The sequence below is a fragment of the Bacillus sp. CFBP9009 genome (assembly GCF_036541465.1).
Classification (GTDB): Bacteria; Bacillota; Bacilli; order Bacillales; family DSM-1321; genus Peribacillus.
In genome coordinates, this window is record NZ_JAZHFU010000007.1 from 115,344 (window position 1) to 173,014 (window position 57,671).

A 57,671-nucleotide genomic window follows, 5' to 3' on the forward strand; every position below is an offset into this window, starting at 1 on the left:
TGAACTCGACGGTGATCATGATCCACTGCATAAAATACCCCGGATTAACTTCACTTTCATTTATGATTTGGTGAAAGATATGTTTTCAGAGTAGGACGCCCAAGTATTTATCCAGTAGAATGCATCATCATCACCTCAAGTTTTAATCATTCTATTTAAAACAATGAAGTCTTTTGGCAAAAGGGAGTTCTATCTAAAAGTTAAACAAAGTTGATTGGAGCGGGTGTGCGAGACTCCTGCGGGTAAAGCGAGTGCCTGGAGAGGAAATTAACGTTCAAATTGCACAATCCCCTAAAAAAAACTGTAGACAAACTCGATTTTCAAAGAGTTTGTCTACAGTCTGAAACCATCATGAGCTGTAAAGGAATGATGGTTTTTTGTTTCGCTTAAAATTTCCATTTAATTATTTTTTAATTTTGGGGAAAGGATATTGCGTTCTTTATAACGAATATGTATAGTATAGGTAACGTAGGTAAAAAGTATCAATAGTTATATTTTTTGGAGGTGTATGTGTGAAATATTATATAGCATCAGACGAAAAAAATTTAAAGCAAGTCAAATCATTGATCAAGAAATTGACTTCAAAAGGGTTTACATGTGTGAATGACTTGAATTTAATTACGAATGATGAGAAAAACCAAATAACGGACGGGATTGGAGAATATGAAAAAAAGGGGATTGAGGAAGCCGATTTCATGCTGATCTTCCTAACAGCAGGAAAAGGTAATCTATATGAGCTTGGATATGCTTTATCTTTAAATAAGAAAATTATTGTGTATTCACCTGAGAAAGACAATTATCATATTAATAAAAAATCAATATTTCATAATCTGCCCGAGGTAACAATCTGCAGCGGGACCTTTTATAAGCTGGTTAAATTGATACATACGCTTTCTCCGGAAGGATCTGAAAATGATTCTCTGCATCTTAAATAATTGTCAAATGTAAAAATTTTAAGGATACCCTCTAATAATATATCTTTTGAACGAATTGTTTAGTGTATTAAAAATGAGGGTAAAAACCATTAAAAAAGGGAGAGCACTGTTTTGGCCATTATCGATATCGACCAATTATTGTTAGCCACTGAAGCGATTGCAGAAGAGTCAGTTCCATTCCATCTTGATACATTTGACATCGATCAACTTTTAGAAAAAACGGATAATTGGTAAGGAAAAGCATGCCCAGAGAGGATATGCTTTTTTTCTGACTGAAAATAACCTGATTACCGGTATGAAAAAAATACAAGTAATCAGGCAAGTGAGGATATTTTAAAGCATTGGATAAAGTTAAAACCGGCGTCCTTTTACGAATCCTAATATCACAAACATCGAGATTGTGCCAATAACAAAAATTGCTTTAATGGAATTTACGAGAATTTCATCGTACATTTGTATTACCTCCTTGTATGTAATGACAGTGCGATTATGATTAGCTGTTCATGTATAAATTATAACATAAAGTCAATAACTGATGGTGGAAAATTAAAGACGATATGGGTAATAATGTATAGGTCGGACAGTTAAAACACAAAAAAAGATATCCTCTAAAAGTGGATATCGGCAATGAAAATTATTTAAGTCCAAGCGCTTTTTTTGTTTTTGGTCCGACGATCCCATCAGAAGTAAGTTTTTTGGAACTTTGGAATTTTTTTACAGCTTTTTCTGTGTTTTTTCCAAATGACCCATCTACTCCTTTAGTGCTGAATCCAAGTTTAGTTAATCTTTTTTGCAATTCAATTACTTGGGGGCCACTGCTTCCTTTTTTTAGGGTAGAGTTGGTATTTACAGGTAGGCTCACAGATCCGCTCACTTTATATCCATTCGTGGCAGCTATGGTGGCAAATGATTTATTCGAACTGGCAATCAAGACTACAGTGTTCATTCTCACCCTATCGTACAGCCATTGAACTTCATTGTTATACATACGAATACAACCGGCACTTATATATTTCCCAATGGTTGTAGAATCATTATTGCCATGTATTGCGTACGTATTTCCGGGTGTATTCCTTGCATTGATCCCCAGCCATCTTTTACCTAGAGGGTTTTTTGGGTCTCCGCCTCTAATGTTGCCTTTATAATAGGGACGATTCACAATCTTAGTCACTACCTTGAACTTTCCTTCAGGAGTGTAGGAGGCTTTCTTTCCTGTCGCCACAATGAATACCCTCACCAATTTATCATTTTCGTAATAGGCAAGCTGATTATTGGCTTTATTGATGATAATCAGTTGTCTTGCTGCCGCACCTGAAGTATTACTGAACCCAACAAAAGTAAAGGCGAATATCAATATAAATACAATTAATTTCCTCATGTTTTTCCCCGTCCCTCATTTAAGCAACCTACATTTACACATATACTATCCTATGCATGAAGTGGGGCTAAAGTGACAATTTTTTAAAGTGGGGGTAAACTAACAATGGGTATTTTAAACCCAGAGTACTTTCTGCTTTTTTGCATACCTAAAGAATGATGGGCACTATTTTTGGCCATATTACATACATTATTGAAGTGAAAGCGGAGGTGGAAAAGAATTGTCACGCCTAAATGTGGAGGACTATCTAGAACAAGGAATCCATGGTCCAAAAGAAATAAAGCCTGGTGAACGAAGGGAATTTCTGGGCACATTACGGGAGCGCGTCGTCATCGTACTAAAAAAAAGCCAAGTCTTTGAAACGAATGTATATCCGGAGATAGAGCAAATGATGAAGCAGTATCCCCGTTCAAATTTGTTTTTAAATGGTCAGATGGACTATCAATATTTAGGGAAATATATAAAATTGGCAATGAGTCATAATATTCCTTATAAAATTGTCCTAAACAAAGATCACAATTCCGATTTGGGTCTGGTATTAGCAGAAAATAATGCCATAAACAAAGAGGAAATTCATATCGAGAAGAAATTTCATGCCCAGCAAGTTATCAAAAAGAAAAGCTTCAAAGCGTTTTTCAAACGCTTTGTTAAAAAATTATTAAACAAACGTTGATAGAATTATCAACGTTTTTAGTTTGTCTACAAAAGGAGGCACGTAAGAGACTCACCAAGAACCATGATTTAAAAACAAGAATAGGTTATCCTTCTTGTTTTTTACTGTTTTATTTGGATGAACCAACTGGAACGTTTTTAAAATCAAAAAACTGCAGGCAAACTCGCTTGTCCTAAAGTTTGTCTACAGTCTGAAAAGTTGATGAATGATTTTTGTTTTTATTTTTAAAGCGTCTTTAATTAATTGTGTAGACAACCATTCCTGATTATGCAACCCTTTTCCGTAAGCTATAAAACTTCCTGAAATTCCCTATGATTGTTTTTACTACGGAATAAGTGGGGATTGCGATTAAAATGCCAATGAAACCGTATATTGATCCTGCAGCAAGCAGCAATAAGATAATGGTAAGTGGGTGAATGTTAAGACGTTTTCCCATAATATTCGGTGTAACCAAGTGCCCTTCGACCTGTTGAACAACGGTAAGGACAATGAGTACTTTCACTGCCAACCCAATGTCTTGCTGTAAGGCAATGAAGAGGGCAGGGATGATGCTTATTAATGGACCAAGGAATGGTACAACGGTAAAAATCATGGCGAATAGGGCTAATACAAGTGCATAATCGAGACCGATAATAAGGTAGCCAATATACATCAAAGTCCCAATGACGATTGATATGATGAATTGACCGATAATATAAGTTGAAAGGGTTTTATCGACGTCTTTTAAAATCGTGTTTCCCTCTGATTCTACATCGGTCGGAATATATTTTAATAGAAATGGTCTTAATTTATCTCCATCCTTCAAGAAATAGAATAAAATGAATGGTGTAATGACCAATACTGTTAATACACTAGTGATCGTGGAAAAAATGGTATTGACATTCACTATGAGTTTTTCAGAGTAATCTTTCAAATGTGTGACCGCTTTTTCTTTCAATTCTTCCATATTAACCATGCCAAAATCATTTTTTTCAATCATGACTTCAGATTCTTTAGAGAATTCCTTGACTTTGCTGGGTAGGTTTTCAGATAATTTTTGAAATTGGTCCACGATTACAGGACTTCCAAAGTAACCTACCATCCCAATCATACTAAATATAATTAAAAAAACGGTGAAGATGCTAGCTGACCTCGGGATAAATTCAGTTAAAAAGTTAACGACCGGCCGTAATATATAGTATAAAAGCCCAGCCACAATAATAGGGAAAAACATGGCAGCGATGATTTTTTGTAGCGGCTGCAGAACATAATCAATCTTACCTAGTAAAAAAATAATTAAAATGATCAAAATGATCGCGCATGCATATTTGAAAAACGGTTTATTGATCCACAAGACAATCCCCCCTAATTCCATCTCTTACTTGATTCCCTGATTTAGCTTAATGTTAAACTAAATAACTTGTTCCAATTGTTTGGTGTAAAATGATCATTCAACTTTTTTCGATAGTGCTGTTTCATTTTTGAACATTAATGGATTACTAGCTGACCAGAAGGAAATGGGAATACAGCCTTGTTAATATAGCAGCAAGCAAACGAAAACAAGACTTTCACTGCAATATGAAGGTCAACTTTAAAAAAAATTTTGGTCACTTTGACCTTTACCTGTTCTCACGTTCATAAGTCGATAATCCCAATAAATGCATATCCCTAGACTACTGCGGTTAAGTTTAAGCAATGCTCAAAACTGCACCAGCAAGAAATCCTGCTGGGATGATAAATCGTAAAAAGTTCCAAAAAGATATCGAATTATCTCCATCCCAGAAGATATCCGAAAGTTTATTAAGAGCAGCCGCCGTTAAGGTCATAAACAAACAAAAAAGGCATCATCAAAGGTAAATTCCGGTTATGGAAGTTTACTTGATAATGCCTTTTACAAGGTTTTAAATTAGGATATTTTACTGAATGTGTTCGTTACTCCTTGTTTCTGTTCTCTTTGCATTTTTTTAATGTCCAGACGCAACCAGATGGAGATGGCAAATGCTATCGCAATTAATGCTGCGAAAACATAGAATACCGGGATGTAACTGTTCGTACTTTCTCTGATTGCAGTAACCAACATTGGTCCGCAAACCCCGCCTAGTGACCATGTAGTTAAAAGGTAACCGTGGATGGCCCCAATTTCCTTAGTTCCAAATAAATCCCCCGCAAAAGCAGGGAGATTTGAAAATCCTCCCCCATAACAACTCACTACCAGCAAGATGAGTCCTTGGAACAATAGTGTATTTGTAGTGGTAGGAAGTAAAAGGAACGCTCCGATTTGAATGATGAAGAAAATGACGAATACATTTGGACGTCCAATATAATCTGATGCTGCTGCCCAGCCAAGTCTTCCTCCGCCATTAAAGATTCCCATAATACCGACTAATGTTGCTGCACCTGCTACAGACAGACCAACAACGTCTTGAGCCATAGGTGAAGCTACCGAAATCATCATGATCCCTGCACTTGTATTTATCAATTTCATGGACCATAACATCCAGAAGTGTTTAGTTTTAACCGCTTCTTTTGCAGTTAATTGCCGTAAGTCTTTCTTAAGTTCTTTCTTACCGGACTCAATATCTTTCTTCATTCCTTCAGGTAGCCAGTTGGCCTTTGGAGGTGCAATATAGGATGCCCCTAAGAACATCAATATGAAATAGCCTGCACCTAAAATATAATATGTAGTATAAATGCCAACGGATTCCATAAGGCTTGCAGCTACTGGGGCTGTAATGAGTGCTCCGGCACCGAAACCTAATACTGCCATTCCTGTTGCCAATCCCCTGCGATCTGGGAACCATTTGACTAAAGTGGATACTGGTGAAATGTACCCAATCCCCATACCAAGTCCACTTAAAACCCCATATGTCAATAGGTAAAGCGGAAGTGAATCGACCATTACTGCTAAACCGGAACCAGCTTGTCCTAATCCGAATAATACAGCAGCGACCATAGCTGACTTCCTTGGGCCATTTTTTTCTACAAATTTACCAAAGAAGGCAGCAGAAGTTCCTGCAAGCGCCATCATTATTGTGAATGCTAACGTTACTTCTGTTTCTGACCACCCCATAGTCTCAACTAATGGTTTTTTGTAAACGCTATATGCATATGCACCACCAATGGAAAGGTGAATGGCGATAGCGGATAAAGCGATTAACCATCTGTTTTTTGTCATGTTGTTACCCCTTTTCGTCAAAAAATAAGAAAGTTGCATGCGTTTCATCTATAATACATCGTGTTGCATGCGTTTTATCTATCTTGTGGGATAAGTATATAAGAATATTATTTAGTAGTAAACTACTAAATACAAATTCATGAAAAATTTTCCTCTAGGATTGGAATTGGGAATGGTACGAAAAAACCACTTTATGGATTCGGATTAAAAATGTTATATATTCTTAGGTTTTTAATATACATATAAGGTTTGCAGGTATTAGCTTTAGTGTTTTATTCACGAATCTGCTAAAAGTCTTTTCATTTATCGATTTTCCTGGTTACAAAAAGGGAAACGATTGAATTTACTCTTAAGGTGCCATGAACCAGAATTAATCTCATTGGCTTTATTGTGATTATTTTGATAAAATTAATCTAATATTCAAGACATCTTAGCGTACAATCGGAACTGATATTTTTAGAGGTTTCAGGAATAATTGGTTCTTTTTTCAGGAATCATAGTCTGGAAATCAAAGAAAAACCCATTTATTTTAAAAAATTCCGAAAATTTCGTCTTAAAGGCTTGAACTATGATTCCTTATAGGAGTAAACTAATTAAAGATAGATTTTATGGAAGTGAAATCTTGTAAATTTAATCAACAAGGGGTTTTGGTAATGAAGGAACATGACATGCAAATCACGCTTAGTACAACAAAGAAAGAAAAACCACAAGCGGACCAGCTTGAGTTCGGTAAGCAGTTTACCGATCATATGTTTATTATGGATTACACACAAGGGCAAGGGTGGCATGATCCAAGAATTGTTCCTTATCAACCGCTCTCATTAGAGCCGTCAGCTATGATTTTTCACTATGGTCAATCCGTTTTTGAAGGATTGAAGGCATATGCAACACCAGAGGATGAAATTATCTTATTCCGTCCAGAAAAGAATTTCCAACGCTTAAATAGTTCAAATAGCCGATTATGCATACCGGATATCGACGTTGATTTTGCGTTGAAGGCCTTAAAGACTTTAATTAGCGTTGATAAGGATTGGGTTCCCCAGGCAGAAGGGACATCTTTATATATCAGGCCATTCATTATAGCTACTGAGCCTTATCTTGGAGTATCTCCATCGAATAAGTATCAGTTCATCATCATCATGTCACCAGTAGGTTCGTATTATAAAGAAGGCATTCATCCAGTTAAAATTGCAGTGGAGTCAGCTTTTACACGTGCAGTTAATGGAGGTACAGGTGAAGCCAAAACGGGCGGTAATTATGCATCGAGCCTAAAAGCCCAGGAAGTATCCGAAAAGATGGGTTATGCCCAAGTTCTTTGGTTAGACGGAGTGGAGAAAAAGTATATCGAAGAAGTTGGAAGCATGAATGTTTTCTTCAAAATTAATGGTGAAATCATCACCCCTGCTTTAAATGGAAGTATCCTTCCGGGTATTACTCGTGATTCCATTATAGAATTGCTGAAACATTGGGGTCTTCCCGTGTCGGAAAGACGCATTTCGATGGAGGAAGTCCATGAAGCCCATAAATTAGGTCACTTGGAAGAGGCCTTTGGAACGGGAACAGCCGCGGTCATATCACCAATTGGTGAATTTTTGTGGAATGGTGAAGAAATGATTGTTCAAAGCGGGGAAACTGGCGAACTTTCCAGAAAGCTTTATGATACACTGACAGGTGTCCAAACATGTAAAGTCGCAGACGAGTTGAAATGGACTACGAAAGTTGAAGAAAAAGTGACTCAATGAGACTTAAACAAAAGGGGTTCGGAATTAAAAAATTCCGAACCCCTTTTGAAATTCCCATTGAATTTTGGCCTGAAATTAAGTATTGGGGCTCAACGAGACCTCCGTGTTTTCGCTGAATAGAATCATGTTTTAGAGCATCCTCATCCCCTCAAATGAAGACTTTAGGCAAAAGGGTTCTATCTAAAAGTTAAAACAAGTTGATTGGAACGAAGGGTACGAGACTCCTTCGGGAAAAGCGAGTGCCTGGAGAGGAAATCAACGTTCAAATTGAACAAACCGTAAAAAACTCGATTTTCATAGAGTTTGTTTATAGTCTGAAACCTTCTTTGAAGGTTTTTTTGTTTCACATAATCATTTTGTGTCTTAAGGCAACAGCGACGGCCTCGGTCCGGTGATTCACTCCCAATTTCCTGATAGCAGAAGAAATATGATCTCTGACTGTAAATTCACTAACGCTCATCTTTGGTGCCATTTGCTTTAATCCCAATCCATTGGCTAAATATTGAAGGACCTCCACTTCACGTTTGCTTAGAAGGTAAGTGGGAGGGGCGGAATCCAATGTCGAACCGACAGCCAATTTTAAATAATGGGAAAGCTTCATTAAATCATTCTTGGTAACAGGCTCGTTGGCGTGAATGGGATCAACCAACACTAAACCGATGGCCAAGTCATTTACAATTATCGGAATGATAGCCAATGAAGAGATGGAAAATCTTTTAACGTATTTTGCAGGGATGGAGGATTTCGCATGTTGGATGGTTAAATATATGGGTTTGTTATGGATGACTGCTTGGTGAATGGGGTATATATCATGAATATTTTCTTTAACATTATGTAATGAAAAGGTATCTTCACTTGTACATGCACATATTCCTTCACCCATTCCTGTTAAACATGAGTAACTGAATAAAGAAGCGCGTTGAAATGAAAAAAAATCCACACAGCCCTTTACGATCATTTGTGATTTATTTGCCATATCTTTTTGATGGGAAATCTTTTTTACATGATTCATCAGAGTTTCCTCAAGCATTCGACTTTATTCCTCCCTACATTTTCAGTGATAGGATAAATGCTACTAATATCTTACAATATAATGAAAACTCTTACAAATTTAAGAAATCCTTAGATACAAAAGTTTAAAGTTCTTAATTTTAAGGAGGCATTACCATGAAAAGAAAGAATTTAACGACCACCAGCCGGAGTTTTAGAGAAGATACCCTGCCATTTAAACTTTATCAAAAGGCAAAGAAATTCGGTATATGGAATCCTCGTGACATTGATTTCAGCCAGGATAAAGAAGATTGGGAGTCATTTACTGATATTGAAAGGCAAGTGTTATTACGGATCATTTCCCTTTTTCAGGGCGGGGAAGAAGCGGTGACTTTGGATTTGCTGCCCCTCATTATGACGATAGCCAAAGAAGGCAGGATCGAAGAAGAAATGTACTTAACGACATTTCTGTTCGAGGAAGCGAAGCATATGGAGTTCTTTCGTTATACATTAGATCAGATTGGTGAAACGGGTGATTTGACAGTTTATCACTCAGACACTTATAAATCGATTTTTTATGAAATATTGCCTGAAGCGATGGAGAAACTTTTATCCGACCAATCCCCTGAAGCATTGGCAGAAGCAGCCACTGTTTATAATATGTTTACCGAGGGTGTGCTTGCAGAAACTGGATATTTCGGGTTTTATCAGACGTTAGAAGCTAATAAAATGATGCCTGGTTTATTAAAAGGCGTGGGTCTTTTGAAGAAGGATGAATCACGTCATATTGCTTATGGGACCTTCCTGCTGCAGCGAATCATCAGTGAACATCCACATATCTTTAAACAGGTTGAAAAGAGAATGGAGGAACTTTCACCTCTGGCCATCGCGTTAAATACGGAGGGATATGATCGGTTAGGAAATCCATTTGGCAATGACCAACAAGCTATATTGAATTTTACCATGAAACAATTATCAGTGCGGATGGAGATTTTAGCCAGGGCAAAAGGCAAGGGGATTGAAGAAATCTATCAAAGTAACGAAAAGGAATATGGGGTTTTGTAAAGCAGATACAAGAGACAAGCTTACTATTTAGTACATTTGTTAATGAATGGCCATCAGGAATTTGGTAGCAGGGTATGAACAATCCTTAATAGAGAATTTAGACTAATATATCTGAGGTGGAATTTTATGAAGGCAAGCGCTCATTCGAATTTTTGGCTAAGGACTTCGGTTTACAGTGGCACTAACACTCGTTCACTCATTCCAAACCTTTTCAATGGTCTCGGGGCCAAAAGGATTCTACTCGTAAGTGATTGTGGCTTGGAAAATGCAGGTGTCGTTAAAAAAGTTGCCGAAACTTTTGATCAGCAGAAATTAGGTGCCAGAGCTGAAATAGTTGGACAGTTTCTGGGTGTTACACAAGACGCAGCGAGTGAATGTGTAAATGAAGCATTGAAATATGCACGCGAAGTGAATGCCGATGCCATACTTGCCATTGGTGGAGGGAGTGTCATTGATACCGCAAAGGCATTGAAATTCGGATTATTCAAAGGAATTACGGATATTAAAGATGCGATTCCAAGCGGTTATCTGTATGAGGGTTTTCCAAAAGCCCAATCCATGAATATCCCGCATATTTCCGTAGCCACAACAGCAGGAACCGGTTCTGAAGTATCCCCGATCGCAGTCATATATAATGAACATAAAAAAGTAAAAATGAATATATACAATGTTTTTTTAAGTTCGGATGTTGCCATTCTAGATCCCGAGTTAACAGTAGGACTGCCGTCTGACATTACGGCGTTTACTGGTGCAGATGCATTGACACATGCAATGGAAGCCATCGTTTCACCTGCGGCGACATCAATAACCGATGCTTATGCATTTCAGGCCATTCGAGTTATTGAAAGAAATTTACCGATGGCCGTAAAGGACGGAACGAATATTGAGGCCAGAATGGAAATGCTTCATGGAAGCATGATGGGAATCACTGCATTTTGTAGTGCATTAAATGCGATCCCGGTTCATAACTTTGCCCACGCATATGGGGCGTTATTCCGTATTCCTCATGGATTGGCCAATGCTGTGTTATTACCGATCGTCATGGAATCAACCCCGGATTTATATCTTCCAAAGGCCCATTTGATAGCCGAAGCCTTTAGTGTGAAAATCCATGATGAAGATTCAAAAGGGACCTTAGCGAAAGTGGTGGAAAAGCTCCGTGTTTTCCTATCCGATCTTGGGCTGCCCTCCGACTTCAGCGCCTATGGAATTAACCAATCCGATATGGAAAGAATTCTTAAAGCAGTAAGGACGGATCCAGCTGCCACTAATTACCCGATGTCGGAGGAATTAATAATGTCAGTAGTTTCAAGAGTTTCACCCGTGAGAATTAGTTAATATTAAAAAAAGCCAGCCCGTAAAGGTTGGCTTTTTTACGGTTTAATGCCATCCAACGTTATGCCCCAAAATTTTTTCCGTTTATTTAGTTCGTTTTTATATATGAGCTTTTGAAGGAGCACTACCAACCGGGATCGACTCCTTGTTAATGTTTTTTTCCTAAGTTTTCCTGTGCCATCTTTATAAGTTCCTTGACCATGCCTCCGCCTAACTTTCCGCCTATTCTTCCATTCTGCTTTGATGTCAGCTCACCGTTATAGTCTTTTTGCAGCGGTACGCCAATTTCCTTTGCTGCTTCAAACTTTGCTTCTTCGGGATTCTTTGTACCGGCAACTTTGGCTTTTAACTCATCGAGTCCTTTTCGCGCTTCAGATACTAGAATTTTCCTTCTTCTTGCCATTAAGGCATCACTCCTATTTTTTTCTTAGTTTATCCTAATGTAAAGAAAATGATTAACATGCAGATCGAATGTTTTTTATTTGAATACCGATGAACCTGGAGGAAGTCATAAACTCTTAAATAAAGAAGTAATTATATAGGGTGCACCTTATTGGGCTGCTTTGCGCTCCGAAGAAGTTTTAGTTTATTTAAAGCGGGTAACATATAATAAAACGATTTAAGGAGAAAAATGATGCTGACTGCTAATTCAAGTTTGTTAACAAAAGAAGACATGACAAATCCCGATCGAGTGCCGCAATGGCTAATCAAGGAATATCAAACATTTCATAATACAGTGACCGATAAAACCTTTCCTTGTTATTTTGGTATGAAAGCTGAAAATAAAGGGGAACTTCGTTATGCTTATATCACACAGAAAGATTGGTCCAATCTCCCAAAAGCAGTGGAAAGCTTTCTTGATTTATTTCAGGAACCACCATATATCAGGCACGGCCTTTTCGTTTTTATGGAGCCTGAATCGATAGAGGGTGATATAGAATTTTACCGTAAAAGGTTTTGGGATATCCTGCAATACCTTCATAAAGCGGATGAAAAACCTTGGCCAATTGAAAAGCCGAAAGATCCCGAGCATTATTTATGGGACTATCATTTTGCAGGGGAACCAATCTTTGTCTTTGGTAATGCACCTGCTTATAAACAGCGTAAAACCCGCGATTTAGGAAATAGCCTTGTACTTGGATTCCAGCCCCGGATGATCTTTGAAGGCTTGGAAGGAACGGAAAAAGGCGGAATCATGTCGCGTGAAAAGGTTCGGGAACGAGTGGAGAAATGGGATAATCTCCCTAAACATCCTGATATCAGTCACTTTGGAGATGTAAATCATAATGAATGGAAACAATTTTTCATTGGGGATGATATAGAACCGATTAAAGGTAAGTGTCCATTCCATCATAAAGAGTTAACTTAACCGAGGGCAAATTGTTCTCGGTTTTTTTCGCGTCTACATAGAAGGCGTGGGGATAAAAAATCCATTCGTGCAAATTCCTGAAATGGACATTTGAAAATAAAAAACATATTTCTTGCCTTATTGGATTTTCAGTTTTATAATGTGAAAGTAGCAATTGCAGTTAATTCGAGATATATGGATTAAATGCTATTTTTATAAAAACATACAAAATTAACAATTGGGGGAATAACAATGTCTAAAGTATTATTTGTTAAATCAAATGACCGCCCAGCGGATCAAGCTATTAGTGTCAAAATGTATGAAACGTTTCTGAACACATATAAAGAAGCAAATAGTAACGATGAAATAACTGAATTGGATTTATTTAAACTGAACTTACCTTACTACGGAAATACTGCAATTACTGCCCTATATAAACGCAACCAAGGCATTGAATTGACTGAAGAAGAAGTGGAGATTGCCGATATCGTGCAACAATACTTGAATCAATTCCTTGCTGCCGATAAAGTGGTATTTGCCTTCCCGCTATGGAACGCAACGGTTCCGGCACCATTGGTAACTTATATTTCTTATCTTGCTCAAGCGGGAACAACATTCAAATATACAGCTGAAGGCCCTGTCGGCTTAGCTGGAGGTAAAAAAGTGGCTTTACTTAATGCGCGCGGATCCGATTATGCATTGCCTGGGATGGATGCTGGCGAAATGGCAGAGAAATACGTAACGATGAATTTAAACTTATGGGGCATAACAAACCCAGAAACAGTCGTAATCGAGGGACATAATCAATACCCAGATCGCTCACAGGATATCGTTGCAGAAGGATTAGCGAAAGTTGCTGAAACTGCAGCAAAATTCTAATTATTAAAAGGGGAAACCAGTATGTATTTTTAGCATACTGGTTTTTCTATGCAGATTTTTCTGAAAGTCGATTATAATAAAGGGTAAGACTATAAGCATGAAAGGAAGTGCAGACAATTTGCAAACGTTTAAATCACGTGACGAAATAAAAATAGAAGAAACATGGAACTTAAAGGATATTTACGATGATCAGTCTAATTGGGAAAAAGATTATCAAGAAGTCCTGAAGATGACAGAAAAATTAAAAACTTATGATGGGCATATTCAGTCAGCTCAAGATTTGTTCGAGTATTTACGATTAAGTGAGGAACTTGGGTACATTTATAACAAGCTATATGTATTTGCCATGCTGCAAGCGGATTTGGATACTCGGGTAACCTCATCACAAGCATTACTGGATCGAGCTGGTAAGTTAGGGCAGAAAGTCAGTAATGCTTCTGCATTTTTCATGCCGTTTCTATTGAGCCTGGAAGAACACACATTAAAAGGGTACATAAAAGAAATCGAGGGTTTGAAATATTTTGAAGAGGATCTACTGGATTCCTTCCGTTATAAAGCCCATGTGCTAACGAAAGAACAAGAAGAGGTGCTTTCCCAAATAGGCGAAGCCTTTTCAGCTCCACAAAAAACGTTCGGGATGATCAACAATACTGATATAAAATTTGGGGAGGTTACGAATGAAGACGGCGAGAGGGTAGAGCTGACAAGGGGAATGTATTCCAAATTGATTGAAGACGATGATCGCGATAAAAGAAAAGAGGCTTATTTCGCCTATTATCAGCCATATGTACAATTGAAGAATACAATTGCTTCCACACTTTCCACAGCAATCAGGAATAATGTGAACCTTTCAAAACTAAGAAATTATCCATCTGCCTTGGAAAAATCCTTATTTGGAGATCAAGTTCCAAAAGAGGTATATGATAATTTGATTATGTCTACTAAGCAAAATATCGGACCCATGCATAAATACATTCATTTAAGAAAAAAATTGCTGGGTGTAGAAGAATTGCGTGCCTATGATTTGAGCATCCCATTAGTCGAAGGCGCTAAAGGGGAGATTTCTTACGATGATGGTTTTTCTTTGATGGTGGAGGCACTGAAACCTCTTGGCGAAGAGTATATCACAATCCTGAAAACCTTTAAGGAAAAAAGATATATCGACGTTAGGGAAACACCTGGAAAACGTTCAGGTGCTTACAATTTAGGACTTTATGGTGTTCACCCTTTCATCTTATTAAATCACCGTGATGATTTAGACAGTGTATTTACACTTGCACATGAATCTGGACATGGCATGCATTCATACTATAGCTCAAAATACCAACCGCAAATAAGTGCTGGGTATTCAATTTTTGTCGCTGAAGTTGCTTCCACAGTGAATGAAATCCTTTTAATTCGCTATTTAATTAAGACAACAAAAGACGTACAGAAGAAAAAACACTTACTTAACCATTTCATAGATAGTTTTAAAGGAACATTCTTCACACAAGTGATGTTTGCGGAGTTCGAAAAGATCGTACATGAAAAAGCTGAAAATGATGAACCTCTAAATGCCGAGGTTTTTAATACCGCCTATGAATCGATATTTCGTGCTTATAATGGAGATGAAATAATTTTCGATGAAGAAGTGAAGTACGGCTGGTCACGCATCCCACACTTTTATCGTCCGTTTTATGTCTACAAATATGCTACTGGTTACGTTTCAGCCATCACTATCGCTGATAAGATCCTCTCTGGGGACCAAAAAACACTTGAAAGTTATTTGACCTTCTTGAAAAGCGGGAGTTCCGATTTCCCATTGGAGCTGCTTAAGAAAACAGGCGTAGATTTAACTAAACCTGATCCAATCGAAAACGCAATGAAGATTTTCAGCGATCTTGTCGACCAATTCACTGAGTTGACAGAAGGCTAATCTAAACCATTTCTTCCAAAAGAGCCCATGGTATGATGTTATAAAAAATGCTATAGTTAAAACATTGGCGTAGGAGAGGCCCAATCTATTGATTGGGCCTTATTTTATATGCTTAAGAAACAGGTAATGCGCGAAAAAGTCTTGGTAATAGCGTTATTTTCTACTTCGGAGCCTAGCCAATGGGCCAGTTTCTTTGTACTTCAATGGCATATTTTGTGAGGAAAGTGAAAAATGAATTCGACAGTTAATTATATAAAAGAATGGCAGCAGGCGCTTCAACTTGAAATCCTGCATTTAAAAAAATATGGCAGCACAAAATACCTGGTTTCGAACGGCCATCTGCTTACAGGTGACGATTCTTTCAACTATTATTTCGAAACAGGTTCATCGATAAAAATCCCTGTCGGTTCCCTCGTTCGACTGGAATGGGGAGGGATTAAGCAGGAGGGAAGAATCCTCTCATCGGAAGGGAAAAGTATAATCATTGTTTTTGATCGCTCGCTAGGCGATATGATTGATGAAGCCTTTTTATACCACGACCCCTGGGAATTGCTGGAGCAATTGATCATCCGCTTGGATGAAATCAAGAGAAGCAAAAGGAAAAGGCTTCGGATCAAGCGCTTGATGGATCCGTCCATGCCGCAAAAACATCCTTTAATTGAAAAACAAAGCAGCGTGAAAGAATTATATGCCCGCTCGAAATTCAACCCTGTCACTTTTGTTTGGGGACCCCCTGGAACAGGAAAAACCTATACATTGGCTCGTACAGTAGCCAATCATTATTTACAGGGTAAAAAAGTTCTGGTTTTGTCCCATAGCAACCAGGCTGTCGATGTTTTGATGGCTGAAATTTCGTCATTCATTAAAAAGAAAGATCGTTTCAAAGAAGGCGATGTGCTACGCTATGGATCTCAAATCGGTGAATCACTAGCCATCCATGATGATATTGTTACAGGGCAATTATTAGGTAAACATGAACCGACATTAATTAAAGAAAAAGAAGAGCTTGGCGAAGAGAAACGTCTGTTAAAGCATGACTTGGCAGGGTCCTTCAGTAAAAGGGATACAGATCAATTAATTGAGATAGAGAAAAAGCTGGCGAAAGTCTTGGAGAAAATCCGCCAAAAAGAGATTCAATTCGTAAAAGAAGCCAAAGTCATCGGGACGACTTTGGCTAAAGCCGCAAATGATGAAACGGTTTATCAAAAGGAGTATGATCTGGTCATTTTGGACGAAGCGAGTATGGCATACGTACCTCAGGTGGCTTTTGCGGCAGCGTTAGCCAAGCATATTATCGTTTGTGGTGATTTCAAACAATTGCCACCTATTGCTTCGGCTCGTGATTCCCTAGTGAAACTTTGGCTGAAGGAAGACATTTTTCATCGGGCTGGTGTCGCCCATTCTGTTGAAGAAGGAGAACTTCATCGTCATTTATTCCTATTAAAGGAACAGCGCCGCATGCATCCGGATATTTCAGCATTCACTAATCGTGTCGTCTATAACAATTTTGTTGGCGATCACAAAAGTGTTGCGACCAGCAGGGAGGGAATAATGCTGGCGGAACCATTTGCCAATAAGGCAGCGGCACTGCTCGATACTAGCTTAGCAGGGGAATATTGCATCACTGAACGGACATCCCACTCGAGAATGAATATATGGCAATTGCTTTTATCTTTTCAACTGATTCATGAAGCTTATGTGGGCGGGGCAAGGTCAATTGGTTATGTCGCCCCATATCGTGCCCAGGCAGATTTGATGGAAAAACTATTGGATGACTTATATGACAAAGAACGGCAAACGGCGGATATCATCGCTGCAACTGTACATCGTTTCCAGGGAAGTGAACGAGAGATGATGATTTTTGACACAGTTGATAGTTATCCGCAAAACAGGGCTGGAATGTTATTGACAGGGAGAGAAAGTGAAAGGCTCATTAACGTGGCCATAACAAGGACTAAGGGTAAGTTCGTACATGTATGTGACACTTCATTTGTTAACAAACACGTTTATCGCAGCAAAACACTTCGTCAGCTTGTCGATCATCAAATTCAAAATGATCAGATTGTATCAAAGAAAGACATTGGAAAATGGGTTAAACATCAGCATCCGAGATTACAATGGATGCATGCCCGTAAATTGGGGGACTTTCAGGAAGATATTGAATCAACAAAACAAGAGATGATTTTTGCTGTTCCGGATTTGAACAGTTTGTCAGAAGAATGGCAGCAATATTTAATGAAACGAAACCCTGCAGTGAAATTGACGATCATTTCAGCAAAAAGAAACCCTGATATCCACTCTGATCAATTTATTTGTTCACCTGTTTCCTTTTCGTTTATCATCTTGGATAAACGAGTTGTCTGGCTAGGTTTGCCCGTAGAGTCCAATAATCGGGTCCAGCCTCCATATATATCGGCTCGTTTGGATTCTAAAATCATGGCAGATGAATTACTATCTCAATTCAAAAAAAGTGAATAGCTCGGGAAAGGCCCTTAATAAGGGCTTTTCTTCATTTACATATATATACTTAAAAAGACCTCGATAGAATAAAGTGATAACTCCTTGATCTACCTGCCGTCATTAATATATTAAAACAAACACCTCGCTAGAATATATAATGGCTCCATACTCCCCAATTTGAATTCAACTCCTTATATTTTTTGCTAAAGGCTGCAAACTAAAATAACAAAGCAAGCGTTTCAGGCGACTTTCGACTAGTTATGATTTACCATTAAGTTACGAAAGACTAGAAAGGAGGTAACAAAATGAAACTTGGCATTTTGGATCAATCCCCAATTGCATCAGGACAATCAGCACAAGAAGCCTTGCAGGCTTCACTGCAACTCGCACAAGAAGGAGATAGACTTGGTTATAGTAGAATCTGGTTAACTGAACATCATGATCTCCCGGGATTGGCCTGTTCCGTTCCAGAGGTTTTGATAAGCTATATTGGTGCACAAACAAAAAATATCCGGATTGGTGCAGGGGCAGTGCTGCTTCCACATTATAAGCCATACCGGATAGCAGAGACTTATAATATGCTAGCTACACTTTTTCCTGGCCGGATTGATATGGGAATCGGGCGGGCTCCTGGTGGATCTGCCGAAGCAACGATGGCATTATCCGATAATTTTCTTCAGAATGTTTACAAAATGCCTGACCTAGTTCAAGAACTGTTGAATTTTCTAAGAGATGAATTTCCGAAAGAACATCCCTTTTCAAATGTCTCTGCTGCTCCTATCCCAAAGGTGCCGCCTGAACCATGGATACTGGGAACAAGCGGGAAAAGCGCAAAACTTGCCGCTGAGAATGGTACTGCATACGCATTTGGTGAATTCATGAGTGAAAATGATGGAGTGCAGAGCTTTCATCAGTACCGTGAACACTTTCAAACAAAAGGGTTGGTTAAAGAACCTAAAACAATCGTTACGGTTTCGGCCATTTGCGCAGAAACGGAGGAACATGCGAAAGAAATCGCCCTTAGCAACATCCTATGGAAAATTCAAAGTGGACAAGGTGAAAGAAAGCAGGTTCCAAGCATAGAAGAGGTAAGGAACCATGATTGGACTGAAAAAGAAAAAGCACTGATGGAAACCATGCATGAAAAACTGATTTTTGGTACCCCTTCACAAGTGAAGTATCGGCTATACGAGATTCAGGAGAAATATCAAGCAGATGAAATCATGCTGATAACCATCACTCATAAGGTGGAGGATAGGCTTAATTCGTTTCGTTTGATTGCACGGGAAGTTCTTAACGGTTAATCCGTTCGAGCATTTTGTGTGCATTTTGTGTGCATTTTCTATATGATGGCTTTGCGTCCAATTTATCATAATTGAAAGAAAGAAGATGAAGATATGAATGCTGATCAACATGAAAAAAAACTTAGCGACATTTCTTTTTCCGTTCTGGACCTAGCTTCTATTGTTGAGGGTGGTACAGTTTCGGGAGCTTTTAAAAATACAGTAGATTTAGCCAAGCATGTGGAGCAATGGAATTATAACCGTTTCTGGGTTGCAGAACATCATAGCATGCCTGGGATTGCAAGCTCTGCAACGTCAGTGCTTATAGGCTATGTGGCAGGAAAGACGGAAAGAATTCGCGTCGGTTCTGGTGGCATAATGCTGCCGAATCATGCACCGCTCGTTATCGCAGAACAATTTGGTACATTGGAAGCAATGTATCCTGGTAGAATAGATTTAGGGCTGGGGCGTGCTCCGGGAAGCGACCAATATACAGCCATGGCTCTCCGGGGTGATGTACGTAATAACGGTCAGGATTTTCCTGAACAATTGGCGCAGCTCCGCAGTTATTTAGATGCGGATTCTAAACATAATCGTGTTCGCGCCATCCCTGGAGAAGGACAGGACATTCCGATTTGGCTGCTTGGTTCAAGCGGCTTCAGTGCAGCATTATCAGCTCAGCTGGGATTGCCATTTTCATTTGCAAGCCATTTTTCCCCTGAAAATACTCAACCAGCTTTAGCCCGTTATCGCAATAATTTCCAACCATCCGACGTTCTCGATAAACCTTATGTCATGGTTGGTATCAATGTATTTGCAGCTGATACTACAGAAGAAGCGCAAAGGATTGCTACATCTTATCAACAGCAGTTCTTGAATTTGATACGGAACACGCCCGGTCAACTTGCTCCTCCAGTTGATACAATGGAAGGCCTTTGGACAGAATATGAAAAGGCCATTGTCATGAAGCAGCTGAACGCTTCCATCATAGGAAATCCAAAAGAGGTAAAAGAGCAGTTGCAGGCATTTTTAAATGAAACACAGGCGGACGAAATGATTATAAACTCTGCCATTTATGATCAGGTTGCACGCCTTCGTTCTTATGAAATCATTGCAGAGGTTACTGGAATGAAATAAGTGTCAAAGAATGAGCTTGCAGATTCCGTGTCTGCAAGCTTTTTTATAAAATACATACCGATTTACTTCATAAACAAAGTTAGGAGAGAAGAATGAAACGAGAAGATCCTTTATCCCTAATATTTCACTTCACAGATAAACAAGGTGACAGCAGGCCTCTATATTTTACGAACCCGAAAAAAGTGTTCACCGCCCATTCAATTGAGGATGTCATTCCCCAATTCCAAAAAGTCCAGGAAGCGATAGAACAGGGGCATTATGCAGCGGGATACGTTTCCTATGAAGCGGCACCTGCTTTTGAAAAATCTTTCAAAGTAAAAGATGGAGCCAAAATGCCATTATTATGGTTCGGGATTTTCGATAAACCGGAAGAAGAATTACCTGAAAAAATGACAGGGGCTTTTAATTTAGCTGAATGGCAATCAGAAACGGATTCACATAACTATCATTCCGGGTTTCAAAGGATAAAATCGGAAATCGAGAAAGGCAATACGTATCAAGTCAATTACACGATGCGTTTGCAATCCAAGTTCGAAGGAGATGACTTAGCTTTCTTTGATCGCTTGAAGAGAGCTCAACGCTCGAACTATAGTGCATATTTGAATGTGGGGACACATAGAATCCTATCGGCTTCACCCGAGTTGTTTTTCCGTTGGGAAGATGGTCAGCTGATTACTCGGCCAATGAAGGGAACGGTAAAGCGGGGAACGACACTGAAAATGGATCAGCTTAATGCAGACTGGTTAGCAGCCTCGGAAAAGAATCAAGCTGAAAACTACATGATTGTAGACCTGCTCAGAAATGATTTGGGAATGATTGCAGAACCAGGAAGCGTCAAGGTTCCACAGCTTAAGGCAATTGAAAAATATCCGACCGTTTGGCAAATGACATCCACGATTACGGCCGATACGAATCCAGGAACAACAATCATTGATATATTCAAGGCTCTTTTTCCTTGTGGATCGATAACAGGGGCACCTAAAATTAAAACGATGGGTATCATCGCTGATATCGAGAATTCACCACGTGAAGTTTATTGCGGTGCAATCGGGTTCATCACACCTGAATCCGAAGCAGTCTTTAATGTGCCGATTCGTACGGTCGTGATCGATAACGAAACTGGGAAAGCCGAGTATGGGGTAGGCGGGGGAATCACTTGGGATTCCGAGCTATCGGAAGAATATGACGAAGCGTTTTTAAAAGCCAAATTATTGACGGTGGAAAGGCCTGCTTACAAACTATTGGAATCGATGAAGCTCAGCGATGGCGAATATTATTTGTTGACTGATCATATTGATCGGATGAAACAATCCGCTGATTACTTCGATTACCGGTTCCCTGAAATGAATCTTAGAGATCAACTCCAAAAGTATGCGGATATGAATCAAGGGACGTTACAAAAGGTAAGGGTATTACTACATGAAAATGGTGAAATTGAAGTCTCTGGACAAGCAATCAAGCCCCTTGATTCAGAATTTACGGCTATCTTGGCTGAAACTCCAATATCAAGTGCAAATCCATTTCTATTTCATAAGACCACCAATCGTGATGTATATGAAGGCTTTCAAATGAATAATCCTGACTTCCATGATGTTTTGCTTTGGAATGAAGAAGGATTCATCACTGAATTCACGAACGGAAATGTAGTGGTGAAGATAAATGGTGACCTCTATACCCCTCCGGTGGGAGCAGGTCTGCTTGCTGGAACATTTCGTCAAGACTTGATCAGGAAGAAGGAAATCAAGGAAAAACCCATTTCAAAGGCTGACCTTAATAACGCTGAGGAAATTTGGTTTATTAATAGTGTGCGAGGGAAATTAAAAGTGAATTTGACTTTCTAAGCTGATTATTCGTAAAAAAGTGAAAATTGTAATCTTTATTGCAGTTTGTTGAGTTATAGTAGATGATGAAAACTACATTTCCGGGAGGGACTGCTGTGGAGATGCATAAAATCGCAGGCTTATCGATCATGGATTGGAAAGCGAAAGATCCTATACTTAATAATGTGATAAAGATGAACGAAGTCTTCTGGACGAATCCAGATTACGGTAACAAGCAAGAAAACCCAATCGTCCAAGCTGAACAAGTTAAATCTGCTGAAGCAAGATTAAATAGATTTGCCAATTATATAATTAAAGCCTTTCCAGAAACCGAACCACTGAAGGGGATCATTGAATCACCACTAGTCGAGATTCCTTCCATGCAAAAAAACTTGGAAAAATCCTATGGAACTAAAATGGCTGGGAAACTTTTGCTGAAATGTGACAGTCATTTACCAATATCAGGTTCCATCAAGGCTCGCGGAGGTATTTATGAGGTCTTAAAACGTGCTGAGGAAATAGCAATGAAGCATGGTGGTTTAAAACGGACTGATAATTATGGAATACTTGCGAGTGATGAATACAAAGAGCTTTTTTCAAAATATTCGATTGCAGTCGGTTCAACCGGCAATTTAGGAATGAGTATTGGAATAATAAGCGCTAAGCTTGGATTCAAAGTAACGGTCCATATGTCGGCAGATGCCAAACAGTGGAAAAAGGATAAATTAACAAGTCTTGGAGTCATTGTAAAGGAATATGATGATGATTATAGTAAAGCTGTAGAAGAAGGCCGTAATGAAGCATCACTTGATCCCGATTGCCATTTTATTGATGATGAAAATTCAATGGATCTACTGCTAGGTTATGCGACAGCTGCAACGCGCCTGAAGGAACAACTGAAAGATATGTCCATACCAGTAGACGAAGATCACCCTTTGTTTGTGTACTTGCCATGCGGAGTCGGCGGCGGGCCCGGTGGTATTACATATGGGCTCAAGTTAGCCTTTGAAGATGATGTACATTGTTTTTTTGCAGAGCCGACACATTCACCATGCATGACGCTCGGATTGATGACAGGCCTTCATGACAAAATCATGGTGCAGGACTTTGGCATCGATAATAAGACGGAAGCGGATGGTCTTGCTGTCGGAAGGCCTTCAGCATTGGTTTCCCGTATGATGACGACCATGTTAAGCGGCAGCTTTACCATAGAGGATAAAATGTTATTCGATCTGCTCAGGGGAATGGCAGAGACGGAAGGTTATTATTTAGAGCCATCTGCCCTTGCAGGAGCATTCGGTCCGATACAACTTTTTAAAGCTGCAGAAGGAAAGAAATATCTCGTGGACCAAAAACTGGTGGATAAAATGAACCAGTCCACACATATCATCTGGGCGACCGGCGGGAGCATGGTACCAAAGGATATGATGGACCAGTATTTATCTAAAAGTTAAAAAATGTTCACTAGAGTTAATTTATCAGACTGTAGACAAACTCGAAGAAAAGCGAGTTTGCCTGCAGTTTTTTATTGAAAAAACGTCTCAGTGGTTTCAGCCGAAGCAGTTTTTGGTCCTACACTATACTTTATTCGACCGTTTATTCGACCTACACCGCACATTATTCGACCGTCACCGCATTATTCGGACCCCGAGCATTCATTTTGCGGTCCATATATTGAAACCGCGTTCCCTTCCGCCAACTTCCTGCCCAGCCTCATCAAAGCAAGCATTTAGCCGGGTCTCGGCTAGCCAGTCATTCGGCAAGAGTGTGTTCAATCCATTATGGTTTCATTCCAAATAAAAGTCTTTTTTAAAATCATGAAAGGGAACCAGGATGAGACCATTCCGAACCCCATTTTGTCGACAAGCTTAAAGAAGTTCACGGAAGTGAACTTCTTTTTTCTTTATAAACCCCATGAGTTCAATAAAAGGTGAATGGCTTTTTCCAATTCGGATTCAGGGATCCCTGCAAAGCCCAATATAATTTTTGGAGGATGTTCGTCCATTTTTTCGATCGAATATGTCGATAAGCCATAAATTTTAATATGGTCTTCGTTTGCCTTTTGAATAAGTGTCTGTTCATCCATGCCGTTCTTAACGATGAGGACGATATGCAATCCTGACCGCTCTCCAATGATTTTTATTTGTTGATGGGGTTTAAACAGCTCGATCACTTTATCCAACTTGCGACGGTACACTTTCCTCATCCGATTCAAATGCTTTTCAAAATCCCCTTCCTTCATGAACTGTGTCAACACATGCTGATCAATCCGAGAAACGGTTGAATGGTAAAAAGATAATTCCTGTTGATGCATTTGTAACAATGGAGCGGGAAGAACCATATAACTGATCCGAATTGATGGCATCAATGATTTTGAAAATGACCCTAAATAAATCACCTTATCACCAGCATCCATACTTTGTAAGGAAGGAATTGTTTTTCCACTATAACGAAATTCACTATCATAATCGTCTTCGATAATATAGCGGTTTGCTGCCCCTTGAGCCCAGTTCAACAATCGCGTCCGTCTGTTAACGGATAGGATTGTCCCATTGGGGAAGTGATGTGAGGGAGTGACATACACCACGTCGATGTTTGAATCTTCAATTTGGTTCACCTTTACGCCTTCTTCATCAATTTGCAGTGGATGGACTTCATTTGGGTAGCTGCGTAAAATCCGGTGAATCAAGTGATACCCAGGATCTTCAACACCATAGATGGCATTTTTATCGAATAGAAGGACAAGCTGCTGCAATAAAATTTCCATTCCTGCACCAATGATGATCTGTTCGGGAACACATTGTACACCACGTGCATGATACAAATAATGGGCAATTTCACATCGTAATTCATATTCCCCTTGAGAATCCCCAAGTAAAAGAAGATCTTGATGTGATTCATCGATTTTGCTTTTCATGTATTTTCTCCATTTTTCAAATGGGAAGTGTTCTGTGTCAATTTGGCTGGGATGAAAATGATATAGCAATTCCCCTTCTTTATGATTGATTTGTTCCACTGATACTTGGTTAGTTTGTGTATACTCTAAATCCTCGAATGTTTGAATATAGTACCCTTTTCTTGGTATGACTTCAACGTATCCTTCAGCAGTCAATTGTTCATATGCAGTCTCGACAGTATTTTGACTTATTTGAAGGAACTCTGCCAATTTCCGTTTGGAAGGCAGTTTTGTGCCGTAAAGAAGACGGCCATCAATGATTTCTTTTTTAATATATGAATATAATTGTTCGTACAAAGGTACTTCACTTAACCGATTTAAATCGCAAGAAAGCATATTCATTTTGTTTCCACCTTTTCGAAAAAAATTTACTGACCCCATTAAATTTATTAAAACTGACACTTTCAATGCGGTCAACTATTTTTTATACTAAATCTAACAAATCTAAAAAATGCAAATATTAGGGGGAAGAGAAAAATGGAAAAATTATTAGGAACTGACACAGTAAAAAGAGGAATGGCACAAATGCAAAAGGGTGGCGTAATCATGGACGTCATTAACGCAGAACAAGCAAAAATCGCAGAAGCATCAGGTGCTGTCGCTGTCATGGCATTGGAAAGGGTTCCTTCCGACATCCGTGCGGCTGGCGGCGTAGCAAGAATGGCAGATCCGCGAATTGTAGAGGAAGTAATGAATGCAGTGTCCATCCCGGTCATGGCTAAAGCAAGGATTGGTCATATCGTTGAATCAAGGGTCCTGGAATCCATGGGAGTGGATTATATCGATGAAAGTGAAGTGCTGACTCCTGCTGATGAAGAATACCATATTCTAAAAAGTGATTTCACTGTACCTTTCGTTTGTGGCTGCCGTGATTTAGGCGAAGCTGCGCGCCGTATTGGTGAAGGAGCATCAATGCTTCGTACAAAAGGAGAACCAGGAACAGGTAATATTGTGGAAGCTGTGCGTCATATGAGAAAGGTACAGTCACAAATTCGCAAAGTGAGCATCATGAGTGATGATGAATTAATGACAGAGGCAAAAAATCTTGGAGCCCCTTATGAAATTTTAAGAGAAATCAAACGCACAGGTAAATTGCCTGTAGTTAACTTTGCAGCCGGCGGAATTGCCACTCCAGCAGATGCTGCATTGATGATGGAATTGGGAGCAGATGGCGTTTTCGTTGGGTCTGGTATTTTTAAATCTGAAACGCCAGAAAAATTCGCCTCCGCAATCGTTCAAGCGACTACATATTTCACGGATTATGAATTGATTGGCCGGTTGTCCAAAGAGTTAGGCAGTGCAATGAAAGGAATTGATATTTCTAAACTAGCTCCGGCAGAACGGATGCAGGAACGTGGATGGTAATATGATAACTATCGGTGTTTTGGGATTACAGGGAGCAGTTGAAGAACACTTGAATCAAATCAAAGCTGCCGGCGAACAAGCAATTATAGTAAAAAAACCGGAGCAGTTGCTGGAAATCGATGGCTTGATCATTCCAGGCGGAGAAAGCACGACGATGAGGAAGCTAATGGATCGTTATGGATTTATGGAACCGGTCAAAACTTTCTTCGAAGATAAAAAACCAATTTTCGGTACATGTGCAGGGATGGTATTGGCGGCCAATGAATTGACTGGCGATGAGAAGGCCTATCTTGGACTAATGGACATTTCCGTGAAAAGGAACGGATTTGGACGTCAAAAGGATAGTTTCGAGGCTGAACTATCAATCAAAGGAATGGAAACCCCTTATAAGGCAGTTTTCATCCGGGCGCCATTTGCTGATGGAATTGGAGAAGGTGTAGAAATATTGGCTGTTTATGAAGAGAATGTAGTGGCTGCGAGACAAGACCATGTCCTCGTTAGTGCGTTTCATCCAGAATTAACAGGCGATGATCGTTTTATGCAGCTTTTCATTGAAATGGTGAAGACATCCATAAGTAAGGCCGAATTGAAAACCTGTTAAAAAAATGAAGCTGTCCTATTAATAGGACAGCTTTACTTTTGAAAGCTCAAAACCCTATAAAAATACATATTGCTTGAATTAAGCATTCCTTACTTTTATAATAAAAAAAGTGAGTAAACACTTACTATATTTTTAGTGTTGAAAGGGAATATATATGACAGCAAGAGTTGCAGTTATTACAGGAGGAGCAAGCGGTATTGGCCGAGCCACATGCTTGAAATTCGCAGCAAAAGGGGACAAGGTCATTGTTGCGGATTTTAATGAAGAAATGGGACAGGAAACCGTTGAACAGATAACAGCGGATGGTGGAGAGGCCATTTTTGTAAAAACGGATGTTTCTAAGCAGGAAGATGTTGAATCCTTAATCAATAAAGCAGTGGAAACATTCGGAAGGATCGATATCATGTTTAATAATGCCGGCATCGGTGCAGGCGGTATGATCCTAGATCAAGATATGGAGGGTTACTTTAAAACGATTGGAGTGAACCAGCACGGAGTTGCCTTTGGAATCATGGCAGCAGGACGGAAAATGAAGGAGCTAGGTAACAAGGGTGTCATTATTAATACCGCTTCTGTGTTTGGTTACTTAGCTTCCCACGGAACCTTTGCCTATCAGGCGACTAAAGGAGCTGTAAGAATGATGACACAGACAGCTGCTTTGGAATTGGGTGCTTATGGCATACGGGTAGTGGGCATTGCGCCAGGCGGGGTTGACACTCCTATCATTCAAGGCTATAAAGATATGGGAATCATCGATAAATTGAATGCAAGTCAAATGCGCGGTAAATTAATTAAACCAGAAGCCGTTGCAAATGCCGTCTATCTATTATCGTTAGAGGAAGCGGATGCGATCAATGGAGTGTAGTCATGGTCGATGATGGCTATGCATCCTTTAAGTGATTTTCTCTAAAAGAAAACATCGTCCCAGTCAGACAATGTTTTCTATTTATGATATATGGGAATATTGAATTCTAATGAATCAAAGGTAATATTGACCGATTGATACCATCGGGATATCATGGAAAATAGATTGGTGAAACCGGTCTTATCATCATAAAAGAAGGTTGATATTTTTGAAAAAAGGGCAGCAAACGAAAGTACGAATCATAAATGTAGCCCGGACTCTTTTTGCCACTAAAGGTTTTGACATGACAAGAACGAATGAAATTGCTTCTGCATGCAATGTTTCCGAAGCTACTATTTACAAATACTTTGACAGCAAAAAAGATTTGCTATTGGCTACAATTACCCCTGATGAGAAAGAGGAATCTGAAGATGGGACTAGCCATCTATCTACGGATGATCTAGTGGAGAATCATGTTTGCACCATGATAAATAAAATTCTTGATAATAAAGAACAGTTTTCGATACTATTCAGGGAAACACAATTCGATCAAGATATTTCGAAGCAATATGTAGATCAGATTTTCAAGCCGAATGCCAGGCATATTGAAATACAGAAGAGAATAGATAGTGGTGAGATACAGTATATCTCTGATATTATCCTATTTAATGTAGGGATCATTTCTTTCACATTGGCATTATCTACACATTATGAGATCCATCAGCAGAAAAAGGAGCCATATTTTACTTCTGAACGAATTAAGAGCATTGCTCATCTTTTGGTATATGGTATTCATGGCAAACAAAACCATACATAATGAAACGGTCATATTGAAGGGCTTGAGCATCAAGCCGCAAATATGACCGTTTTATTTTCCTTCAGATCCGATGGAGTAAACTTGTAAATTTTTTAAACCAGAGTGTAAGATTTGACTTATATTTTTCAGACTATTACGATAAATGCATACTGTACGAAATGATTTACGAAGATTTTATCTGGAAATCATGTAATATTGGAGGGGTATATTAAATGAGCGATATCGTAATTTTATCAGGAAGTCCGGCTATTCCGTCCAGAACGGACATTTCACTAAAACATATTCAATCATTAGTCGAAAACGAAGGATTTACCACAGCTTATTTCTCAATTACGGATTTTTCAGCAGATGATTTATTCCAAGGCAAATATAATAGCGAAGATATCTTAAAGCTTTCAGAGAAAATTCAAGCAGCTAGAGGGGTCATTATTGGTTCACCGGTTTATAAGGCTTCTTATACAGGTGTATTGAAGGCCTTGATTGATTTGCTGCCAGAAGGTGCTTTTAAGGGTAAGCCAGTGCTGCCAATCATGATTGGCGGAAGTAACAGGCATCTATTGGCGATTGACTATGCACTTAAACCATTAATTTCAATATTAAAAGGCGAGCCGCTGCAGGGCATTTATTTTGTTGATAAGGAAATAGATAAACAGAATTCAGAAACCCCGATTAATGATTTGCATTTAATTGATCGGGTCCAGAGTCAAGTTCAAGAATTTGTAGAAGCGATACAGTTAAGAAATTAATGAATTCGAGTAATCCCTTCTATAAAAAGTACTGGAATTCGAGAAATTATTTTTTTAAAGAATGACAGGCGCCAATAATAGGCTTGTTAATGAAAATAGACTCATTTTTTTGGAGGCTTTATCTAAAAAGACGAGTCTATTTTCGTATTTACATGAACAAAAAATCATAATTGGAATAGTGTGTATAAAAATAACAGTTCATCCATAATATTAAACCAAGTTATTTTATAAGAAAACTCCATTGACAAGGATTAAATATATGTTAATATTTAAAATAATAAAACTTATCCAGAGCGACGGAGGGAATTGGCCCTTTGAAGTCCAGCAACCTGCATGATCGATGCAAGGTGCTACCTCCAACAAAATGTTGATCATTTTGGAAGATAAGGTAAAGATATTTACCTTGGGATCTTTCCATCATGGAAAGATTTTTGTTTTTTGGGAAAGTTGTAGGCAAACCATAACAATGTAAGGTTGTTTGGAATTATATAAATCTAAGAAATTCATTGAATCAGCGGTGAAAATAAGAAATTCGCGGATTTTCTTAAAGGAGGAACAGGCTTGGATAAAGAGAATCAGCTTGAAGAAATATTTGAACGACTTCAAGAAATGCTTAATTCTATGAAATATGGATCCATTACACTTATTGTCCAGGATGGTAAAATCATTCAAATGGAAAGAAATGAAAAATTAAGAATTAAATAAGATATCTGCTGACTAGAAAAACTAGAGGCGGGTTTAACTGATATAAAGAGAGTATTGGTTAGATTCGTCTCTTTTTTCCTAGAGTCAAACAAACTGGAGAAGATTACAACGGGTATTGATCAACAGTTACTCTAACCTGATACAGCAAGTTTTTAGAGGGGGCTACAAAGTTGGCTGCATTAATAAACTATGAAAATTTCAACACTGGGGATTTCCCTGTATTTCCTGAAGACAGTGAGACAAAAGGTGCTTTGGAAGTTCTGCGATGGGCGAATGACCATTATGGAAACGAACTGATTTATGCTTGCAGTTTTGGCATTGAAGGCATCGTGCTTACGGATTTATTGGCGAAGGTCAATCCTTCTGCCAAAATAGTTTTCCTTGATACAGATGTTCATTTTGAGGAAACTTATCAATTGATAGAGCAAGTGAAAAAGCGATATCCAAAGCTTTCGATCGAAATGAAGAAACCTTCTTTGACGCTTGAGGAACAAGCAGCGGAATATGGGGATGAATTATGGGTTAGAGATTCCAATAAGTGCTGTAACATCCGTAAAATCATTCCGCTTACCGATGTTCTTTCAACGGCAACAGCATGGCTTTCGGGACTGCGAAGGGAGCAATCCGAAACAAGGGCTTTGACCGAGTATATCAATAAGGATAATAAGTTCAAGTCAGTTAAAATATGTCCACTCATACATTGGACATGGAAAGATGTTTGGCGCTACGCCCACAAAAACGGACTTCCATATAATATCCTGCATGATAATGGATATCCGAGCATTGGATGTAAAACATGTACAGCACCAGCCTTCAATGCAGATGATTTACGCTCTGGCCGTTGGCAAGGAGCTCAAAAAACGGAATGCGGATTGCATTTATCTTAAATAAATAGAAACCATAGGGGGAAATTAGCATGACAATCAGTTTACCGCACGGAGGAACATTAATCGATCTTTGGGAACCAAATTATGATATTAGTAAAATAACAAAGTCAATCGAAATCGATGAAATTGCTTTAAGTGATCTTGAATTGATAGGCACTGGTGCATACAGTCCAATTAAAGGATTCTTTACAAAAAGTGACTATGAGGCAGTGGTCAAGGATATGAGGCTTAGCAGCGGTCATGTATGGAGCATCCCGATTACGCTGCCTTTGACGGAAGAAACTGCAGGAACGCTTACTATAGGTGAAGAAGTAACGTTGACTCATGAAGGTGAAACATACGGGGTTCTCTCCGTTTCCGATATTTACACACCAGATAAGCAATTGGAAGCGACATTAGTATATCAGACGGATGATGAGAAGCATCCTGGAGTGAAAAATTTATATAACCGCGGTGATGTATATGCCGGCGGGGAAATAAAGTTGATCAAGAGAATAGAACGTCCGCAGTTTCAAGCTCATTATTTGGACCCAGTCGAGACAAGGAAAGCTTTTGCTGAAAAAGGCTGGGAAACGGTTGTCGGCTTCCAAACGAGGAACCCTGTTCACCGTGCACATGAATACATTCAAAAGACAGCATTGGAGATTGTCGACGGCTTATTCTTAAATCCTCTCGTAGGTGCCACTAAATCCGATGACATTCCGGCAGATGTAAGAATGGAAAGCTATAAAGTGCTGCTTGAAAAATATTATCCTAAGGATCGCGTCTCCCTTGCAGTTTTCCCTGCTGCCATGCGTTATGCAGGACCTAGAGAAGCCATTTTCCATGCGATGGTCCGTAAAAATTATGGTTGCACCCATTTTATCGTCGGACGTGATCATGCGGGTGTGGGCGATTATTATGGCACATATGATGCTCAAAAAATCTTTGGGAATTTCAACGCAGATGAGTTAGGGATCACGTTATTATTCTTTGAACATAGTTTTTACTGTAAAGCCTGTGGCAATATGGCTTCCGCTAAAACTTGTCCGCATGGCAAGGAAGACCATGTCATCCTGTCTGGAACGAAGGTAAGGGAAATGCTGCGTAATGGAGAAATTCCTCCAGCTACCTTTAGCCGTAAAGAAGTCATCGAGGTGTTGATCGAAGGTCTAAAAAAGAATGAAGTTTATAACTGATCGGACATAAATTGAAGGACCACATGAAGAGGGGGATTATTAATGAGTAAAAGTACGAATGTCACTTGGCATGAAACGTCATTGACCAAGGAGCTCCGCCGGAAGCAGAACGGCCATGAAAGCACAGTTCTATGGTTCACTGGTCTCTCGGGCTCCGGAAAATCAACAATTGCGAACGCAGTCGCTAAAGAGTTATATAATCGGAATATTCGAAGTTATGTTTTGGATGGTGATAATATCCGTCATGGTTTGAATAAAGATTTAGGTTTTTCTGAAGAGGACCGAACCGAGAATATTAGGCGAATCGGTGAGGTTTCCAAGTTATTCGTGGATAGTGGACAGTTCGTATTGACCGCCTTCATATCACCTTTCAGGGCAGATCGGCAGATTGTACGTGATTTACTCGAAGAAGGGGAGTTTATTGAAGTATACATAAAGTGTCCGATCGAAGAGTGCGAAGTGCGTGATCCAAAAGGTCTTTATGACAAGGCGCGTAAGGGAATCATTAAAGATTTTACCGGAATCGACTCTCCTTACGAAGAACCTGAACAACCGGAAATCATTTTAGAATCCGACCAATACAGCATTGAAGAGTGCGTTGAACAGGTAATCAGTTATTTGACAGCAAAGAAAGCGATTTAATCAAGGAGGAAATATAATGGTTTACGAGAAATTTTGGTCGGAAAATCCACTAATCGCTAAAAATAAAACGGAAGTCTGGAAATTGGAAAAAGACGGCTTGAAGATATTTGATGATATTCCACATTACGCAGCAAATGGTTTTGATTCCATCCCTAAGGAAAATTGGGATATGTTCAAGTGGGCAGGTCTCTACCTGCAACGGCCAAAAGAAGCTGGTTATTGGATGATGCGTGTTGTTATTCCCGGCGGTATCCTGACTTATGATCAACAAATTACGCTAGCAAACATCGCTAAAGATTACGGGAGGGGTGTATATGACATTACAACCCGTCAAGCCATTCAATTCCATTGGCTGACCATTGAACAAGTCCCGGATATCTTAAATCGTTTGGAAAAGGTTGGATTGACTACGGCTGGTGCTTGTGGTGATATCACACGTAATATCATCGGGAATGCTTTGGCAGGCATCGATCCTGACGAACTTTTCGATACACGCGAGGTCCTATATGATGTATTTGAGTATTTCCGCCTTAACGAAGACTATTCGAACCTTCCGAGGAAATATAAAATGTCCATAAGTGCTAATATCCATAATGCTTCAAATGCTGAAATCAACTGTGTTTCATTCAATCCGGCTACTAAAGTAATTGATGGAGTAACGGAAGTTGGTTTTCACGTAAAAGTAGGCGGTGGGCTATCCTCCGTTCCGATGCTGGCAGAAGAACTTGACTTATTCATTTTACCTGAAAAAACAGTCGAAGTAGCGGCCGCCATCACGACGATATTCCGTGACTTTGGGTACCGTGAAAAACGTCATCGCTCGCGTTTGAAATTCCTTGTAGCTGATTGGGGTCCTGAACAATTCAAGAAAAAATTGCTGGAGTACACCGGTCCGCTTCCTGAAAAGGGTGAAAGTGCGGTGAAGGAATGGAATGCAGGCTATTTCTACGGCATCCATAAACAAAAACAAGATGGTCTGAACTATGTTGGAGTCAATATACCAGTTGGTCGTCTAAATCCTGACGAAGTGATCGAGTTTGCCGAACTTGCGAAGAAATATGGAAATGGTGAAATCCGCAACTGTAATTCTCAAAATCTTATCATTCCAAATGTGCCGGATGCAAAACTTGAGGAATTAAAACAGGAATCCATCTTTGAAAGATTTCCATACCACCCAAAAAAATTCATTGGTTATTCCGTTTCTTGTACAGGCATCGAGTATTGCAACCTGGCACTCGTTGAAACAAAAGAACGAATGAGGACCATTTCTGAATCATTGGACAAGGAAATAGATCTAGATGTTCCTGTAAGGATGCATATGGTGGGTTGTCCGAATAATTGCGGTCAAAGAGCCATCGCCGAAATTGGACTGCAAGGCATAAAAATGAAAAACCAGGACAAAAAGATGGTCGAAGCTTTTGAGATATACGTCGGGGGAACGCTGAATGAAGGCGGTAAGTTCAATGAAAAACTTAAAGGGAAAGTGGAAGCTGAAAAGCTCTATCATGTTCTGAAAGAACTGATCCTATTTTTCAAACAAACAAAACTTCTATCCGAAACCTTTCTTGATTTTGTGGAAAGGGTAGGGATATCCGAGTTACAAAGTAAGCTAGATGATATATTAACGGAAGTGGCCGTTTAATAGGGGAAGGTAAGCAATCCATGAATCTATACCGTTTCGAAGTCACTATCAAGGAAAAACCAATCCATGTCATCATTGTTGCCGATTCGGATGAAAAGGCGTTTGACCTTGTTGATATCGAGCTGGAAAAACATTTTTTGAAAATGCCTGAAGTGGATGACATCTCATTATATGAAAAAAGGAAAATTAAAAATGGAGCAGGTTTCGTTTTATCGGAATTCGAAACGATTCTCTAAGGGAAGGCAGGTTGCATAAATGGGGAAAGTATATCTAGTAGGAGCCGGTCCCGGAGATCCAGATTTAATTACATTAAAAGGATTAAAATGCATTCAAGAAGCTGATGTCATTTTATATGATCGACTTGTCAATAAAGAACTTTTAAATCATGCAAAAGACGGTGTCGAGCTGATTAATTGCGGTAAACTGCCGGATTATCATTTGTTGCAGCAGGATACCATCAATCGGTTCCTGGTCAAATATGCAAAAAAGGGAAAAGTGGTCACCCGTTTGAAAGGCGGAGATCCATTCGTCTTTGGGAGAGGCGGGGAGGAAGCGGAAGCCCTTGCCAAAAGTGGTGTGAGCTTTGAAATCGTTCCAGGAATTACGGCTGGAATCGCCGCTACAGCTTATGCGGGAATTCCAGTTACACATAGGGACCACGCTTCTTCTTTTGCAATTGTTACCGGCCATCGGAAAAAGGATGAAGAGGATAATATCAAATGGGAATCCCTTGCAAAAGGAATCGATACATTAGCCATTTACATGGGTGTTAAAAACCTGCCCTATATTCAAGGGAAACTTTTGGAGCATGGAAAAAATCCAGAGACTCCGGTAGCCCTTATCCATTGGGGGACATTAAAAACGCAAAGAACAGCTGTCAGTACGTTGGCTAATGTAGTGGAAACCGCCAATAACGAACAGATTTCCAATCCTTGCATGATAGTCGTGGGCGATGTCGTTAATTTACGGGAAAAAATCAAATGGTTTGAAGGAAAACAAACCGAAAATTTGTTGGCGAATGAGGCCTTTTAATGGAAGCCATTTTATATATTTGCCATGGAAGCCGCGTTAAAGAAGCTTCAGCCCAAGCCATTGATTTTATTAAAGTTTGTATGCAAGCACAGCCAAGTTCAATTCAAGAGCATTGCTTCTTGGAATTGGAAACTCCTACGATAGAAGAGGCCTACGAACGATGCGTACAAAAAGGTGCGACAAGAATCATCGCCATTCCAGTTCTATTGCTAACGGCTGTACATGCAAAACATGATATTCCGGTCATCCTGAACAAAATGAAAGAACGGTACCCTGCCGTTGAATTGAAATATGGAAGACCGATTGGTGTCAGTGATAAAATGGTTGACATTTTAGTGGAACGGTTGGAGGAAACAAATGTAAGGGTTTCGGAGGATTCCTTGGTTTTATTGGTTGGAAGGGGCAGCAGTGATCCCGACGTGAAAAGGGATTTGTCTCGAATAGCCGATTTGCTAAGGAACAGGTTTCCAAAAATCCGTGTGCAAGAGTGTTATTTGACAGCTGCCACACCAAGCTTTGGAGAAGCATTGGAATTTGCAGGGGAATCTCAATCAAATCATGTATTTATCATTCCTTACCTATTGTTTACCGGTCTCTTAATGCAGTCGATTGAAAATAGTATAAAAAAGATCCAAAAAAAGGGGAAGCAAAAAATCATACTTTGCCGATATCTAGGTTATCATCCAAAGATTGAACAAGCAATATCGGAACGAATTCATGAAGTGAGTGGGGAGGGAGCCTATGTATCCAATTACGCTTAATATTGAGAACAGAAAGTGTGTCATCATCGGCGGTGGTAAAATAGGTTACTTTAAAGCGGGCCCCTTATTGGAAGCTGGTGCCGAAGTGACCGTCGTAAGCCCCGAGATATGCACGGGTTTTCAACTGTTGGAGAAAGAAGGTAAGATTCGAGTCTTACTTAAAGAAGTGGAAGAAACTGACTATAAAGATGCGTTTTTAATCATTGTTGCTACAAATTCTACTGAAGTTAATGAACGAGTGTACGAGAATGCATCCCAAAGTCAGCTGGTGAACGTAATCAGCAATCATGAGCTGGGTAACTTTCATATACCGGCCACATTGAATAGAGGCATGCTTTCCATTAGTGTTTCTACCAATGGAGCAAGTCCAACTCTCGCAAAAAAAATTCGGAATGACCTAGGTAAAGTATATGATGAATCTTATGAAGATTATCTTGAATTCCTTTTCGAAGCAAGGATGATCATTAAAAGTGGTTCCTTTTCAAAAGAGGAAAAATCTAAGTTATTGAAAGATTCAATAGAGGATATTTATAAATATTCCCTAAAAGAAAGATATCGTTTCTTAGCTAGGCTTATGCCAGTAGAAGCTGAATAAAAAAAATCATGGGCTGATCAGAAAAACTGAAGGCACCTAACCAACATGTCATTTCATGTTGGTTAGGTGCCTCTTTGTGTCTTATAGATCAAAATGATCTATACAGGCTGCAACGTCGGGTCGATGTTATCTAGGTTCTATTTTAGTGGAAAAAGGGGAATGTCATGAAAAAGTTAATCGTTTTAGCCTTTATCGGGTTTTTAGCCCAATTAATCGATGGTTCGCTTGGAATGGGGTATGGAGTGAGTTCCACTTCCTTATTGTTGACATTCGGGATTGCCCCTGCAGTAGCATCAGCATCCGTACATTTATCGGAAGTAGTGACCACAGCAGTATCCGGAGCTTCACATATAAAGTTTGGGAACGTCGATAAGAATATGGTCTATCGCTTGATCATTCCAGGTTCTGTTGGTGCATTTGTAGGTGCATGTTTCCTGAGCAACCTGCCAGCCGAATTAGCTAAACCGTATATCGCCATATTTTTATTTGGCCTTGGTGTATACGTTTTATTCCGCTTTTTATTTATTTTTAAACCGTCAAAGGACAATGAAACCGTAAGGCCATTGACCGCTAAACAATCCATTCCGTTAGGTCTTTTTGCAGGCTTTTGTGATGCAACAGGCGGAGGCGGTTGGGGACCTATTGCAACACCCGTTTTGTTGTCAAAAAAAGGAATGACGGCGAGGAAAGCCGTAGGGACTGTTGATACGAGTGAATTTGCCATTGCTTTCTTCGGAAGTCTTGGTTTTATCATTTCGCTTGGATGGGAAGCTGTCAATTGGCTTTGGGTCGTAGCGTTGATAATTGGTGGGGTGGTTGCTGCACCAATTGCAGCCTGGTTAGTCCGGATGCTTCCTGCTCAATTAATGGGTGTTTTAGTCGGTGGTTTCATTATCTTGATCAATGTACGAACATTATTAGCTACATGGATTCCGATTGAAGCCCATATATATATTTATACAGGCATCGTGATTATATGGCTTTCTGGAATTCTTCTTACCATCAATAAGATGTCCAATGCGAGAAAACATGATCATATCGAACAACGGCAGAATGTTTCCTGAATCCCGTGTTTGAAAGAAGTGAATTACTCAAAAGTAGATACGAGTAAAGTCATTTGCCAAATGGGATTCCGACTTTAAAGTTGCTGCGGTTTTAAAAAGGTTCTTGATCCTATTTAATAGATTCATTTATTTTCTGGCCTCGAATGAGTGACTTGTACTATCATACAATATTATAAGCGGTAATATTTTTTTACTCTATTGAATTTAAATCCATGCCTGTTTGAACACAGGCATATGATTGATTGAGGCTTATTCACCGTCCCAAAATATCCGTTATTTCCACAAGAAATAGCGGTCTTTCTCATGCCATTGCTTCCAATGTAACCCTCCCCGTACCTACAATTGGTCTCCAAGTGCACTTTCACATTTTTTTGTTCCCCAGTGAAATGAATGAACTCTTTCTTACTTGAAAATTAGATGCCCGCAGCCACATTCTTAAAGTCCTTTAACTGGCTGTTGTTTCCGACGATGATTACATGAAGATTGGGATATCCTTTAATTTTAAATCCCTGCAAGCTTTGATTAAAAGCATGCAGATTTTTGCTTTATGCCGGGTTATCTTGCTGCAGTAAAGAATTACTTTTGGCATGAGAGGATATTCATTTTTCTTCATAATTCCATTGAAGGGGCATGGGAAAAATCGGTTATCAATTCCATTGCATTTACTGAAATATTCTTTGGGAAAAAATCACTAACTGCAACCGCGGCATCTGCAAACTTTAAAACACTTTTTGTATCTAATTTATGGTAGTGTGTCCTGTGAAGAGTGAAGGCGAACGGAATGTTTTAGGAACAATAGGTCTTCAATATTCAATTTGTAAGGTTTTGCCCAATATTGGGGAGCTATCATCGTTCATTCTTTATAAGCTGTTTTTTAGTTTTTAAAGGTAGTTAAATATTTTACAGTTTTGTACAATGATTAAATAGCAAATTTGAAAAGGAGTTTTTTTAAAATGGAAGGCATCTCTGATCATTTAAAGGAAAATTTGGAGATTTTGTTCGTAGGTTTCAATCCAAGCATTCGTTCAGGCGAGACTGGCCATCATTATGCGAATCCAAACAATCGCTTTTGGAAAATCCTCTTCGAGTCCGGGCTGACACCAAGGAAATATGAACCAACTGAAGACTCTTCTTTACTGGATCTAGGTTATGGTTTTACCAATATCGTTTCCAGGCCTACAAAAGGAGCGGACGAAATCACTAAAGAAGAGTACATAAAAGGAAGGAAGCAATTAAAAAGGAAAATTGAAAAGTATAAACCTAAACTTGTATGTTTTGTAGGCAAGGGTGTCTATCAGGAATATCGTCAATTACGAAAAATCTCTTGGGGGCTGCAAGAAGAACCTTCATCGAATGAGACCATGGAATTCGTTGCCCCTTCTTCCAGCGGCTTAGTTAGAATGCCGATAGATGAGATTATCGAAATATATAGTGAGTTGCCAATTCTGCTTGGCAAGCTGGAAAGCAATTGAAGGAACATATTAATTAAGGTGGATTGGAAAAGCGATGGCTTTTCCGATGATGGGGAAGGTTTTTGGCAAGGAGTAAGTTTACTCTATGCAGGGTCTGGACAATTCATAGCTGCGTGAATGATAGCTGCAAGTCATCCATTCTCGGCAATGATTTTTACGATTTTCTTTGTTAACAGTCGTCATCTATTGCTGCATTGGCTCCGTAATTCAGGCAGCAAAGTTTGAAACAAAACCTGATAGCCGGAGCCATATTAACTGATGAAACGTTTGGAGTGGCCGTCACAACGGCACAGCAGAGGAAACAGCTTGATTTTTAATGGATGCTTGGTCTGAATCTGGAGCCTATTTAAATTGATTACTAGCAAATATGGCCGGCGGTTTCTTTGACGCCAATGGATTCCAGATCCCGAAAAATATGGGATGGATTTCGCCCTGACAGCCATGTTTATCGGACTTTTAGTTTTGTAAATATTGAGTAAAAAAGACTTTTTTATAGATCTTGCAGTCGTTTTTGGCAGCATATTAATCGTTGTTGCAGTAGGTTTCCTTCTTTCCTGGCAGTACTGGCGTAATAGTGGCAACGGTTGTAGCTTCAACGATAGGGATGGTGATGGGCAGATGGAAATAAGCGGATATATCCTTGCTGTCATCCTAGGGACTTCGATTGTAACTTTCATACCTAGAGTAGTTCCTTTGATGCTGCTTAGTAAAATGCAGATTCCAAAGTGGGGCATAGATTGACTAAAGCATGTGCCGGTGGCCGTAATGGCGGCGTTATTGGCTCAAGAACTTCTATTATCGGAACAAGTCTTTTCAATTAAGGATAATACGTTGAATTTGGCCGCTGCTTTACCAGCTTTCCTGGTTGCCATTTTTACGAGAAGTCTATTAGGTACGGTTATGATTGGCGTGCTTTCCTTGATGATATTACGATTTTTCTTTTAATAAGTACTAAACATATAAATGAGAGGCCGATATAACCAGTAATGGATTACCATTACTGGGTTTTTATTTACTCAAGAACATATTTCATAACCGAAACTTTTTGAGTTCGTTCATTTCGGTTAGGCAAATGACGCTTTTTAATGAACATTGGAAGCTTGATTATCAAAAAGGGCAGTGATTACATAAACTAGGGTGAATGTACTTCTGAAAAGTCGTTTTGGTTAGCTGAATTGAAAGCGCTTCTAATTGAAAATGAAATAACCAACGTTTAGAAAATGAGAGTCTGTCAACAATGGGAATAAGCAAATAACTATGGAGGTGTTCAATTAATGAATGTAAATGGTGCCCTAGAGGTTCTTGATCGCATGCGGCTTCCTAATGGCGCATATACTGCAAGCGTTTCCGATGATTATAATTATGTCTGGATAAGGGATGTCGTTTATACAGTAATACCTTTTATAAATGATCCATCCAATCGTTACGAGAAAGCATATCATGCTTTATTCGACTTATTTCAATCCTATGAGTGGAAGATAGATATTCATACGGAACAGAAACCCCAGTTTCTATTTGAACATATCCATGCAAGGTATTCCACTGAGCTTAAAGAACTGCCCGATGAGTGGGGCCATGCCCAAAATGATGCGATAGGTGCATTTTTATGGGGTGTCGGTGAAGGATATAGGCATGGGAAAAAGGTGATAAGAAATCAACGTGATTTAAAGATCGTTCAAAAGTTGGTCAGTTACTTGGAATGCCTACAATATTGGCAAGCGGAAGATAACGGGATGTGGGAAGAGAATATCGAAATCCACGCTTCAAGCATAGGGGCATGTGTTGCTGGTTTGAATTCAGTCAAAATGCTGGTCAACGTCAAGGAAGAACTGATTAAAAAAGGAGAAGAAACTCTTCGTTTCCTGCTTCCAAGGGAAAGTTATTCAAAAGAGACGGATTTAGCCCTTTTATCCTTAATTTATCCTTATCGTCTGGTAGACCGTGAAATAGCGCTTAAAATATTGAAGAATGTCACAGAGCGCCTAGAAAGGACAAAAGGTTGTATTAGATATGAAAAAGATCTTTATTATAATGACGGTCAAGAAGCGGAATGGTGTTTCGGGCTTCCGTGGCTGGGCTTATGCTACTTTGAACTTGGCATGATGAACAAAGTTAAGGAATATATAGATAAAACGAAAATGATCATTCCAGAAAATTGGGAAGTTCCTGAGTTATATATAGGAGGCAGTAATATACCAAACAGGAATACTCCTTTGGCATGGTCAGTCTCATTATCCTATTTATTCTTGACGAAGACTCACAGTATTCGAACTGAACAAATAACATGAAGCATTCAAACTTGATACCTTAAAGCTCTTCCTAAAAAATGGGAAGAGTTTTTATTGGAATAATAATATTTTTACATTATATGACTATTTTTCACAAAAAAATGTTTTGTTTTTCAAAAAAACGGGCATTTATTACAATAACTTCACCTCCATTTGAAGGATTAATACCATTTTTACCGAATATATATAATAACTGGGGAAGGATGGGTAAAATACTATCGAGTCAATACTGATGGAGGGGTTTTATTGAGTACAATTATGGACCAGCTGCAAGAGAATTATCCAAGCGATTTCGATTTATATTTGTTTCATGAAGGCACCCTTTATGAAAGCTATAAGATGCTTGGGGCACACATTATGACATCATTAGGTAATGAAGGAGTACGCTTTGCCGTTTGGGCCCCCCATGCGAAGCAAGTTTCAGTAGTCGGTAATTTTAATAATTGGGACGGAAAAGATCATGCGATGAAACGGATCGAGCGTTCAGGTATCTGGGTGTTGTTCGTACCAGGACTACAAGAAGGGGAACTCTATAAATATGAAATACATACACCTGGAAATAAACGTATCCTAAAAGCCGATCCATATGCCTTTTATTCGGAAGTCAGACCAAATACAGCCTCGGTCATTAAAAAGCTGGATAATTTTGAATGGCAAGATTCGAAGTGGATAGCCGATAGGAAAAAGGAAAACATTTATCATAAACCCATGTCCATTTATGAAGTGCACCCAGGAACGTGGAAACAGAAAGAAGATGGCGAATTTTATACGTACCGTGAATTGGCTGATAGATTAGTTGATTATGTGATTGATAATAGTTTTTCACATATTGAAATCATGGCCATAATGGAACACCCATTTGATAAATCGTGGGGATATCAGGTCACGGGCTATTATTCCGTAACCAGTCGGTACGGTTCACCTGAAGATTTTAAATATTTAATTAACCTTTGCCACCAAAAGGGCATAGGTGTAATCCTTGACTGGGTTCCCGCCCATTTTTGTAAAGACGCGCATGGACTTTCCCGTTTCGATGGTACGCCTCTCTATGAACCAATTGAACACACTAGAGCAGATCGCCCGTTATGGGGGACATACAATTTTGACTTTACCAAACCGGAAGTAATCAGTTTCCTTATTTCAAATGTTATGTTTTGGATGGATGTATACCATATAGATGGGATCCGTGTCGATGCGGTATCGTCCATGGTTTATCTTAATCATGATAATCCGTTGCCGGTCAAGCTGAAAAACCAGTTTGGCGGTGAGGAGAACCTTGAAGCCATACAATTTTTACAAAAACTTAACGAAGTGGTTTTCAAAAAATATCCCAATGCATTAATGATGGCTGAAGAAGCCACAGACCGGCCGCTCATAACTTCTCCTACCGATATAGGCGGACTGGGCTTTAATTACAAATGGAATATGGGATGGACTAACGATATCCTTCGTTATATGAAACTTGAAACACATGAAAGGCCATATCATCATAACCTATTAACATTTTCATTTTTCTATGCTTTTTCAGAAAATTTCGTCTTGCCCTTTTCACATGATGAAGTGGTTCATGGCAAGAAGTCATTATTGAATAAGATGCCAGGTGACTACTGGCAGAAATTCGCAAATTTACGGTTACTCTTTGGGTATTTCATGACGCATCCTGGAAAGAAGCTTCTATTTATGGGCAGTGAATTTGGCCAATTCATAGAATGGAAAGATGAGGAACAATTGGATTGGCTGCTTTTGGAATATGAATCACACGACAAGCTGGCCTATTACTTCCGAACTCTCCAGGATTTTTATAGGCAAACTTCCTCACTATGGAGATTGGATCATGTCCCGGAGGGTTTTGAATGGATAGATCCGAACAATAGTAATCAGAGTGTCATTACCTTTATGAGAAAAGGTAAACGGAAAGGAGATTATTGCATCGTTGTCTGTAATTTTTCTGCGCAGGCTCATGCTCAATATCAAATAGGTGTACCATCCCAAGGCAAATATATAGAGGTTTTCAGCAGTGATTCAGCAGCTTTCGGAGGATCGGGTCAGATCAATGAAGAACCCATTAATGTCAAAAAAGAACCATACCATAATCAACCATACAGCATGGAAATAACTGTACCTCCATTAGGCATTTCTATTTTTATGAAGCAAACAAAAAAAAGACGGGGGAGAGTGAACGAATAATGGGAGCAAAAAAATGGATAGCAATGTTATTGGCAGGAGGCCAGGGTTCAAGGTTAGGTGAATTGACAATCGGTTTGGCAAAACCAGCTGTTCCCTTTGGCGGTAAATATAGAATCATCGATTTTCCATTAAGTAACTGCACTCATTCTGGTATTGATACGGTTGGGGTACTGACCCAATACCAGCCATTGATTCTAAATGATTATGTTGGTAATGGGAAAGTTTGGGACCTTGATCTTGATGTTGGCGGAGTTTCCGTACTTCCTCCTTATCAAGGGAAAGAAGGCGGTGAATGGTATAAAGGGACGGCAAACGCTGTTTATCAAAATATCCAATACATTGATAACTATGATCCGGAACATGTATTGATTCTCTCTGGTGACCATATTTACAAGATGGATTACAGTAAGATGCTGGATTATCACATCGAAAAAAATGCCGAGGCGACCATAGCTGTCATTCAAGTGCCGTGGCAGGAAGCAAGTCGTTTCGGAATCATGAATACCAATGATGATGATAAAGTCACTCAATTCGATGAAAAACCAAAGTATCCAAAGAGTAATCTTGCTTCCATGGGAGTTTACCTTTTCAATTGGAAAACCTTAAGACGGTATTTAATAAATGATGAAAAAGATGAAAATTCTTCCAATGATTTCGGCAGCAACATCATTCCAAAGATGCTTGAAGACCGAAAAAAGCTATATGCCTATCGTTTTAATGATTATTGGAAAGATGTTGGAACGGTCGAAAGCCTTTGGCAGGCCCATATGGACTTATTGGAGGATAAGCCAAATTTCCAGTTGGATGATCAGCAATGGAAAATTTTTGCCCGCAATGCAAATCACCCGCCGCAATATATATCACCGGATGCCAAGGTCAGTCAGTCGCTAATCAATGAAGGGTGCATGATTCAAGGGAACATTGAACATTCGGTTTTATCCTATAATGTACAGGTGGGCTATGGGTCAACCATAAAAGACTCTGTCATCATGCCTAATGTTACGATTGGTGAAAATGTTCATATAGAAAGAAGTATCATAGCCAGCAATTGTGTTATTGAAGATGGTGCCGTAGTTGGCAATTCAGCGGTTACATCAGATATTACCTTAATTGGTGAAAATCAGACCATTATCAATCCAAACAAAAAAAAGATCACTCTTAACTAGAAAAAGGGGAAGATGCTATGGAAAATGTGTTGGGTATTATTAACTTAATCAATGAAAGACAACATTTAAAAGATCTGACTGCTCACCGTAATGTAGCATCCGTGCCATTTGGTGGACGCTACCGTTTGATTGACTTTACGATGTCGAATCTCATTAATGCAGATGTATCAAAAGTAGCCGTTTTTCCAAAAGAAAAGTATCTTTCAGTTATGGATCATCTGGGCTCAGGGAAAGAATGGAACTTGGATCGGCGTTCAGGAGGCTTATACATCTTGCCCCCTATCCATCCGGATGAAACGGTAACAGGCGATATGAAGCAATTTTATGATCATCTCAGCTTTTTCGAACGTGCAGAGGCAGATACTGTCATCATTTCCCCTGGCAGCCATGTATGCAAATTGGATTTTAATGAAGTGCTTGATTATCACAAAAAACATAAAGCGGATATCACGGTCGTATATAAGGATTATGAAGGGGAATTGATTGAAAAACCAATCTATCACACCTGCTCGGTAGATTCAGATGAAGACATTACTGACATTAGCTTTTATACCATCCCTAGACCTGGTGACCATGTTTGTCTGGAAACCTTCATCATAAGTAAAACGCTATTGGTGAATTTGATCAAAAGCTGTGTTGCGAGTGGGGAATATGACTTTTTGAAAGACGCCGTGAAAGCCAATCTTCATCGTTTTACCGTCAAAGGCTACAATTTTACTGGAGATATGCCATTCATCCATTCCATTGAAAGCTTTCATTCCAGTAATATGAATTTCCTGAACCCTTCGGTAATCCGTTCTTTCTTCGGGGATACTTGGGATGTTTATACTAAAATCAAACATGAGGCACCGACCAAATATTCAAGTTCTTCGAAGGTTACCAATTCATTGATAGCCAACGGTTGTGATATTGAAGGGACTGTGGAAAACAGTATACTCTTCCGTGGGGTAAAGGTGAAAAAGGGAGCGGTTATAAGAAATAGCATCATCATGCAAAAAGGCGTGATTGAAGAAGGAGCTATCGTTGAAAATATCATAACTGATAAAGAAGTGAGAATTACTAGTGAAAAATCAGTTATTGGTTTAAAACAGCCTACTGTAATAAAAAAAGCGAAAGTAATTTAATAGAGGAGGTGCGGCAATGAATGTTGTATTTGCTGCTTCAGAATGCGCCCCTTTTATAAAAACGGGAGGGCTCGGAGACGTTATAGGCGCGCTCCCGAAAGCGCTGAAAAAACAGGGAGTCCATGTAAGTGTCATCCTTCCTAAATACGGGGATCTTCCTAACCGATTCAAACAGGAATTGGAACATATGACGAGTATTGAAGTTCCTGTTGGTTGGCGCCAGCAATTTTGTGGCATCGAAAAACTTGTTGCTAACGGAATTACATATTATTTTCTGGATAATGAATATTATTTCAAAAGACATGGTAGTTATGGTTTCTTTGATGATGGCGAAAGGTTCGCCTTCTTTTCCCGTGCAGTTTTAGAGGCTTTACCTTATTTAGAAGTAAAACCGGATGTCATACACTGTCATGATTGGCAAACGGGCCTTGTCAGCGTTTTGCTGAAAGCTCATTATCATAACCATCCATTCTATCAGGATATTAAAACGATATTTACCATACATAATTTACGCTATCAAGGAGTTTATCCAAAAGCTGTTTTAGCGGAATTACTCGATTTGAGTGAGTTATATTTTAATATCGATGGTCTTGAATACCATGGGAATGTCAGTTATTTGAAAGCCGGCCTAGCATTCTCTAACATAGTCACAACTGTAAGCCCAAGTTATGCGGAAGAAATTCAGAGTCCTTATTTTGGGGAAAATCTTGATGGGTTTTTACGCAAAAGAAATGGTGACCTTAAAGGGATCATAAACGGAATCGATTATGAGGAATATAATCCTGCGGAAGATGAACATCTTGCAGTTCCATTCGATTCCTATGAGGGTAAAATGGAGAATAAACGTCAGCTACAGGAAACGCTGGATCTTCCTGTAAATGATGGGGTCCCGGTTCTATCCATGGTAACCAGGCTTGTTGATCAAAAAGGAATAGATCTTATTCTCCATGTTTTTCATGAAATAATGAAACAAGGAGTTCAATTCATCCTTTTAGGTACGGGTGAAGAGCAATATGAATCGGCATTTCGCCATTTAGCTGACCAATATCCAAATCAGGTATCAGTCAATACATATTTTGATGAGGGGTTAGCAAGACAGATATATGCAGGTTCTGATTTATTCCTGATGCCGTCCCAATTCGAACCATGTGGCATCGGCCAGCTCTTGGCACTCCGTTATGGTACCCTGCCTTTAGTGAGGGAAACTGGCGGACTTCGTGATACGGTCATCCCATATAATCAATTTACTGGTGAAGGCAATGGCTTCAGTTTTACGAATTATAATGCACACGATATGCTCCATACAATTGAGCAATCTGTTGGTCTGTACAAATTCCAGCCGAAAAGATGGAGAAAAATGGCCGAAAGTGCAATGAAGTTAGACTTCAGTTGGACATCATCTTCCATAAAGTATATTGAACTATATGAAAGTTTGATTCCTGTCATGAAGTGATAATTGGATAGGTAATACACAAAAAACACTTACGAATATTGTTTTCGTAAGTGTTTTGTTTCTTTTACCATCAAATATGGGTATATGTTTAGATATATATAAAATATTGCTGTGTAGGAGAATGAAACGATGAAAAGAAGAAGAATGGAATTTGTATTTTTATTTATTTTAATTGCTGCAGTTTATATGATCCTGTTCACTCATGTTAGCTTCGACGTGAAGCTATTTTTTATTGGATTGTATATTTTTGTCATGTTTATTACCATGTTTTCACTCATGCTGGAAAATAGATTTGCTCACGAGACCCTTTTATGGATGTATGTACTTTTGTTTTTCCCGGTATTTGGATATGTATTTTATCTATTTTCAGGTCAGCTTTATTTAAAAGGGTATTTATTTCGAAGTAAAAGGAAAAAAGATCGCGAAGAATGGAAGAGTCTTGTCACACATGTATCATCGCCAGATTTATCGTTCTTGAATAATCATCAGCAATCATTCGCAGCTTTTGCCAAAAATGCATCTGAGACCACCATTAGTACATCATCGCAAACGGAAGTGTTGAAAAATGGTAACGAAACGTTTACCGAAATCATTAAACAGTTAAAAAAAGCTGAAAAGTTCATTCATATAGAATATTATATTTTTCGTTCCGACAGGCTTGGTACTGAAATTATAGATATCCTTATTGAAAAAGTGAAAAATGGCGTTGAAGTTTTATTCATTTTTGATGCTGCCGGTAGTTTAAGCCTTTCAAATAATGAAGTTAAACGGATGAAAAATGCAGGGATAAAGGCTTATCCATTTTCACCATTGAAACATGGTTTTTTTAATCAAAAGTTTAATTTTAGGAATCACCGGAAAATAATCATCATTGATGGGGAAGTTGGCTTTGTTGGAGGTTTAAACGTAGGAGAGGAATACTTAGGGCGAAATAAAACGATCGGATTTTGGAGAGATACACATATGGTCCTTAAAGGTGAAGCGGTATATATGCTTCATACTGTTTTCCTTTTGGATTGGGAATATGTCAGTGGGGAAGATGTATTAGAAGAGCGTCCAGAATTCAACAATATAGTGGAACAAAGGGATGGAGCTGTCCAGGTGGTGGCAAGCGGACCTGATACACAACAGGGAATCATGAGTGATTTTTACTATTCACTTATTACTAGCGCCACAAAATCAATCTGGATTGCAAGTCCATACTTCGTACCAAATCAAGCGATTAAAGCAGCAATTAAACATGCCGCACTTAAGGGGATACAAGTTAGGCTTATGGTTCCGGCAGTAAATGATGGGTTTTTAACCCAATACGGCAGTCGCTCCTATTTCGGGGAGCTGCTTCAATTCGGTGTAGAGGTATACACGTATAAAAAAGGTTTTCTACATCAGAAACTTATTATCGTAGATGGTGATATGGCTTCCATAGGGACGGCAAACATGGATATGAGGAGTTTTCATCTGAATTTTGAAGTGAATGTCTTTCTAATGGGCAGCCGTTCCATTGAAGATCTCATCACTCACTACAAAGAGGATATGATGGATAGTGACAAACTAGATCCTATTAGGTATAACAATCGGGGGTTGCTGGAACGTTCAAAAGAATCATTTGCCAGATTGTTTTCGAATGTACTCTAATGGGAAAAATAGCAGATAAATAGTATAGTTGAAATGTAAAGAAATTAATTGGCCATAAGGAGAATTTAAGAGAATATGAAATTGGTTTCCTGGAATGTGAATGGAATTAGAGCTTGTGTTAAAAAAGGATTTTTAGATTACTTTAAAGATGTGAATGCAGATATTTTTTGCCTGCAAGAAACTAAGCTTCAAGAAGGACAGATTACACTTGAGTTGGAAGGGTACCATCAATATTGGAATTATGCACTGAAAAAAGGATATTCAGGTACAGCCATTTTCACGAAGGAAAAACCGCTTTCAGTGAAATATGGTGTAGGGGAGCTGGACGAGGAGCCGGAAGGAAGGATCATAACACTGGAATTCGAAAATTTCTATATGGTGAACGTTTATACCCCCAATGCAAAAAGGGATTTATCAAGGCTTGATTACCGTCTCGAATGGGAAGATGGGATGATAGATTATCTTAGTGAACTGGACTTGGTGAAGCCGGTTATCTTTTGTGGGGACCTAAATGTTGCACATCAGGAAATCGACTTGAAAAACCCAAAATCCAATATTGGGAATTCCGGTTTCACTAATGAAGAGCGTGGAAAGATGACTGAATTACTTGATGCAGGATTTATCGATACATTTCGCCATTTTTATCCAGACCAGGAAGGGGCCTACTCTTGGTGGTCATATATGGCAAAAGTTAGGGAGCGGAATATAGGATGGAGAATCGATTATTTCATTGTTTCAAAACGTCTGGCGGAATCTTTAATAGAGGCTAATATTCACTGCGATGTCATGGGCAGCGATCATTGCCCGGTCGTCTTGGAAACAAACCTCTAAATGGAATAAATTCGGTTAAATGGGGATACTAATGGTTATCCATATTCAACAGGAGGTTTGTTATGAACACATTTATCGTGGGCTTTCATCAAGAAGATAATGTAGACAGCATGCAAGTGCAAAAATTGACGGCGGCTGAGTTTGAAAAAGCAACATCACGCGGTTTTCGCAGACTATTTGAACTGGATACAAATATCGGATATTTTGTATTTTTTGATGCTGAAGATGATGAGGGTGATTTATCTCATCTAGTTTTACAGTATGAAGAAGATAAACAGGATCCAAGTGATTGTTACTCCTTTACTAAAAATGATTTTTATGAGTTCATGGCACTTTATTTACAAGGCATGGATGAAGTGGAAGTGGAAGATGAAGAAGATGATGACAATGAAGAGTATGGACCAATCCATCATCTTGCCCATTTGATGTTTCATATTGTTGAAGAAGGAAAATCCGTTAAGCCTTAACGGCCGATTAATGAGATGAAAGGTACTTGTGAGCTTTGTGACAGGGGTGAGATAGAACTGACCATCCATCATTTAACACCTAGAGAATTAGGTGGCAGCCATTTACCCATTGCCTATCTCTGTAAATCTTGTCACAAACAGATTCATGCACTGTATTCAAACCGAGAGCTGGCCATCCGACTATATACCGTGCCTTTGTTAAAAGATGATGAAGCATTAAAGAAATACTTAAAGTGGATCAAAAAACAGCCGGTAACGAGGGCAGTGAAGATTAGAAAATCAACAACGAAATAATACAAAAGCCCATCATAACAAGATGGGCTTTTGCATTTCATTCAGCTTGCTTTATTTTTCAACCGGTCCAATAAAAAACCACCTTTAAAATAACGTGGTTCATATGAAATGATGAAAGCCTTAGGTTCAAACTTTTCAACGGTTGCTATCAATTCTTGTTCCCGATTGCGTTTTGTCAAAATTTCCATCCGATACCGGTTGCTATCCCGGCCCTCGCCCGTATAAAGAGTTACACCAAATCCGTTGTTCCTCAATGTATCTACCAACTGTTCATTTTTGGTTTGAGTATTTACGGTTACATTAATAAAACCGATGGCAAGTTTTTGCTCAATTTTCGTACCAAAAATTATTCCGATTCCAAAACCGACTGCATATACAACCATGGCGAGTATGCTTTGGTCACCGCCAAATACTAGGGATAATCCAAAAACGTATATTAACATTTCTGCGATACCCAGTATCGAGGCAAGTATGGTAATATTTTTTACTAAGAAAATGGTTCGCAACGTATAAATCGGAACATAAATAAGTTGTAATAGTAGAATCAGAAGTATTTCTTTCACTTGAGCACCTCACCAACATCTTCCAGTTTGATTAGACGTTTCAACTAAGGAATTGTTCATTCCATAAGTAACATCTTCCATAATCTAACCACAACATAATAGGGGAATTCAATGGGGAATATTATGTATTTTTTGTGTCATTTCCATTGACACAGAATTAAAATCCTATAAGATTTTTGAATATTCATTTTTTGATTAATTTGTTATCATTATCCTTATTAATTCATATGGGGGAATGATGATGTTTAATTATGATGGTAGGATTTTCAAAGCTCTAGTCAATTCTGAAAATGGAGAAGTATCAGGAAATACTTCCTTCCACTATTCACAAGAAGGCTCAATTCTTTTAGCAAGTTATCATGGTGGAGAGATTGTTAAAGGAACTTTAATAGGGCTTGTCAATATGGATGGTTCCTTAGAATTCAGGTATAATCATATCAATGAAAAAGGTGAAATTAGAGGAGGCAGCTGTCTTTCCACTCCTGAATTATTGCCAGATGGTAGGATACGATTGCATGAAAAATGGAAATGGTCAGATCTAGAACAGACTGAAGGACACTCCATCATTGAAGAAGTGAAAAAATAACAATCTACATAGAAGGGTTTGAGGAAAATTACTACTATCTGTTTAGTGCGGCATGGTCAAACAGATTGGAATGCACTAGGGAAACTGCAGGGGCAGACTGATATTCCTTTAAATGAACTAGGAAGGATACAGGCACGGCAATGTGGTGAATTCTTATCAAAAGAGGCTTCTTGGGATGTGATTATTTCGAGCCCTCTAAAAAGGGCAAGGGAAACGGCAGATATCATTTCGCATTATATTGAAGTCCCGGTCATTGAAAAAATGGAATTCATTGAAAAGAACTTTGGCGTCGCTGAAGGAATGACAGCAGCTGAAAGGGCGTCAGCATTCATTGATAAAGATTATCCTGGTCAGGAAAATGAGGAATCTTTACGAAGCAGGCTGATGAATGGACTTCAGGAAATTCAGAAGGAGTATCCTGAGAAAAAAGTTATACTTGTTGCACATGGTGCAGTCATTCATTTTATTTTACGCTTGATGTCAAACGAGTCAATCGTATCAAATGAAATGCGCTTGTTCAATGCATGTTTGAGTACGATAAGATTTGAAGTCGATTCTTGGATAATTGATGATTTCAATCAAGTGCATCATTTATCTTAGTCCTATATTATTCAGCAGCTAATGAAGGAAAGTGGGAAATCATGACTAATAAGACGGCAATGATTTTAGGCGCTACAGGTGTGGTCGGCACCCAGTTGGTTAAAGAAATAAGCAACAGCAAAACCTATAGTGAAATCCATTTGATGACAAGAAGGGAAATGAAATTCACGGAGCCCAAGTGCACAGGACATGTTGTGGATTTCGATAATTTGTCCCAGTATGCCTATTTGTTCAACGTCACCGATGTTTTCATTTGTTTGGGTACAACGATCAAAAAGGCTAAATCGAAGGAAGCTTTTCGTAAAGTTGATTATGACTATGTAATCGAAGCAGCTAAAATGGCGAAGACATCCAATGTTGAAAAATTACTCGTCATTACGGCCATGGGAGCCAATTCCAAATCAAAGTTTTTTTACAGTCGTGTTAAGGGAGATGTGGAAGGAACACTACAACGCCTGGAAATGAATACTGTGCATATATTCCGCCCTTCCTTACTTCTAGGAGAACGCAAGGAATTCAGGGCAGGTGAAAAGATTTCTGGGCTGCTAAGTACTTTTGTAAAATTTGTCTTTGTAGGCCCTTTACGTCCATATCGTGCAATAGAAGCAAACAAAGTAGCTGCTGCAATGTACGCTGCAGCCCAAACGACGGCAAAAGGATATCATTTTTATAATTCTGATGAAATAGAGAAACTTGCACAAAGGGATACTATTAATTAGTGAAACGAGCCTGCAAAAGGCTCGTTATTTAGTCTAAAACGCTTAAAAGGAAAAAGGAACGGATGAACATTGCTACTGAAAAAAGGTAGTGGAGTGTAATAGTGGTCTGAACCAGATGAACTTGGTAAAAAGCAAGGCCAAAAGTTTTTTAAAAAATTCAATTAAAGTCAATCTAGAGAAATTCGTGATACTAATCTTCCAGATGAAACTTGATTGTAACAGTGATATCCACTACAATTTGTAGTGGGAGGTGGTAAAGGATGAATATTAAAAATTTTAAATATGATGAAGTTGGACTGAATCGTTTCTTTGGTCCATTGGAAGCTAATATCATGGAATATTTATGGGATAAAGATGAACAGAGCATCAAAGCGGTTCAGCAATCATTGGAACTTGATAAACCTATCAATTTCAACACAGTAATGACCGTCATGAATCGTTTAGTCGAAAAAGGCATTCTTGAAAAGAGGTCTGAAGGAAGGCTCTCATTATTTCGCCCGGTTCAATCCAAAGCGGAGTTTTTAGAAGAGCAGTCAAAGAAATTGACTGAGAATTTGCTCGATGAATTTGGTGGAGCGGTCATAAGCCATATGCTGGATGCCATGAAAGACGCTGACCAAGGTTTAATTGAAAAATTGGAACAAAAAATTCAATCGTTAAAAAAGGATAAATTATAATGTGGAAGAGGAAGTCTTATTTTGTGATAAGCCTGAGTCTTTTAATTGCCTGTATAGTATGGTGCCAAATGGGAGCGTTTTTGGTACACATCTTTTTTGGTGTGAATATTAAAGCCAACTTTTTTAAATTTTGCTTTAGTCTATTCAAGGAAGATTCAGTATACTATTTTGTAGTCGTCACCCTGCTCAGTATAATAATATCTTATAGCATATTGAGCACCCTATTCAAAATTGCAGAGCAATATTTCTTATCCAGAAGGTTTAAACAAAAGCTTTTTCTTTCCAAAAATGTAGAAAAGACAAGGTTTATAAATGAAACATTCAACCGGGTCAACAATGATATCTTAGTTGTGAATGCTGATCAGCCTCTTGCGTTTACGCTTGGTTTTTGGCGGCCATTCATTGTGTTCAGTTCGGGTTTAATTAAATTATTGGACTTGGATGAGCTAGAAGCGGTAGTAGAGCATGAAGCTTTTCACCAAAAAAAATATCATCCGCTGGTAATCTTTATTTTACAGTTGATATCAGATGCTTTATGGTTTGTCCCACTGACAAAATGGTGTCATAAAAATTACAAAATAATAAGTGAATTATCAGCCGACGAAAATGCGATAAATAAAATGGGGACTGAATTAGGCATAAGTACTGCTTTGTTGAAGTTAATTAAACATGGTTACAGTGATAAATCCTCGCCCGTCCTTGTCCACTTCTCCAATGAATCAGTTAACTATAGACTTCAGCAATTAATCGATCCCCATAAAAAAATTCCTTTGAGGGCTGAAACTACTACGATTTTTGTTTCTATTTATGTTTTGCTTATACTTTTGGGAATGACAATAGTGATTGTCTGATGACTTTCACTTGATTTTTTTACCACTTTACACTACACTTTGTAGTGTAAAATAAAAAAAGGAGATGTGACATGAATAAACAAGAGATCGGTACCTTTTTATTAAGAGTTATGTTGGGAATTTCGTTTTTGTTACATGGATTGTCAAAATTCCAAGGTGGGTTAGAGAACACTTCAGGATGGTTTCAAAGTATAGGCATTCCGGGATTTATGGCCTATGTAGTCGGTGTTATTGAATTGTTTGGAGGAATTGCTTTAATTTTAGGTCTTGGAACAAGAATAATATCTGCCCTCCTTGTATTCATCATGGCTGGTGCAATTGTTTATGTTAAATTCCCTGCAGGTTTTATGGGGAGTGGAGAAGCTTCAGGGTACGAACTGGATCTCGTCCTTATGATTATTGCACTTCATCTAGTTTTAAATGGAAGCCGATTCCTATCGATAGATTCTAAGTTACCTTCCCTTAAAAAAGGACAAGATTCAGAAATAAAAGCAAGTTAATAAGAATAAACGTTATAACAGCGACCCTGAAAAATTGAACATTTTCTTCATTAGGCAGTCATGAGGGCATGAAACCGGTAATCTACCGGGGGCATGCCTTTTTCATTTAACCTTGTTCTTGTTTGAAAAGCTAATCAACAAAAGTTTCCAATGACTGCGTTATCGTGACATACTTTGCGAAATGACAATACTGCAAGGTTGAAACAATCATCTTTTCATTCGTTAATAACCAAAATAATTTATAGTTTTCAGACAATTTTTATTGACGAACACATGTTCTTTGTTATAAAATACAATCATGGGTAATAATGGTATAGTGGTTATTGCCATTGACCAGTTCAAAAGGAAGCTTGGAAATCTAAGTTAAGCTTTGTAAAAAACTATAGCAAAAGGAGCAATTTAATTATGACTATACGATTATCTCCATATTTAATGATGAACGGAAATGCGAAGGAAGCGATCCAATTTTACGAACAAGCATTGGATGCAAAAGTCCTTTTTAATCAATCTTTTGGAGAAATGCCAGAAAATCCGGAATTTCCTCTGCCAGAAGAAGCAAAAAATCTTGTGGCACACGCAATGTTAAGGGTTGGGGAAACGGATCTCATGTTTTCCGATACGTTTCCAGGTCAACCCAGTCACTCTGGAGATCAAGTCACGATCTGTATTTCAATTAACGATATTGAAAAATCAAAAAGAATCTTTGAAACTTTGTCTCAAGGCGGAGAAGTGAAAATGCCGCTGCAGGAAGCTTTTTTCAGCCCTGCATATGGAATTGTAACAGACAAATTCGGTGTAACCTTTCAAGTGTATACAGAGGGTCAACAATAATATCTAGTTAATTAATAGCAGCTGCTTTGGTGACTTAGTTGCAACCGTAATAAAAAAAACCAATTTCTCAATTTTATATCACTGAGAGATTGGTTTTTTTAATATTGGCGTATCCTTAACATTGTAAATCCACGTGTTGATTGCGGTACTACTTATGGAATTATAGGTATGATACCTATCGCTTTTCCTATGCTGTCTAAGTTCATTCCTGCACGGTAGCATAGCATGTCAGGTAAGACCACGTTTATGAATTATATAGGCCTTCAGAAAGATTCCAAAATAAAACACTTTTCCTCCGGGTCAATTCACGTGCTTTAATCACTGCCATACGGGCTCTCGCTGTCATTTGCCCTTTATCTACAATTTTCCGGGCCATGTTCTGGTCCCACTTTTAACTTTGATACCTTATCGTTATCTCTCTGTGATATTCGTCATATATTCTTCATCTGTTTGTTCTTTGTTTAGAAAATGGCTATGCTATCATTTAAAACATTGGCATACAAATTAGCCTCATTGTTTGTAAATATTTTCCTTTTAATAGGCTAATATCAATCTAAGTAATATTACATTGCGTAATAAGGGGGAAGGGGGAACAACGTGAACACAGATCAAGCTTTCGACCTGTTAAAGGATGCAGGAGTAACAGAAAGCAGCAGTATACAAACTGTTAGACGCTGGCTTCGTGAAGGTAAGATTAAATATGAGGGAGGAAACGGGATTAGAAAAACTGGATACATAATGGATGACACAGATCAAGCATTTGAAATGTTAAAAGATGCAGGAATAACAGAAAATAATAGCATACAAACTGTTAGGCGCTGGCTTCGTGAAGGTAAGATTAAATATGAGGGAGGAAACGGGATTAGAAAAACTGGATACATAAGCGATGAAACTGCTTCAAAGCTGGCTATAAATGATTTTATAGATCAAAATAAGGACGAAATCATACACCGATTAAAATTGAAAATACAAACTCAAGATAAGCATATAGAAGGAATCGAAGAACTTCATGAAACTGCAAAAAGAATATTGATTCAGCAAAGGGATATGTTCAAAAAGGAAGTTGCCATACTAAAGAATGAGATAAGTGAATTACAAAATGAAACAAAGGATTTATTAAAAGAAAATATTGAATTACGTAATGAATTGATAAAATTAAAAGAAAATATCAGAAACAATTACAATATTGACTCCACTACTCAATCAAATGATTATAGTGAAAAACTAGGGCTTTCTAAAATGGCGAGCAATAAAGAAGTATTAGCAGAATATAAAGGGTTATTAAAAATAACTCATCCAGACCATAATGGCAACGCGAAGGTATTTCATTACATTAAGACTGATTACGATAATTTTAGAAAGAGCAACAAAGGTAAATGAATAGTGTTTAAATACATGCAGATTATTTTTAAATCAAACTTAATGAAAATCCTAGGGTAAAAGCGTGTTTTGAAACCTTGATAGGCGAATCGATTGTT

Annotated in this window: 53 protein-coding genes, 3 pseudogenes and 1 riboswitch; of the genes and pseudogenes, 48 read left to right on the forward strand and 8 right to left on the reverse strand. The window is 38.7% G+C overall.

Going from position 1 to position 57,671, the window contains the following annotated elements:
• The first annotated feature begins 512 nt into the window (after nt 1-512).
• Together V3595_RS17925 and V3595_RS17930 are read left to right on the forward strand one after the other, a co-directional pair.
• On the forward strand, nt 513-935 hold the full coding sequence (locus V3595_RS17925; RefSeq protein WP_485908616.1) for a nucleoside 2-deoxyribosyltransferase: 423 nt from the start codon (nt 513-515) through the stop codon (nt 933-935).
• 111 nt (nt 936-1,046) lie between these two features.
• On the forward strand, nt 1,047-1,169 hold the full coding sequence (locus V3595_RS17930; protein WP_485908617.1) for a hypothetical protein: 123 nt from the start codon (nt 1,047-1,049) through the stop codon (nt 1,167-1,169).
• Nucleotides 1,170-1,569: 400 nt separating this feature from the next.
• Here V3595_RS17930 and V3595_RS17935 read toward each other — a convergent pair whose 3' ends face one another.
• Nucleotides 1,570-2,313: a L,D-transpeptidase family protein gene (locus V3595_RS17935; protein ID WP_485908618.1), complete on the reverse strand. Its 744-nt coding sequence runs from the start codon at nt 2,311-2,313 to the stop codon at nt 1,570-1,572.
• Between the two features lie 220 nt (nt 2,314-2,533).
• Here V3595_RS17935 and V3595_RS17940 point away from each other — a divergent pair, with 220 nt between their 5' ends.
• The gene (locus tag V3595_RS17940; protein WP_452445007.1) at nt 2,534-2,986 is read left to right on the forward strand and encodes a YueI family protein; all 453 of its coding nucleotides are present in this window, start codon (nt 2,534-2,536) and stop codon (nt 2,984-2,986) included.
• 265 nt (nt 2,987-3,251) lie between these two features.
• On the opposite strand, the gene V3595_RS17945 is transcribed toward V3595_RS17940, so the two are convergent.
• Together V3595_RS17945 and V3595_RS17950 are read right to left on the reverse strand one after the other, a co-directional pair.
• The gene (locus V3595_RS17945; protein WP_485908619.1) at nt 3,252-4,319 is read right to left on the reverse strand and encodes an AI-2E family transporter; all 1,068 of its coding nucleotides are present in this window, start codon (nt 4,317-4,319) and stop codon (nt 3,252-3,254) included.
• A 552-nt stretch (nt 4,320-4,871) separates the two neighbouring features.
• Complete coding sequence (locus V3595_RS17950; RefSeq protein WP_485908620.1) at nt 4,872-6,140, reverse strand: L-lactate MFS transporter; 1,269 nt, start codon at nt 6,138-6,140, stop codon at nt 4,872-4,874.
• A gap of 653 nt (nt 6,141-6,793) precedes the next feature.
• On the opposite strand from V3595_RS17950, the gene V3595_RS17955 reads away from it, so the two are divergent.
• A complete protein-coding gene (locus tag V3595_RS17955; protein ID WP_485908621.1) occupies nt 6,794-7,882 on the forward strand; it encodes a branched-chain amino acid aminotransferase in 1,089 nt (362 codons plus the stop codon).
• 343 nt (nt 7,883-8,225) lie between these two features.
• On the opposite strand, the gene V3595_RS17960 is transcribed toward V3595_RS17955, so the two are convergent.
• Nucleotides 8,226-8,912: a response regulator transcription factor gene (locus V3595_RS17960; RefSeq protein ID WP_485908622.1), complete on the reverse strand. Its 687-nt coding sequence runs from the start codon at nt 8,910-8,912 to the stop codon at nt 8,226-8,228.
• Between the two features lie 137 nt (nt 8,913-9,049).
• Between V3595_RS17960 and V3595_RS17965 the strand changes: the two genes are divergently transcribed.
• Both V3595_RS17965 and V3595_RS17970 read left to right on the forward strand, forming a co-directional pair.
• On the forward strand, nt 9,050-9,937 hold the full coding sequence (locus V3595_RS17965) for a R2-like ligand-binding oxidase (protein WP_485908623.1): 888 nt from the start codon (nt 9,050-9,052) through the stop codon (nt 9,935-9,937).
• Between the two features lie 126 nt (nt 9,938-10,063).
• Entirely contained in the window at nt 10,064-11,275 is a 1,212-nt protein-coding gene (locus V3595_RS17970; RefSeq protein ID WP_485908624.1) for an iron-containing alcohol dehydrogenase, read from the forward strand.
• A 145-nt stretch (nt 11,276-11,420) separates the two neighbouring features.
• Here V3595_RS17970 and V3595_RS17975 read toward each other — a convergent pair whose 3' ends face one another.
• Nucleotides 11,421-11,675, reverse strand: coding sequence for an alpha/beta-type small acid-soluble spore protein (locus tag V3595_RS17975; RefSeq protein ID WP_485908625.1), 255 nt, complete (start codon nt 11,673-11,675; stop codon nt 11,421-11,423).
• 231 nt (nt 11,676-11,906) lie between these two features.
• On the opposite strand from V3595_RS17975, the gene V3595_RS17980 reads away from it, so the two are divergent.
• The 8 genes from V3595_RS17980 (at nt 11,907) to dsdA (ending at nt 23,568) form a co-directional block, all read left to right on the forward strand.
• Nucleotides 11,907-12,641 (forward strand): YqcI/YcgG family protein, encoded by a 735-nt coding sequence (locus V3595_RS17980; protein WP_101225402.1) that lies wholly within the window; start codon nt 11,907-11,909, stop codon nt 12,639-12,641.
• A 216-nt stretch (nt 12,642-12,857) separates the two neighbouring features.
• A complete protein-coding gene (locus V3595_RS17985; protein WP_485908661.1) occupies nt 12,858-13,499 on the forward strand; it encodes an FMN-dependent NADH-azoreductase in 642 nt (213 codons plus the stop codon).
• 118 nt (nt 13,500-13,617) lie between these two features.
• Entirely contained in the window at nt 13,618-15,414 is a 1,797-nt protein-coding gene (gene pepF / locus V3595_RS17990) for an oligoendopeptidase F (RefSeq protein ID WP_485908626.1), read from the forward strand.
• 231 nt (nt 15,415-15,645) lie between these two features.
• Nucleotides 15,646-17,892, forward strand: coding sequence for an AAA domain-containing protein (locus tag V3595_RS17995; RefSeq protein ID WP_485908627.1), 2,247 nt, complete (start codon nt 15,646-15,648; stop codon nt 17,890-17,892).
• A 287-nt stretch (nt 17,893-18,179) separates the two neighbouring features.
• The gene (locus V3595_RS18000) at nt 18,180-19,178 is read left to right on the forward strand and encodes an LLM class flavin-dependent oxidoreductase (protein WP_485908628.1); all 999 of its coding nucleotides are present in this window, start codon (nt 18,180-18,182) and stop codon (nt 19,176-19,178) included.
• Nucleotides 19,179-19,271: 93 nt separating this feature from the next.
• A complete protein-coding gene (locus V3595_RS18005) occupies nt 19,272-20,294 on the forward strand; it encodes an LLM class flavin-dependent oxidoreductase (protein WP_485908629.1) in 1,023 nt (340 codons plus the stop codon).
• Nucleotides 20,295-20,386: 92 nt separating this feature from the next.
• Nucleotides 20,387-22,135: an aminodeoxychorismate synthase component I gene (gene pabB / locus V3595_RS18010; RefSeq protein ID WP_485908630.1), complete on the forward strand. Its 1,749-nt coding sequence runs from the start codon at nt 20,387-20,389 to the stop codon at nt 22,133-22,135.
• A gap of 101 nt (nt 22,136-22,236) precedes the next feature.
• Complete coding sequence (gene dsdA, locus V3595_RS18015; RefSeq protein ID WP_485908662.1) at nt 22,237-23,568, forward strand: D-serine ammonia-lyase; 1,332 nt, start codon at nt 22,237-22,239, stop codon at nt 23,566-23,568.
• 449 nt (nt 23,569-24,017) lie between these two features.
• Here the strand turns inward: dsdA and pdxR are convergent, their stop codons facing one another.
• A complete protein-coding gene (gene pdxR, locus V3595_RS18020; RefSeq protein WP_485908631.1) occupies nt 24,018-25,412 on the reverse strand; it encodes a MocR-like pyridoxine biosynthesis transcription factor PdxR in 1,395 nt (464 codons plus the stop codon).
• A gap of 135 nt (nt 25,413-25,547) precedes the next feature.
• On the opposite strand from pdxR, the gene pdxS reads away from it, so the two are divergent.
• The 26 genes and pseudogenes from pdxS (at nt 25,548) to V3595_RS18150 (ending at nt 50,866) form a co-directional block, all read left to right on the forward strand.
• Entirely contained in the window at nt 25,548-26,435 is an 888-nt protein-coding gene (gene pdxS / locus V3595_RS18025) for a pyridoxal 5'-phosphate synthase lyase subunit PdxS (RefSeq protein WP_101225395.1), read from the forward strand.
• A 1-nt stretch (nt 26,436) separates the two neighbouring features.
• On the forward strand, nt 26,437-27,036 hold the full coding sequence (pdxT, locus tag V3595_RS18030; protein WP_485908632.1) for a pyridoxal 5'-phosphate synthase glutaminase subunit PdxT: 600 nt from the start codon (nt 26,437-26,439) through the stop codon (nt 27,034-27,036).
• A 154-nt stretch (nt 27,037-27,190) separates the two neighbouring features.
• Nucleotides 27,191-27,936 (forward strand): annotated as a pseudogene (locus V3595_RS18035) (SDR family NAD(P)-dependent oxidoreductase).
• A 173-nt stretch (nt 27,937-28,109) separates the two neighbouring features.
• Entirely contained in the window at nt 28,110-28,697 is a 588-nt protein-coding gene (locus V3595_RS18040) for a TetR/AcrR family transcriptional regulator (RefSeq protein WP_485908633.1), read from the forward strand.
• A gap of 212 nt (nt 28,698-28,909) precedes the next feature.
• The gene (ssuE, locus tag V3595_RS18045) at nt 28,910-29,443 is read left to right on the forward strand and encodes an NADPH-dependent FMN reductase (RefSeq protein WP_485908634.1); all 534 of its coding nucleotides are present in this window, start codon (nt 28,910-28,912) and stop codon (nt 29,441-29,443) included.
• A gap of 281 nt (nt 29,444-29,724) precedes the next feature.
• Nucleotides 29,725-29,833, forward strand: a riboswitch (SAM riboswitch).
• A gap of 171 nt (nt 29,834-30,004) precedes the next feature.
• Nucleotides 30,005-30,148 carry a YezD family protein gene (locus V3595_RS18050; protein ID WP_072273036.1) on the forward strand — a complete coding sequence of 48 codons (144 nt, stop codon included), beginning with the start codon at nt 30,005-30,007 and terminating at the stop codon, nt 30,146-30,148.
• Between the two features lie 182 nt (nt 30,149-30,330).
• On the forward strand, nt 30,331-31,035 hold the full coding sequence (locus tag V3595_RS18055; protein WP_485908663.1) for a phosphoadenylyl-sulfate reductase: 705 nt from the start codon (nt 30,331-30,333) through the stop codon (nt 31,033-31,035).
• 29 nt (nt 31,036-31,064) lie between these two features.
• A complete protein-coding gene (sat, locus tag V3595_RS18060; RefSeq protein WP_485908635.1) occupies nt 31,065-32,213 on the forward strand; it encodes a sulfate adenylyltransferase in 1,149 nt (382 codons plus the stop codon).
• Between the two features lie 42 nt (nt 32,214-32,255).
• On the forward strand, nt 32,256-32,855 hold the full coding sequence (cysC, locus tag V3595_RS18065) for an adenylyl-sulfate kinase (protein WP_402905409.1): 600 nt from the start codon (nt 32,256-32,258) through the stop codon (nt 32,853-32,855).
• Between the two features lie 16 nt (nt 32,856-32,871).
• Nucleotides 32,872-34,497: a nitrite/sulfite reductase gene (locus V3595_RS18070; protein ID WP_485908636.1), complete on the forward strand. Its 1,626-nt coding sequence runs from the start codon at nt 32,872-32,874 to the stop codon at nt 34,495-34,497.
• A gap of 20 nt (nt 34,498-34,517) precedes the next feature.
• Nucleotides 34,518-34,733 carry a DUF3906 family protein gene (locus V3595_RS18075; protein WP_101225386.1) on the forward strand — a complete coding sequence of 72 codons (216 nt, stop codon included), beginning with the start codon at nt 34,518-34,520 and terminating at the stop codon, nt 34,731-34,733.
• Between the two features lie 19 nt (nt 34,734-34,752).
• Nucleotides 34,753-35,529: a uroporphyrinogen-III C-methyltransferase gene (cobA, locus tag V3595_RS18080; RefSeq protein ID WP_402937146.1), complete on the forward strand. Its 777-nt coding sequence runs from the start codon at nt 34,753-34,755 to the stop codon at nt 35,527-35,529.
• Entirely contained in the window at nt 35,529-36,290 is a 762-nt protein-coding gene (locus tag V3595_RS18085; RefSeq protein ID WP_485908637.1) for a sirohydrochlorin chelatase, read from the forward strand. The genes cobA and V3595_RS18085 overlap by 1 nt, the downstream gene beginning before the upstream one ends.
• The gene (locus tag V3595_RS18090) at nt 36,271-36,885 is read left to right on the forward strand and encodes an NAD(P)-binding protein (protein WP_241590770.1); all 615 of its coding nucleotides are present in this window, start codon (nt 36,271-36,273) and stop codon (nt 36,883-36,885) included. Before V3595_RS18085 ends, V3595_RS18090 begins: the two co-directional genes overlap by 20 nt.
• A 164-nt stretch (nt 36,886-37,049) precedes the next feature.
• Complete coding sequence (locus V3595_RS18095) at nt 37,050-37,949, forward strand: sulfite exporter TauE/SafE family protein (protein WP_137020152.1); 900 nt, start codon at nt 37,050-37,052, stop codon at nt 37,947-37,949.
• Between the two features lie 953 nt (nt 37,950-38,902).
• Nucleotides 38,903-39,421, forward strand: coding sequence for a mismatch-specific DNA-glycosylase (locus V3595_RS18100; RefSeq protein ID WP_485908638.1), 519 nt, complete (start codon nt 38,903-38,905; stop codon nt 39,419-39,421).
• Nucleotides 39,422-40,039: 618 nt separating this feature from the next.
• Nucleotides 40,040-40,366: pseudogene (locus V3595_RS18105) on the forward strand (AzlD domain-containing protein).
• A gap of 329 nt (nt 40,367-40,695) precedes the next feature.
• Nucleotides 40,696-41,709, forward strand: a complete 1,014-nt coding sequence (locus tag V3595_RS18110; RefSeq protein WP_485908639.1) for a glycoside hydrolase family 15 protein — start codon at nt 40,696-40,698, stop codon at nt 41,707-41,709.
• Nucleotides 41,710-41,967: 258 nt separating this feature from the next.
• Nucleotides 41,968-43,896: a 1,4-alpha-glucan branching protein GlgB gene (glgB, locus tag V3595_RS18115; protein ID WP_485908664.1), complete on the forward strand. Its 1,929-nt coding sequence runs from the start codon at nt 41,968-41,970 to the stop codon at nt 43,894-43,896.
• Nucleotides 43,896-45,062, forward strand: a complete 1,167-nt coding sequence (locus V3595_RS18120) for a glucose-1-phosphate adenylyltransferase (protein ID WP_485908640.1) — start codon at nt 43,896-43,898, stop codon at nt 45,060-45,062. Before glgB ends, V3595_RS18120 begins: the two co-directional genes overlap by 1 nt.
• 17 nt (nt 45,063-45,079) lie before the next feature.
• Nucleotides 45,080-46,186 carry a glucose-1-phosphate adenylyltransferase subunit GlgD gene (glgD, locus tag V3595_RS18125; RefSeq protein WP_485908641.1) on the forward strand — a complete coding sequence of 369 codons (1,107 nt, stop codon included), beginning with the start codon at nt 45,080-45,082 and terminating at the stop codon, nt 46,184-46,186.
• Nucleotides 46,187-46,202: 16 nt separating this feature from the next.
• Nucleotides 46,203-47,639 (forward strand): glycogen synthase GlgA, encoded by a 1,437-nt coding sequence (gene glgA, locus V3595_RS18130; protein ID WP_485908642.1) that lies wholly within the window; start codon nt 46,203-46,205, stop codon nt 47,637-47,639.
• A 129-nt stretch (nt 47,640-47,768) separates the two neighbouring features.
• Complete coding sequence (gene cls / locus V3595_RS18135; protein ID WP_485908643.1) at nt 47,769-49,274, forward strand: cardiolipin synthase; 1,506 nt, start codon at nt 47,769-47,771, stop codon at nt 49,272-49,274.
• Between the two features lie 75 nt (nt 49,275-49,349).
• Complete coding sequence (locus V3595_RS18140; RefSeq protein WP_485908644.1) at nt 49,350-50,105, forward strand: exodeoxyribonuclease III; 756 nt, start codon at nt 49,350-49,352, stop codon at nt 50,103-50,105.
• Nucleotides 50,106-50,167: 62 nt separating this feature from the next.
• Entirely contained in the window at nt 50,168-50,572 is a 405-nt protein-coding gene (locus tag V3595_RS18145; protein WP_485908645.1) for a cytosolic protein, read from the forward strand.
• A 15-nt stretch (nt 50,573-50,587) separates the two neighbouring features.
• Entirely contained in the window at nt 50,588-50,866 is a 279-nt protein-coding gene (locus V3595_RS18150; RefSeq protein WP_485908646.1) for an HNH endonuclease, read from the forward strand.
• Between the two features lie 41 nt (nt 50,867-50,907).
• Here V3595_RS18150 and V3595_RS18155 read toward each other — a convergent pair whose 3' ends face one another.
• Nucleotides 50,908-51,429 carry a DUF2179 domain-containing protein gene (locus V3595_RS18155; RefSeq protein WP_063233682.1) on the reverse strand — a complete coding sequence of 174 codons (522 nt, stop codon included), beginning with the start codon at nt 51,427-51,429 and terminating at the stop codon, nt 50,908-50,910.
• A 241-nt stretch (nt 51,430-51,670) separates the two neighbouring features.
• On the opposite strand from V3595_RS18155, the gene V3595_RS18160 reads away from it, so the two are divergent.
• The 7 genes from V3595_RS18160 to V3595_RS18190 all read left to right on the forward strand — a co-directional run bounded on the left by V3595_RS18160 (nt 51,671) and on the right by V3595_RS18190 (nt 56,193).
• Nucleotides 51,671-52,015 carry an avidin-fold protein gene (locus tag V3595_RS18160; protein WP_485908647.1) on the forward strand — a complete coding sequence of 115 codons (345 nt, stop codon included), beginning with the start codon at nt 51,671-51,673 and terminating at the stop codon, nt 52,013-52,015.
• A 27-nt stretch (nt 52,016-52,042) separates the two neighbouring features.
• The gene (locus tag V3595_RS18165; RefSeq protein WP_485908665.1) at nt 52,043-52,615 is read left to right on the forward strand and encodes a histidine phosphatase family protein; all 573 of its coding nucleotides are present in this window, start codon (nt 52,043-52,045) and stop codon (nt 52,613-52,615) included.
• A 41-nt stretch (nt 52,616-52,656) separates the two neighbouring features.
• Nucleotides 52,657-53,334, forward strand: a complete 678-nt coding sequence (locus V3595_RS18170; RefSeq protein WP_485908648.1) for an NAD(P)H-binding protein — start codon at nt 52,657-52,659, stop codon at nt 53,332-53,334.
• A gap of 260 nt (nt 53,335-53,594) precedes the next feature.
• On the forward strand, nt 53,595-54,011 hold the full coding sequence (locus V3595_RS18175; RefSeq protein ID WP_101225362.1) for a BlaI/MecI/CopY family transcriptional regulator: 417 nt from the start codon (nt 53,595-53,597) through the stop codon (nt 54,009-54,011).
• Between the two features lie 68 nt (nt 54,012-54,079).
• Entirely contained in the window at nt 54,080-54,862 is a 783-nt protein-coding gene (locus V3595_RS18180; protein WP_485908666.1) for a M56 family metallopeptidase, read from the forward strand.
• 71 nt (nt 54,863-54,933) lie between these two features.
• The gene (locus V3595_RS18185; RefSeq protein ID WP_485908649.1) at nt 54,934-55,362 is read left to right on the forward strand and encodes a DoxX family protein; all 429 of its coding nucleotides are present in this window, start codon (nt 54,934-54,936) and stop codon (nt 55,360-55,362) included.
• A gap of 405 nt (nt 55,363-55,767) precedes the next feature.
• The gene (locus tag V3595_RS18190) at nt 55,768-56,193 is read left to right on the forward strand and encodes a VOC family protein (protein ID WP_485908650.1); all 426 of its coding nucleotides are present in this window, start codon (nt 55,768-55,770) and stop codon (nt 56,191-56,193) included.
• Nucleotides 56,194-56,473: 280 nt separating this feature from the next.
• Here V3595_RS18190 and V3595_RS18195 read toward each other — a convergent pair.
• Nucleotides 56,474-56,566: pseudogene (locus V3595_RS18195) on the reverse strand (hypothetical protein); the annotation flags it as partial.
• Nucleotides 56,567-56,790: 224 nt separating this feature from the next.
• On the opposite strand from V3595_RS18195, the gene V3595_RS18200 reads away from it, so the two are divergent.
• Entirely contained in the window at nt 56,791-57,573 is a 783-nt protein-coding gene (locus V3595_RS18200; RefSeq protein WP_485908651.1) for a hypothetical protein, read from the forward strand.
• The last annotated feature ends 98 nt before the right edge of the window (nt 57,574-57,671 follow it).

Excerpts from the sequence above, each read along its gene's own strand:
- V3595_RS17935 (WP_485908618.1), bottom strand. The coding sequence starts at position 2,313 with ATGAGGAAATTAATTGTATTTATATTGATATTCGCCTTTACTTTTGTT.
- V3595_RS17950 (WP_485908620.1), bottom strand. The coding sequence starts at position 6,140 with ATGACAAAAAACAGATGGTTAATCGCTTTATCCGCTATCGCCATTCAC.
- V3595_RS17955 (WP_485908621.1), top strand. The coding sequence starts at position 6,794 with ATGAAGGAACATGACATGCAAATCACGCTTAGTACAACAAAGAAAGAA.
- V3595_RS17960 (WP_485908622.1), bottom strand. The coding sequence starts at position 8,912 with ATGCTTGAGGAAACTCTGATGAATCATGTAAAAAAGATTTCCCATCAA.
- V3595_RS17965 (WP_485908623.1), top strand. The coding sequence starts at position 9,050 with ATGAAAAGAAAGAATTTAACGACCACCAGCCGGAGTTTTAGAGAAGAT.
- V3595_RS17970 (WP_485908624.1), top strand. The coding sequence starts at position 10,064 with ATGAAGGCAAGCGCTCATTCGAATTTTTGGCTAAGGACTTCGGTTTAC.
- V3595_RS17975 (WP_485908625.1), bottom strand. The coding sequence starts at position 11,675 with ATGGCAAGAAGAAGGAAAATTCTAGTATCTGAAGCGCGAAAAGGACTC.
- V3595_RS17980 (WP_101225402.1), top strand. The coding sequence starts at position 11,907 with ATGCTGACTGCTAATTCAAGTTTGTTAACAAAAGAAGACATGACAAAT.
- V3595_RS17995 (WP_485908627.1), top strand. The coding sequence starts at position 15,646 with ATGAATTCGACAGTTAATTATATAAAAGAATGGCAGCAGGCGCTTCAA.
- V3595_RS18000 (WP_485908628.1), top strand. The coding sequence starts at position 18,180 with ATGAAACTTGGCATTTTGGATCAATCCCCAATTGCATCAGGACAATCA.
- V3595_RS18005 (WP_485908629.1), top strand. The coding sequence starts at position 19,272 with ATGAATGCTGATCAACATGAAAAAAAACTTAGCGACATTTCTTTTTCC.
- pabB (WP_485908630.1), top strand. The coding sequence starts at position 20,387 with ATGAAACGAGAAGATCCTTTATCCCTAATATTTCACTTCACAGATAAA.
- dsdA (WP_485908662.1), top strand. The coding sequence starts at position 22,237 with ATGCATAAAATCGCAGGCTTATCGATCATGGATTGGAAAGCGAAAGAT.
- pdxR (WP_485908631.1), bottom strand. The coding sequence starts at position 25,412 with ATGAATATGCTTTCTTGCGATTTAAATCGGTTAAGTGAAGTACCTTTG.
- pdxS (WP_101225395.1), top strand. The coding sequence starts at position 25,548 with ATGGAAAAATTATTAGGAACTGACACAGTAAAAAGAGGAATGGCACAA.
- pdxT (WP_485908632.1), top strand. The coding sequence starts at position 26,437 with ATGATAACTATCGGTGTTTTGGGATTACAGGGAGCAGTTGAAGAACAC.
- ssuE (WP_485908634.1), top strand. The coding sequence starts at position 28,910 with ATGAGCGATATCGTAATTTTATCAGGAAGTCCGGCTATTCCGTCCAGA.
- sat (WP_485908635.1), top strand. The coding sequence starts at position 31,065 with ATGACAATCAGTTTACCGCACGGAGGAACATTAATCGATCTTTGGGAA.
- cysC (WP_402905409.1), top strand. The coding sequence starts at position 32,256 with ATGAGTAAAAGTACGAATGTCACTTGGCATGAAACGTCATTGACCAAG.
- V3595_RS18070 (WP_485908636.1), top strand. The coding sequence starts at position 32,872 with ATGGTTTACGAGAAATTTTGGTCGGAAAATCCACTAATCGCTAAAAAT.
- V3595_RS18075 (WP_101225386.1), top strand. The coding sequence starts at position 34,518 with ATGAATCTATACCGTTTCGAAGTCACTATCAAGGAAAAACCAATCCAT.
- cobA (WP_402937146.1), top strand. The coding sequence starts at position 34,753 with ATGGGGAAAGTATATCTAGTAGGAGCCGGTCCCGGAGATCCAGATTTA.
- V3595_RS18085 (WP_485908637.1), top strand. The coding sequence starts at position 35,529 with ATGGAAGCCATTTTATATATTTGCCATGGAAGCCGCGTTAAAGAAGCT.
- V3595_RS18090 (WP_241590770.1), top strand. The coding sequence starts at position 36,271 with ATGTATCCAATTACGCTTAATATTGAGAACAGAAAGTGTGTCATCATC.
- V3595_RS18095 (WP_137020152.1), top strand. The coding sequence starts at position 37,050 with ATGAAAAAGTTAATCGTTTTAGCCTTTATCGGGTTTTTAGCCCAATTA.
- V3595_RS18100 (WP_485908638.1), top strand. The coding sequence starts at position 38,903 with ATGGAAGGCATCTCTGATCATTTAAAGGAAAATTTGGAGATTTTGTTC.
- V3595_RS18110 (WP_485908639.1), top strand. The coding sequence starts at position 40,696 with ATGAATGTAAATGGTGCCCTAGAGGTTCTTGATCGCATGCGGCTTCCT.
- glgB (WP_485908664.1), top strand. The coding sequence starts at position 41,968 with ATGGACCAGCTGCAAGAGAATTATCCAAGCGATTTCGATTTATATTTG.
- V3595_RS18120 (WP_485908640.1), top strand. The coding sequence starts at position 43,896 with ATGGGAGCAAAAAAATGGATAGCAATGTTATTGGCAGGAGGCCAGGGT.
- glgD (WP_485908641.1), top strand. The coding sequence starts at position 45,080 with ATGGAAAATGTGTTGGGTATTATTAACTTAATCAATGAAAGACAACAT.
- glgA (WP_485908642.1), top strand. The coding sequence starts at position 46,203 with ATGAATGTTGTATTTGCTGCTTCAGAATGCGCCCCTTTTATAAAAACG.
- cls (WP_485908643.1), top strand. The coding sequence starts at position 47,769 with ATGAAAAGAAGAAGAATGGAATTTGTATTTTTATTTATTTTAATTGCT.
- V3595_RS18140 (WP_485908644.1), top strand. The coding sequence starts at position 49,350 with ATGAAATTGGTTTCCTGGAATGTGAATGGAATTAGAGCTTGTGTTAAA.
- V3595_RS18145 (WP_485908645.1), top strand. The coding sequence starts at position 50,168 with ATGAACACATTTATCGTGGGCTTTCATCAAGAAGATAATGTAGACAGC.
- V3595_RS18150 (WP_485908646.1), top strand. The coding sequence starts at position 50,588 with ATGAAAGGTACTTGTGAGCTTTGTGACAGGGGTGAGATAGAACTGACC.
- V3595_RS18160 (WP_485908647.1), top strand. The coding sequence starts at position 51,671 with ATGTTTAATTATGATGGTAGGATTTTCAAAGCTCTAGTCAATTCTGAA.
- V3595_RS18170 (WP_485908648.1), top strand. The coding sequence starts at position 52,657 with ATGACTAATAAGACGGCAATGATTTTAGGCGCTACAGGTGTGGTCGGC.
- V3595_RS18175 (WP_101225362.1), top strand. The coding sequence starts at position 53,595 with ATGAATATTAAAAATTTTAAATATGATGAAGTTGGACTGAATCGTTTC.
- V3595_RS18180 (WP_485908666.1), top strand. The coding sequence starts at position 54,080 with ATGGGAGCGTTTTTGGTACACATCTTTTTTGGTGTGAATATTAAAGCC.
- V3595_RS18185 (WP_485908649.1), top strand. The coding sequence starts at position 54,934 with ATGAATAAACAAGAGATCGGTACCTTTTTATTAAGAGTTATGTTGGGA.
- V3595_RS18190 (WP_485908650.1), top strand. The coding sequence starts at position 55,768 with ATGACTATACGATTATCTCCATATTTAATGATGAACGGAAATGCGAAG.